47 protein-coding genes and 3 pseudogenes (1 of these 50 running past the window's edge) are annotated in these 57,671 nt (G+C 65.1%); 22 read left to right on the top strand and 28 right to left on the bottom strand.

Features of this window, described 5'->3' with window-relative positions:
• The 6 genes from AC5P6X_RS10840 to AC5P6X_RS10815 all read left to right on the top strand — a co-directional run.
• Window positions 1–920, top strand: partial view of a replication initiation factor domain-containing protein gene (locus AC5P6X_RS10840; protein WP_495215436.1) — the 3' portion only. Its footprint begins 187 nt before the window's first position; only the last 920 of its 1,107 coding nucleotides appear in the window; the start codon falls outside the window, past its left edge; it ends in the stop codon at window positions 918–920.
• Between the two features lie 4 nt (window positions 921–924).
• A complete protein-coding gene (locus tag AC5P6X_RS10835) occupies window positions 925–1,224 on the top strand; it encodes a hypothetical protein (protein WP_005413368.1) in 300 nt (99 codons plus the stop codon).
• A gap of 218 nt (window positions 1,225–1,442) precedes the next feature.
• Window positions 1,443–1,580, top strand: coding sequence for a major capsid protein (locus tag AC5P6X_RS10830; protein WP_005413437.1), 138 nt, complete (start codon window positions 1,443–1,445; stop codon window positions 1,578–1,580).
• Between the two features lie 116 nt (window positions 1,581–1,696).
• Window positions 1,697–2,659 (top strand): virulence factor TspB C-terminal domain-related protein, encoded by a 963-nt coding sequence (locus AC5P6X_RS10825; protein WP_198287803.1) that lies wholly within the window; start codon window positions 1,697–1,699, stop codon window positions 2,657–2,659.
• Window positions 2,659–2,943 carry a DUF2523 domain-containing protein gene (locus AC5P6X_RS10820; RefSeq protein WP_032966758.1) on the top strand — a complete coding sequence of 95 codons (285 nt, stop codon included), beginning with the start codon at window positions 2,659–2,661 and terminating at the stop codon, window positions 2,941–2,943. Before AC5P6X_RS10825 ends, AC5P6X_RS10820 begins: the two co-directional genes overlap by 1 nt.
• On the top strand, window positions 2,940–4,160 hold the full coding sequence (locus AC5P6X_RS10815; protein WP_161770968.1) for a zonular occludens toxin domain-containing protein: 1,221 nt from the start codon (window positions 2,940–2,942) through the stop codon (window positions 4,158–4,160). Before AC5P6X_RS10820 ends, AC5P6X_RS10815 begins: the two co-directional genes overlap by 4 nt.
• Before the next feature lie 546 nt (window positions 4,161–4,706).
• On the opposite strand, the gene AC5P6X_RS10810 is transcribed toward AC5P6X_RS10815, so the two are convergent.
• The 12 genes from AC5P6X_RS10810 to AC5P6X_RS10755 all read right to left on the bottom strand — a co-directional run bounded on the left by AC5P6X_RS10810 (window position 4,707) and on the right by AC5P6X_RS10755 (window position 23,134).
• A complete protein-coding gene (locus AC5P6X_RS10810; RefSeq protein WP_032966757.1) occupies window positions 4,707–5,066 on the bottom strand; it encodes a DUF3653 domain-containing protein in 360 nt (119 codons plus the stop codon).
• A gap of 245 nt (window positions 5,067–5,311) precedes the next feature.
• Window positions 5,312–5,950, bottom strand: a complete 639-nt coding sequence (locus AC5P6X_RS10805) for a DUF922 domain-containing protein (RefSeq protein ID WP_161801720.1) — start codon at window positions 5,948–5,950, stop codon at window positions 5,312–5,314.
• 308 nt (window positions 5,951–6,258) lie between these two features.
• Entirely contained in the window at window positions 6,259–7,044 is a 786-nt protein-coding gene (locus AC5P6X_RS10800; RefSeq protein WP_049450214.1) for an EAL domain-containing protein, read from the bottom strand.
• A 590-nt stretch (window positions 7,045–7,634) separates the two neighbouring features.
• Window positions 7,635–10,508 carry a TonB-dependent receptor domain-containing protein gene (locus tag AC5P6X_RS10795; protein ID WP_197631391.1) on the bottom strand — a complete coding sequence of 958 codons (2,874 nt, stop codon included), beginning with the start codon at window positions 10,506–10,508 and terminating at the stop codon, window positions 7,635–7,637.
• Window positions 10,509–10,642: 134 nt separating this feature from the next.
• Window positions 10,643–13,462: a TonB-dependent receptor domain-containing protein gene (locus AC5P6X_RS10790; RefSeq protein WP_495215435.1), complete on the bottom strand. Its 2,820-nt coding sequence runs from the start codon at window positions 13,460–13,462 to the stop codon at window positions 10,643–10,645.
• Window positions 13,463–13,698: 236 nt separating this feature from the next.
• The gene (locus AC5P6X_RS10785; protein WP_262091386.1) at window positions 13,699–15,732 is read right to left on the bottom strand and encodes an alpha/beta hydrolase family protein; all 2,034 of its coding nucleotides are present in this window, start codon (window positions 15,730–15,732) and stop codon (window positions 13,699–13,701) included.
• 385 nt (window positions 15,733–16,117) lie between these two features.
• Window positions 16,118–16,879 carry an EAL domain-containing protein gene (locus AC5P6X_RS10780; RefSeq protein ID WP_425531777.1) on the bottom strand — a complete coding sequence of 254 codons (762 nt, stop codon included), beginning with the start codon at window positions 16,877–16,879 and terminating at the stop codon, window positions 16,118–16,120.
• A 25-nt stretch (window positions 16,880–16,904) separates the two neighbouring features.
• Window positions 16,905–17,717, bottom strand: a complete 813-nt coding sequence (locus AC5P6X_RS10775; RefSeq protein ID WP_152904891.1) for an EAL domain-containing protein — start codon at window positions 17,715–17,717, stop codon at window positions 16,905–16,907.
• A 6-nt stretch (window positions 17,718–17,723) separates the two neighbouring features.
• Window positions 17,724–18,083, bottom strand: coding sequence for a hypothetical protein (locus AC5P6X_RS10770; RefSeq protein WP_329755692.1), 360 nt, complete (start codon window positions 18,081–18,083; stop codon window positions 17,724–17,726).
• The gene (locus AC5P6X_RS10765; protein ID WP_053090773.1) at window positions 18,076–18,921 is read right to left on the bottom strand and encodes an EAL domain-containing protein; all 846 of its coding nucleotides are present in this window, start codon (window positions 18,919–18,921) and stop codon (window positions 18,076–18,078) included. The genes AC5P6X_RS10770 and AC5P6X_RS10765 overlap by 8 nt, the downstream gene beginning before the upstream one ends.
• Window positions 18,922–19,484: 563 nt before the next feature.
• Complete coding sequence (locus tag AC5P6X_RS10760; RefSeq protein WP_262091387.1) at window positions 19,485–22,409, bottom strand: winged helix-turn-helix domain-containing protein; 2,925 nt, start codon at window positions 22,407–22,409, stop codon at window positions 19,485–19,487.
• Window positions 22,410–22,654: 245 nt separating this feature from the next.
• Window positions 22,655–23,134, bottom strand: a complete 480-nt coding sequence (locus AC5P6X_RS10755) for a GNAT family N-acetyltransferase (RefSeq protein ID WP_049450222.1) — start codon at window positions 23,132–23,134, stop codon at window positions 22,655–22,657.
• 133 nt (window positions 23,135–23,267) lie between these two features.
• On the opposite strand from AC5P6X_RS10755, the gene AC5P6X_RS10750 reads away from it, so the two are divergent.
• Window positions 23,268–25,463: an AsmA family protein gene (locus AC5P6X_RS10750; protein ID WP_495215434.1), complete on the top strand. Its 2,196-nt coding sequence runs from the start codon at window positions 23,268–23,270 to the stop codon at window positions 25,461–25,463.
• A gap of 72 nt (window positions 25,464–25,535) precedes the next feature.
• On the top strand, window positions 25,536–26,021 hold the full coding sequence (locus AC5P6X_RS10745) for a TspO/MBR family protein (RefSeq protein ID WP_044571331.1): 486 nt from the start codon (window positions 25,536–25,538) through the stop codon (window positions 26,019–26,021).
• A gap of 10 nt (window positions 26,022–26,031) precedes the next feature.
• Here the strand turns inward: AC5P6X_RS10745 and AC5P6X_RS10740 are convergent, their stop codons facing one another.
• Entirely contained in the window at window positions 26,032–26,325 is a 294-nt protein-coding gene (locus tag AC5P6X_RS10740; RefSeq protein ID WP_033835164.1) for a hypothetical protein, read from the bottom strand.
• A gap of 250 nt (window positions 26,326–26,575) precedes the next feature.
• Here AC5P6X_RS10740 and AC5P6X_RS10735 point away from each other — a divergent pair, with 250 nt between their 5' ends.
• From AC5P6X_RS10735 to AC5P6X_RS10725, 3 genes are read left to right on the top strand one after another with little or no spacing between them, the layout of a single operon-like run.
• A complete protein-coding gene (locus AC5P6X_RS10735) occupies window positions 26,576–28,822 on the top strand; it encodes an ATP-binding protein (protein WP_495215433.1) in 2,247 nt (748 codons plus the stop codon).
• On the top strand, window positions 28,819–29,289 hold the full coding sequence (locus tag AC5P6X_RS10730) for a response regulator (RefSeq protein ID WP_005409633.1): 471 nt from the start codon (window positions 28,819–28,821) through the stop codon (window positions 29,287–29,289). The genes AC5P6X_RS10735 and AC5P6X_RS10730 overlap by 4 nt, the downstream gene beginning before the upstream one ends.
• The gene (locus AC5P6X_RS10725) at window positions 29,282–31,681 is read left to right on the top strand and encodes a hybrid sensor histidine kinase/response regulator (protein ID WP_088436962.1); all 2,400 of its coding nucleotides are present in this window, start codon (window positions 29,282–29,284) and stop codon (window positions 31,679–31,681) included. Before AC5P6X_RS10730 ends, AC5P6X_RS10725 begins: the two co-directional genes overlap by 8 nt.
• Window positions 31,682–31,683: 2 nt before the next feature.
• On the opposite strand, the gene AC5P6X_RS10720 is transcribed toward AC5P6X_RS10725, so the two are convergent.
• From AC5P6X_RS10720 to AC5P6X_RS10710, 3 genes are read right to left on the bottom strand one after another with little or no spacing between them, the layout of a single operon-like run.
• Complete coding sequence (locus tag AC5P6X_RS10720; protein WP_088436963.1) at window positions 31,684–32,376, bottom strand: Rossmann-fold NAD(P)-binding domain-containing protein; 693 nt, start codon at window positions 32,374–32,376, stop codon at window positions 31,684–31,686.
• A gap of 11 nt (window positions 32,377–32,387) precedes the next feature.
• Window positions 32,388–33,062 (bottom strand): ChrR family anti-sigma-E factor, encoded by a 675-nt coding sequence (locus tag AC5P6X_RS10715; protein WP_088436964.1) that lies wholly within the window; start codon window positions 33,060–33,062, stop codon window positions 32,388–32,390.
• Window positions 33,059–33,682: a sigma-70 family RNA polymerase sigma factor gene (locus tag AC5P6X_RS10710; protein WP_005409629.1), complete on the bottom strand. Its 624-nt coding sequence runs from the start codon at window positions 33,680–33,682 to the stop codon at window positions 33,059–33,061. The genes AC5P6X_RS10715 and AC5P6X_RS10710 overlap by 4 nt, the downstream gene beginning before the upstream one ends.
• Before the next feature lie 134 nt (window positions 33,683–33,816).
• On the opposite strand from AC5P6X_RS10710, the gene AC5P6X_RS10705 reads away from it, so the two are divergent.
• From AC5P6X_RS10705 to AC5P6X_RS10655, 11 genes and pseudogenes are all read left to right on the top strand, one after another.
• Entirely contained in the window at window positions 33,817–34,584 is a 768-nt protein-coding gene (locus AC5P6X_RS10705; RefSeq protein ID WP_049450229.1) for a hypothetical protein, read from the top strand.
• Between the two features lie 80 nt (window positions 34,585–34,664).
• Window positions 34,665–35,615 carry an acyl-CoA desaturase gene (locus tag AC5P6X_RS10700; protein WP_005409627.1) on the top strand — a complete coding sequence of 317 codons (951 nt, stop codon included), beginning with the start codon at window positions 34,665–34,667 and terminating at the stop codon, window positions 35,613–35,615.
• Between the two features lies 1 nt (window position 35,616).
• Window positions 35,617–36,894: an NAD(P)/FAD-dependent oxidoreductase gene (locus tag AC5P6X_RS10695; protein ID WP_049450232.1), complete on the top strand. Its 1,278-nt coding sequence runs from the start codon at window positions 35,617–35,619 to the stop codon at window positions 36,892–36,894.
• Window positions 36,891–37,658, top strand: a complete 768-nt coding sequence (locus AC5P6X_RS10690; RefSeq protein WP_024957376.1) for a DUF1365 domain-containing protein — start codon at window positions 36,891–36,893, stop codon at window positions 37,656–37,658. The genes AC5P6X_RS10695 and AC5P6X_RS10690 overlap by 4 nt, the downstream gene beginning before the upstream one ends.
• The gene (locus tag AC5P6X_RS10685) at window positions 37,655–38,914 is read left to right on the top strand and encodes a class I SAM-dependent methyltransferase (protein ID WP_495215432.1); all 1,260 of its coding nucleotides are present in this window, start codon (window positions 37,655–37,657) and stop codon (window positions 38,912–38,914) included. The genes AC5P6X_RS10690 and AC5P6X_RS10685 overlap by 4 nt, the downstream gene beginning before the upstream one ends.
• Window position 38,915: 1 nt before the next feature.
• Window positions 38,916–39,461: a DUF2878 domain-containing protein gene (locus AC5P6X_RS10680; RefSeq protein ID WP_123958557.1), complete on the top strand. Its 546-nt coding sequence runs from the start codon at window positions 38,916–38,918 to the stop codon at window positions 39,459–39,461.
• Window positions 39,458–40,243 carry a DUF1295 domain-containing protein gene (locus AC5P6X_RS10675; protein WP_049450236.1) on the top strand — a complete coding sequence of 262 codons (786 nt, stop codon included), beginning with the start codon at window positions 39,458–39,460 and terminating at the stop codon, window positions 40,241–40,243. The genes AC5P6X_RS10680 and AC5P6X_RS10675 overlap by 4 nt, the downstream gene beginning before the upstream one ends.
• Entirely contained in the window at window positions 40,240–41,313 is a 1,074-nt protein-coding gene (locus AC5P6X_RS10670; protein ID WP_123958556.1) for an SAM-dependent methyltransferase, read from the top strand. The genes AC5P6X_RS10675 and AC5P6X_RS10670 overlap by 4 nt, the downstream gene beginning before the upstream one ends.
• An 8-nt stretch (window positions 41,314–41,321) precedes the next feature.
• Window positions 41,322–41,855, top strand: a complete 534-nt coding sequence (locus AC5P6X_RS10665; RefSeq protein ID WP_049450240.1) for a lipocalin family protein — start codon at window positions 41,322–41,324, stop codon at window positions 41,853–41,855.
• 33 nt (window positions 41,856–41,888) lie between these two features.
• On the top strand, window positions 41,889–42,635 hold the full coding sequence (locus tag AC5P6X_RS10660; protein WP_241899012.1) for a LuxR C-terminal-related transcriptional regulator: 747 nt from the start codon (window positions 41,889–41,891) through the stop codon (window positions 42,633–42,635).
• Window positions 42,636–42,637: 2 nt separating this feature from the next.
• A pseudogene (locus AC5P6X_RS10655) lies at window positions 42,638–44,943 on the top strand (ATP-binding protein).
• Here the strand turns inward: AC5P6X_RS10655 and AC5P6X_RS10650 are convergent.
• From AC5P6X_RS10650 to AC5P6X_RS10595, 12 genes and pseudogenes are all read right to left on the bottom strand, one after another.
• Entirely contained in the window at window positions 44,944–45,699 is a 756-nt protein-coding gene (locus AC5P6X_RS10650; protein WP_005409617.1) for a SapC family protein, read from the bottom strand. It abuts the pseudogene before it with no gap.
• A 110-nt stretch (window positions 45,700–45,809) separates the two neighbouring features.
• Window positions 45,810–46,082: a hypothetical protein gene (locus tag AC5P6X_RS10645; protein WP_005409616.1), complete on the bottom strand. Its 273-nt coding sequence runs from the start codon at window positions 46,080–46,082 to the stop codon at window positions 45,810–45,812.
• Window positions 46,083–46,331: 249 nt separating this feature from the next.
• Window positions 46,332–48,278: pseudogene (gene fusA, locus AC5P6X_RS10640) on the bottom strand (elongation factor G); the annotation flags it as partial.
• Window positions 48,279–48,640: 362 nt separating this feature from the next.
• A complete protein-coding gene (locus AC5P6X_RS10635; protein ID WP_005409614.1) occupies window positions 48,641–49,390 on the bottom strand; it encodes a hypothetical protein in 750 nt (249 codons plus the stop codon).
• A gap of 64 nt (window positions 49,391–49,454) precedes the next feature.
• Window positions 49,455–49,616: pseudogene (locus AC5P6X_RS10630) on the bottom strand (hemin ABC transporter ATP-binding protein); the annotation flags it as partial.
• A gap of 15 nt (window positions 49,617–49,631) precedes the next feature.
• Window positions 49,632–50,072, bottom strand: coding sequence for a hypothetical protein (locus tag AC5P6X_RS10625; protein ID WP_005409613.1), 441 nt, complete (start codon window positions 50,070–50,072; stop codon window positions 49,632–49,634).
• Window positions 50,073–50,294: 222 nt separating this feature from the next.
• Window positions 50,295–51,056 carry a heme ABC transporter ATP-binding protein gene (locus AC5P6X_RS10620; protein WP_005409612.1) on the bottom strand — a complete coding sequence of 254 codons (762 nt, stop codon included), beginning with the start codon at window positions 51,054–51,056 and terminating at the stop codon, window positions 50,295–50,297.
• Window positions 51,053–52,096, bottom strand: coding sequence for a FecCD family ABC transporter permease (locus AC5P6X_RS10615; RefSeq protein ID WP_322533761.1), 1,044 nt, complete (start codon window positions 52,094–52,096; stop codon window positions 51,053–51,055). The genes AC5P6X_RS10620 and AC5P6X_RS10615 overlap by 4 nt, the downstream gene beginning before the upstream one ends.
• Window positions 52,093–53,142: a heme/hemin ABC transporter substrate-binding protein gene (locus AC5P6X_RS10610; RefSeq protein WP_005409610.1), complete on the bottom strand. Its 1,050-nt coding sequence runs from the start codon at window positions 53,140–53,142 to the stop codon at window positions 52,093–52,095. Before AC5P6X_RS10610 ends, AC5P6X_RS10615 begins: the two co-directional genes overlap by 4 nt.
• Before the next feature lie 51 nt (window positions 53,143–53,193).
• A complete protein-coding gene (locus AC5P6X_RS10605; RefSeq protein WP_495215430.1) occupies window positions 53,194–54,570 on the bottom strand; it encodes a YncE family protein in 1,377 nt (458 codons plus the stop codon).
• A 122-nt stretch (window positions 54,571–54,692) separates the two neighbouring features.
• Window positions 54,693–55,721: an alpha/beta hydrolase gene (locus AC5P6X_RS10600; protein WP_005409608.1), complete on the bottom strand. Its 1,029-nt coding sequence runs from the start codon at window positions 55,719–55,721 to the stop codon at window positions 54,693–54,695.
• A gap of 164 nt (window positions 55,722–55,885) precedes the next feature.
• Window positions 55,886–57,671, bottom strand: a 1,786-nt coding sequence (locus AC5P6X_RS10595) for a YadA family autotransporter adhesin (RefSeq protein ID WP_495215429.1), incomplete at its 5' end; no start/stop codon positions are given.

The raw sequence follows: 57,671 nt of genomic DNA, 5'->3' as shown, positions 1-57,671 counted from the left end.
AATGGGTCGATTTCAGCCCCGACAACGCCCGCATTGTCGCCCTGCAGATCTTCTGCTGGTTCTTCGCAGGGCTTGGGCTGGAACTGGACGAAGTAGCCGGGGGAGGGCGCTTCTACCTGTGGCGCATCAAGATCCTCAACGCTGAAAAGAAGTTCGTCGGCATGATCGAGCTTGGCGGCGAGAACTGCCGCCGTGCTGACGGCACCTATACCGCCCGAATTGAGTTGACCGGCGATGGGTGTAGGGCAGTAGCAGCAGCGCGCTGCGGCCATGCGCAGCGGTGGCTGGAGCTTCGAGCGAAGCTCGAAAGCTGCGGCGGCAGGATCACCCGCATCGACGTGTGCGCCGATGATCTTGTGGGCAACTACCCCTTGCGTCTGGCACAGAAGTGGTACGCCCAGGGCGAGTTCGATAACCGCGGCCAGCGCCCCAAGGCGCAGTTGGTTGACGACTACGACAGCGGCGATGGCAAGACCCTCTACGTGGGCGGCAAGAAGTCGGAAAAGCAGCTGCGCGTCTACGAGAAGGGCAGGGAGCAGGGCGACAAGCTGTCACCATGGGTCCGCTATGAGGCCCAGTTCCGCGCGTCCAACCGCAAGGAACTGCCGCTCGACATTCTGCGGGACCCGGCCTCCTACCTGCTCGGCGCCTATCCGGTCCTGTGCTTCCTGCGCTGCGTCGCCACGCGCATCGAGATCACGAAAGCCGCCGTTGAGGCGACGTGGAAGAGCGTTCGTCGCCACATCCGCCGCCAGTACGGCGCGGCACTGAACTTCATTTCCAAGAACTGCCCGGACGATCAGTCACTGCGGGCGGTCATCGAATCCTGCACTTCGCCATCGCTGCCGAAGTGGGTCACAGGTGACACAGCAGCGCACTGGCCCGAAATCGCGGCCGTACAACCAACCTCCAAGGGGTAACGAAATGATCAAGGTCACCGTACTGGATTCGCAGATCAACGAGCGTGGCGGCAGCTTCACCAACGACCGCAACGAGAACGTTGAGTTCACCACCCGCAAGCAGCGCGGCAAGCTGGAGGCCGATGGCTTCGCCTATCCGTTCGATGTGCGCCTGGACAAGGGCCAGCCCGGCTATCAGGCGGGCGAATACGAGCTGGATGTTCCAGCCATGCTGCAGGTCAATAAGGGCGTTGCAACCCTGAGCAAGTTCACCGTGCTGCGCCCGCTGCAGAAGGCTGCACCGCGCCCGGCAGCGCAGGCCTAAGTCATGACGCGGTACGTCTACGAGTGCCTGCAATTCAACGAACAGACTGGCACCTGTGAGCAGGCTGGATTCGTGCCGCGCACCGATATCCCCGCACTTACCACTGCCGAGGTGTCGGGGTTGTTGTCCATGGTTGCGGTGTGCTTCGCCGTGGCATGGGCATACAAGCAGTTAGGCAGGTCCGTTCGCAACTAACTCAACTACGCAAGGGGATCATCATGGATCTGGATTACAGCGCTGCACTCACCGTTCTGGCCGGTTTGGCAGCGGGTGTCGCTGCCATCGGCACCGCCAAGCTGGCACCGGCCGCAATCGCGGTTGGCTACAAGTGGTTCAAGGCTGCGATCTTCGGCTGATCGCAGTAGCAACGGGGCCGGGCAATCCGGCCCCTTTCAATGAGGGATTGATGATGCTCGGTCTATTCGTTCTCTGCGTCGGCAGTGCCGCGCTCTACATCGCGTTCGGTGACTAGATGACGCGTGTCCTGCTGGCGCCACTGGTTGCGGCGCTCTACTTCTTCGCTCCTTCACTGCACGCTGCTGTGTGTTCGCCCAGCGCGGACGTGGGCTATATGGATTGCGATGATGAGGGCGAAGCCTATGCAGCTGCCTGGGCTGCAGCTACTGAGCAGGCTGGTCGATCTAACGCTGCTGGCGGCTTTACTTGGAACCCTATGGTTGAGCAGGAGGGCAATGGCTATGTCGGCTTTGTCCGACCTTCATATGCGTCTAGCGGGCGATATGCATCCGTCAAGCGTGGCTGGAAGACGAAGTGCAGCGCACGTCCTGAAGAGTTTGGCTGGGAGGGTGGTAGCACTGCCGCGTCGGTCAATGCTTGCCACAGGGGCTGTATGTACTCCAGCGCACTCGATCCGGCTGGTGTGGCCGGTTTCAGCTACACGCCCACCGGGGGCACCTGCACAGAATCTGACGCGCCTGAGCCTAAGCCCGCTGGCGACGGCGGTGGCGATGATGGTGGCGGCACTGGCGGGGAGACAGGGGGAGGTGATGGCGACGGTGGCGGTAGTGACGGCGGTGGCGATGGGGGAGGGGACGGCGGCTCAGGGGGTGGTGACGGCGGCGGCGACGGCGGTGGTAGCGGGGATGGAGATGGCGACGGGGACGGCGATGGTGATGGCGGTGGCGATGGCGGAGAGAATCCGAGCCTCCCGGGCGATCCGCAGTATCCGGGCGATGTGCCGATGCCCTATATGGATCCCCCCATTCCCGGCAGCTACCAAGGGCAGTGGTCCAGCGGTCTAGGGGGTGGGTCTTGCCCGTCACCTCGGACCATCAATGTATCGCTCGGCGGCTACAGCGCCGCCATGGTTTTCGAGTTCAAGCCGCTGTGTGATTTCTCTCGGTACATCCGCGGCATGGTGATCGCATTCGCGGCCATCGTTGCTGCCTACATCGTTCTGGGGCTCAGAAGATAATGCCTTGGCTTGCCGCCTTCCTTGTCCAGCTCCTGGGCAACTCTCTCGCACGTGTTTTGACCGGCGCGGGCCTCGGGCTTGCGACCGGCGCCGCGCTGCTTCCGCTGGTCAAATCAGCATTGAACCTTGTCGTCTCCTACTGGGGCGGCATTTCCGGTGACCTCGCCAATGTGCTGCTGCTCGCAGGGGCAGGGGAGGCCATCACCATCGTTGGCTCTGCCATGGTCACCAAGGTTGTGATTGACGCTGGCAAAGTCGCAGTTCAGAAGGCTGCATCCAAATGATGTATCTCATTTCCGGCCAGCCCGGCAACGGCAAGACCTTGCGCGCCATGAGCATGGCGCAGGAGTTCTACGAGCAAAACCGGCAGGCCGTCAAAGAAGGCAAGGCGCAGCCGCGACGGTTCTTCACCAACGTCGCAGGTGCCACCACTGAGGAGAATCCGGACGCCTTCCCATGGTTCGAAAAGCTGCCTGACCACAACGACTGGACCCAGCTTCCCGATGGCTCCTTCGTGCTGTACGACGAAGCGCATTCGGATGGCAACACTCAGGGGCTGGAGCGCTATGGCAGGCTATTCCCGTCCACCGGCAAGCCGGGGGAATCGGAAGACCCACGCATTCGCTCGATGTCCACGCACCGACATCGCGGTTTCGATCTGGTGTTCGTCACCCAGTGGCCCAGCAAGATCCACCACCAGGTGCGCAGCCTGATCGGCTCGCATACCCATATGAATCGCGCGTTTGGCATGCAGCGGGCCGGTGTTCTGACGTGGACCCGCGTGCAGGCTGATCCCTACGATGAGCGGATACGCGACAAGGCCGAAGAAGAAATCTGGGTCTACCCGAAGAACCTCTATGACAGGTATCGCAGCGCAACGCTGCACACGGCCAGTCACAAGTTCAAGGTACCGAAGCGAGTCTGGCAGGGACTGTCAGTGGCGGTCGCCTTGATAGGCATCTTGTGGTTGGGTTGGCTGTTCCTGATCAAACCCTCCAACGCACAAGCTGCGAAGAAGGAAGAGCAGGGGGCCGAAGCTTTGCCGGCGGCAGGGGCCCTGGCGCCCTTGGGCGCGGGCATGCCGGCGGCACGGCCCCTCACCCGCGAAGAATACGTGCAAAAACACAAACCACGTGTGGAGTTTCAGCCGTGGTCTGCCCCCGCCTTCGATGATCGCACCGTGCAATCGCAACCTGAGCTGTATTGCATGGCCTCCGGCACCACCGAGCAGGACACCACCTGCACGTGTGTCACAGAGCAGGGTACCAAGGCAAAGATCTCGCTACCGGTATGCGTGGCGATCGCACGCGATGGCCCGGCCTACAACCCGTATCGCGCACCACGCCAGGAATCGGAGTCGAGTCAGGATCACCCAGCTCGCGGCATCGCTCAGTCATCGCCATCCGGGACACCCGAGCCGTCACCACATGCGCTGGTTGAGGTCGGGAAACGCCCAATGGGGACGTTCCCGGAGACGCCACCTTACCCGGCGACCTTCTGATTATCGTGACGCGTCACGGGCAGCGATCTCGCGGTGAGAGAACCCAGCCTCCATCAGCAGACATTTGCCTGTACGGCTTTCCTGCAAAGCACTGGACAGTACTTTCCGGGATATCGCCACACCGAGAGCCCGGAAGGTTCTCCCAGCCCCCCTCAATTCGACGGAAGAACATTCCATTGATACAGCGCAGATTCTGCGCATTCCGGGATGGCTGTGCGTGCTGACGTTCTGGAAGCGCCGACGGCACCGGGCTATTGGCCGTCGGCAGCTCAGTCCTAGCCGTCGACGGCTGCTCAGCGGCCTCAATGGATCACCGCACACCCTCAAAACGCTCACTCCAGGCACTGTTTGTGCGACCCAGCGTAAGCACGCCAATGGTTGTAAGACTCACCAGAGTCAAAAATCCGGTAATCAGCCACGGGAAATTCCAACGCTTCCGCTCAATCGGCGGAAGGTACTCAGGCCGTTCGCGCTCCATACGCCCCCCAATCACATCCAGATTGCATTGTACTGGGGGTGTAGGGGCAGCGCCCCTACGGAAGCGCTTTACACGCGCTGACGCGGCTTCGGCCCACGACTCATGTAGACCACATTGGACGTCTCGGCGCCGGGGCCGGGATCACGCACGCCGGACCGTCGTTCTCGGCGAATTCTGAGCGCTTCGGCTAGGTAGATGACGCTGGATTTCGCCGTGGCCGAAGCTTTTCGTGCAGCTGGTCTCCGGGGAGCCGCCTCAGCCATCATCAGTCGCCATTCCCGCGCAATGTTGCAGGTCAGGGACCACCAGGTCATGTCGCATGGCTCTAGCTGATGACCTTCGGGGGTGAACATGTGCCCAGCTTGGAATCCGAAACCGGCCCAAGGGCCGGTTAGGTCGATGCGATCATGGGGATCGATCTTGCTCATGCTGCAATCTCATCCTTGTCGGAGGAGCCAGCAGGGAGGCAAGAGCCAAGCCAGAGCCTCAGCCATTGCCATGCAGAGCCAACGAAGGCTGCGGCCGCCCGATACAGTATTTCGCATAATGTATATTATGTTGCGTTCCTGCCGGCACGTGTAGCCCGTGGCGCGCCTGGAGTCTCTTGACCTCCTGCCGTACCCGATCAACATCATTCATCGAGGTGTTGTCTCGCCACTTCACTTTGATCGTCTCAGGGAAAGTGCGCGCCATCGGCTACGCCGTGACTCGTCTCTTTATCGATGACGACATCTCGTTTGGCGTGGCTGCGAACTACTTCGCCTGCCTTTGCGTTCGATTCTTCACAGCTACCTGTCCGAAGTGACGACCGGACCGCAGCCGCTGCGGCCACGCCGTTCTCCACATGCAGGACTTCGTGTTCATACAGAGCTCGCGTGAAACGCTTCCATTTCGCTGCGACATCGGGCGGCAGCCGATCTGCGTCGCTTTTCTTTGGCAGAAGAACGGACACTACAAGGCTGATCTTTGCCTGGTCTCCGTAGCAGTTGACTGCCTCGCGCTTGGCTCCATTCCAGTGCACATTCCAAAGCGTCAATCCATAGACGTTGCTGTAGTCATTCTTGTCGATGGGGCCTCGGAACTCCATGTTCGTTACGATCGATTCAACATCTCGCCCAGGCACTTCGTAGAACCCGAGAGCTATCTCGGGATAAGCCGAGAACAATCGCTTGGCGGAAGCCTCGTCCGACTCGGAAACTCCGCCAATGGGGATGGAAGTGCAGCCTGCAGCTAGAAGAACCATTCCCAAGTATAAGGACCTTCTGTAGTACGCCAGACTAGTAGCAATGGTCGGCTTCGATTCCCGTTTCATACCTTGCCCTTGCTCCCTACTGTCCAGCCGGGTACCCGGCCTCTGCGGATAGCGCCCGCGCAGCCGCATGCCCCAAGGGCGTCAGCGAGACCACCAAACCAGAGAAATGGCGGCCCTCCCCGCCATGGGCGAAAGTTGCTTCCAGCCATCGGAGCGCACGCAGATGGTGAAAGGTTCTATGGATCTCAATGATGGAGTACCCAGGAAAGTCCTCCTGTGCAATCCGTAGGCTGGGTCGCCCGGCCTGAAAATGTCGGAGCATCAGCGCACAAAGTCGCAGGCGGACCTGAGGCGCCGGATCGGCGATCTCATCCAAAGGCCACCTCCTTGGTTCCTGACGGTGCCACCGCGGCGCCCGCGTGTTTTTGCAGGCCGAACCTCAGCAGGAACTCATCGCCGCTGATCGCTGGCGCGTGTAGCAGCCCCTGGGTCTGGTCGCACACGAGCATTTCCACTGCGCGAAACTGCTCGAGGCGTTCGACGCCCTCAGCAACCACCCGCAATCCAAGGATCGCGCCCAAGGTGACGATGGACGAAACAATTTCAGAATCCACGGTATTTCTGTCAACGTCAGCGACAAATACCGGATCGATCTTCAACTCATTGATAGGAAGGCGTTTCAACCGTGCCAGACTGGTGACCCTATTGCCGAAACCTTCCAGCGCGATCTGTACGCCATCCGCGAACAGATCCAGCAGAGCGTTGCGGCACACATCGCTCTGCTGCATCAGGCATGATTCCGCAACATCCAGTATCAGCTTGTCTGCTGCAATTCCATTCTGACGAAGCGCATCGCGCACATTGCCGCAGAAGTCGGGATGCTGAAGCTGGACCGAAGAAATGTCGACCGCGATCGTCCAATCAGCGTTGCCAGCCCTGTGCCATTCGCTTAGCTGGGCACAGGCCCGATCGACTTCCCATCGACCAATCTGATGGATGCGCTCCTGGTTCACGGCGAGTCCGACGAAATCAACGGGTGCGATGAGTCCCCATTGAGGATGCTGCCAGGCAGCCACTGCCTCGGCACCAACTATTCTCCGACTTCCGCATTCAACCTTGGGCTGGTAAAGCAGGACCAGCTCGCCCTTGTTCATTGCCCGCATCCGTTGCTCGGGCGCACGCCCAGTACAGGGATTGTCACTATCAAGTACGTGCACGATCGCAACTCCATGGCGAGGGGTGCAATGCTGGGCAATAGTCACTCGGTCGGCTTCTACCCCTCCCTCAATCGTTGTCAATTGATCTCTCCGCACCCTCCTGACGTCCTCCCCGCCCTCCCCCACTCTTCTCTCAGCCGCGCCACAAATCGCGGACATCACCATCGATTGGAGTGGCTGGCCGGTACAACTGCCCTGCTGCTGCGGGTCACATCTTCTGCGAGCCGGACGCGCGTATGGACATTGATGACCGTGATGCCGGTGATTACGCTGGCCATCTGCCCCGCCGCGCGTAGTTTGACACCGCCCGCACCGGCCCGCTTGTCGAGGTACGCTACCGACCCGCCGGGCAGGTCAAGATGAATGAACCCGCATCTTGGACTGAAGGACTGGACCTTGCGTCTGCAGTCCTCTCAACTGATCTCATTTCTTCTCATCTGAGCGCCTTGGCTTGACGAATCCGCCTGCGCGTAAAAAGCCACGGCCCTGGCAGGGCCGTGGAATGATCCTTGGAGAGAGCCTTCGGATCAGAACTTCTGCGTGTAGCGCATGTAGTAGAAGCGGCCAGGCACTTCGTATTGCGGATCGAAGCTGTTGGCGGCCACCACCGTCGAACGTGGCGGAGAACGGTCGAATGCGTTGTTCACGCCCAGCGTGATCCGAGCATTCCACGGCGCATTCCAGTAGCCACTCAGATCGGTGTAGGTCACGCTGGGAATACGATTCTCCGGACGCGGCCCATAGGACGTTTTACGGGCCGGGTCTGAGCACAGGTTGCGCAGCTCGGCCGACGGCACGTTGAAGCAGCTCTCCACCTGGGACGAGTAGTAGCGCAGATTCGCCGTGGCACCCAGATTGCCCTTGGCCCATGCCACTGCGAGGTTGGAACGGACGCGCCAGTTGTTGCTGCGGCTGCTGTACTCACCCACCAGGTTGCCACCCTCGCCGCTCACCGGATCCTCGGTCACCACTCCATCACCGTTGACGTCTGCTGTCGCCTTGCTGAAATAGGTCGAATCCCAGATGACCGAGAAGCTGCCCAGGGCGGTGTCGGGCAAGCGGTAGCTGGCAGTGAAGTCGAAGCCCTCGGCTTCAAGCACGCCGACGTTGCGAGCCGTGGCCAAGGTATTGGAGACCTCGCCACTGGGCGCCCGGCCGATCAGTGCGCACGCCGGCTGCTGACCACCGTAGTAGCAGTCGTTGAAGATCGTCTGGGCGGACTGGGTGAAGATGCCCTGCTCGATTTTGATGTTCCACCAGTCCAATGACAGATCCAGGCCCGGCGCCCAACCCGGGCTGTACACAACCCCCAGGGTGCGGTTGATCGAGGTCTCCGGCCCCAGATTCACATTGCCACCCACAGTGGTGCGTATCTGGGTGTTGGCCTGGTTGTAGGCAGGCACCCCGGCGCAGCTGGCCGGTGGTGTCTGCGGGCTGCCACGCGAGAGTGAGGCGCAGGGGTCGTTCACATCCTCGAAGGTGTCCGAAACACCGGAATAGAGCTCGGCAACGGAGGGGGCACGGAAGCCCTCGCTCCAGTTGGCGCGCACCATCACGTCGGTCACGGGCTTCCAGATCAACCCGACCTTGGAATTGGTGGTGCTGCCAAAGGAATCGTAGCGTGACGTGCGGGTGGCCACGTTGGCCTCAAGCCGCTGGATGCCCGGAAGGTCGGACAACAGCGGAAGATCCAGCTCGACGAAGGCTTCCTTTACCGAATAGGCGCCGCGGGTCGCGGTGCGCGCATTGCCAGTGGTGTCTCCCGAATTGACCAGCGCATCGGGCGCATCGAACCCACTCTCACTGCGCCGCTCAACGCCGAGCGCGAACGCCGAAGTACCGCCGGGCAGCGCGAACAAGTCACCACTGAGGCTGGCGAAGTAGTTCTTCTGCTCGTATCCATATACATCGTGCGCCTCGAAGGCGGAGTACCCCTGCATCTCTGGCGTCATCGTGCCTGGCCCGCCAAGCAGGTTCATGGGCACGCACCCTGCGATCGGTGCAGTGGGCGTTCCACACCTCGCCTGCCCCGCCGCGTCCAGATAGGAGGGGCCGAGTGCCTGGCGCAGGGCTGGCACATTGAACAGGCCCGTGGTGATGTCAGCGCGCTTGTTTCTGCCGTAGTACATGCCGGCGTCCCAGGCAAAGGTGCGCTGGCCAAGGCTGAACTGACCTTCCAGGCTCGCATTGAATGACAGTGTGGACACATCCTGCGTATAGATACGTCCGCCGGTCTCCACGGCCCGACGCTGGATGCGGGTGACATCCTGCCCATACGGGTTATAGATGCTATCGGCGCTGATGACGATGTCTTCGGACTTGGTTCCCGGGGCGGACCGACCCAGGGTGATCGGCATTGCGGCCAGTACCTGTTCGGACTTGCGCTCGTTGTATGCGAACTGGGTCTTGAAACGCACATTCTCGGTCAGTGCCGCACTGGCTGACGCAAACAGCGAAGTGCGCTCCTGCGGGGTGACCAGCAGGTTGTCCGGCGCGAAGTTGTAGGCATCAGACGCTTTGTATGGCCGCCATGACGCAGGGCCCGATGGGGTCGTGAACCAGCAGCCGGTGGCCTGGCCGTTCGCGCCGGTCGGGCCTGCACTGCCATCCACGCACTGCGAGGGCCCGGTTGCTCCCAGGCCGAAGCGTCCGGCCGGTGTTCCCGAACTGCCGCCGTAACCGGGCGATGAGCCGAAGTTCGGCACTGCCGAGATCGTCCTGTCCCCAGCCCACACCACGTCTTCCTGTACGTGTGCAGCGCCGGCCATGACAGAGAAGCGTTCTCCCACGCTGCCAATGAGCAGGTCGTAGGACTGGCGGCGGCCGTCGCCCTTGTCATACTGCCCGACATAGGCATTGGCCTCGGCGCCGTCGAAATCGCTGCGCAGAATGATGTTGATCACGCCGGCGATGGCGTCGGAGCCGTACAGAACCGAAGCGCCATCCTTGAGCACGTCAATGCGTTCCACAGCAGCGGTCGGGATCGAGGTGAGGTCCACCGCACCGCCCAGGCCGGTCCCGCCCACCCAACGTCGCCCATTCACCAGCACCAGCGTGCGCTGCGAGCCAAGGTTGCGCAGATTGACCAGCGTCTGCCCGTCGCCACCATTGTTGTAATTGCTGTTCAGCGACGAGCCATTGGCGCTGATGTTCTGGATGATGTCGCCTATCGAGGTCTGGCCCTGTGCATGGATCTGCTCGCGACTCAGCGAGAACACCGGTTGTGAGGTCTCCACGTCCGCTCTCTTGATCCGCGAGCCGATCACGCTGACCCGGTCCAGTTCAGTGACGCCAGCGGCGGAGTCCTGTGCCATGGCTGGCATCGTCGCAGCAGGCAGGAGGGCGGCCAATACGGCGATGCGCAGCCGGCAAGGTGCGAAGGTCGGTCGATCTGTTCTCATATGCGGGTTCTCGGTAAACAGGAATGAACGTGCAGGCGCCGGCGGCATCACCTGCACATGGTCTGTAACTGCAGAAGTGGCCGCCGCCTGCGTAGAATCCGTCGCGCACTCGGCGCGACGGCAGAGGTCAGAGGTCAGAAGCGATACGTCGCCCTGGCGAAAACGCTGCGACCGAGCAGGTCGTACTGGGTGGCGTCTACCGGCACATTTCCATTCACCGCCTGCACGTCGCCAGAGATGGTGTCCGGTTCACGGTTGAACAGGTTGCGGACGCCCACGGTCACCGCCCAGTCGGATTGGCGATAGGTCAACGCAGCGGTGTGATAAATGCGTGCGTCTGCACGGATGTCACGCTGCGCGTTGGCATACCCCAGGTAGTTGAAGCGCGCCGGAAGCTCTGGATGCTCGGTGGCACCCACATAGCTGATCAGCCACTGGGCTGACCAGTCTCCACGCTGGAACTGCAGCTGGGTGGTCGCACTGACCTTGGGGCGCCCGATCGCACCGGCCAGCTCATTGCTGCGCCGTCCGTCCTGGCTGGCACTGTCAAACAGCTGCACGCTATCTGAAAGCGTGTACGTGGCACGCGTTTCGTGAGTGAGCGTGCCGAAGCCGAACGTATGGTTCGTGTTGATTGCAAGATCGTAGCCGCGGGTGCGCTGGCGATTGATGTTCAGATAGGGGCTGCGAATGTCGCTGATGGCAAAAGCTTGAGCGTCGTTGGTGCGTGGGCCACGGGTGAACTGGCTGCAGAAGCGGTTCGGGTGCACGGCGCTGTCATAGCAACCTCGCACGATGCTGGCCGCGGTGAGCTGAGCAATTTCGTCGCGGATGTCATAGTCGAAGTAGTCAATGGCAATGTTCATGTCCCCGAAGGCGGGAGTCAGCACCAACCCTGCGCTGCGCGACCGTGAATTTTCGGGAACAAGCGACCCTGCCCCGCCCTGCGAGTGGATCACCGCTGACGTAGCGGCCCCATTGAAGTTGTCCGGAATGCCATGCGCCGCACAGTTTGCGCGCAGGAAATCGCGGCTGCTTTCACCCCAGCGCACGCAGGGGTCCACGGCAGTCTGCGGCATGAACCCTGTCTGGTTACCAAGATGCAACTCGTACAGCCCAGGCGCGCGGTAGGAGGTGCCCACGCTGCCGCGCATGCGCAACCAGGAATTGACCTGCCAGTTCAGGCCCAGCTTCCAGACCTTGTCCGACGACCCCACCGAGTTGTAACGGAAGATGCGACCGGAGCCGTTGGCAGTCAGCGATTCAATCCAGGGCATGCCCTTGATCAGCGGAACCTCGATCTCGGTGAAGCCCTCCAGCACCCGATCCCGGCCGCGGGTTGCCTGCGCGGAACTGGTGGACCACCCTCCCCCCGTGCGCGACAGCTCGCCGGGCTGGTCATCAATCGCATAGGTGCGGTACTCGAGGCCGAACGCAGCGCCGACAGCGCCGGCTGGCAACGAGAACAGGTCACCAGTGAACAACGCACTGGCCGTAGCCTGGGTATAGCGCGTACTGCCCTTGTCCCGCGCGACCAGCAGCGATTTCAGCTCATCGCTGCGCGTGCCATTCAGAAAGCCCGGGTTGAAATAGTCCGCCGCCGGCACACCCGTGCCCGGCCTGGAGCGGTCGCCGGTGCGGGCGGCTACGATGGTGTCGGACGCATAGTCGCCGCTGGAGCGGGAGTAATTCGTGTTCAACTGCCATGCCCAGGTATTGGTACCGCCTACAAGGCCATCGAACCGGTTGCTGGCGTGGAGATAGGTGACAGTAGCCTCGCTGGACAGTCGCAGCGGCATAACCGGCATCGCCAGATTGAACCGCGTGCCGGCGGCGGGCACCACAGGGAAGAACTGCTGCCAGTATCCGTGTTCGGATTCGCGACGGTTCACCAACCACTGGCTCTGCCAGTTGATGCCCCCGAAGCTGAAATCGGTACTCAGGTAGCCCGTGGCTCTGCGGGCCTGGTTGACGATCTGCCGTTCCTTGTAGCGCTCGAAGTTCGAGACCTCCTCAGTCGACGCCGACTCGGTGCCGCTGTGACGCCGGAACCGGTTGGGTCGGTAACCCGCAAAGGGGCCAACGGTCGTGCCATCCGATGATGGCACATACCTGTTGCTGGTCCCGGGTTCGACGATGGCGTTGATCAGCTGGTTCTGGCAGCCAGCGAGCGACGTCCCAGCTGTTATCGAGCGGTCCTCGAGGTCGATGGAGCGGCCATCTGTGCCTCGCATCAGAGGGCGTTGGCACCGGAGGAATCGACGGTCGCCGACGGTCATCGTATTCTGTCGGTTGACGTCGCCCGCCACCACGATGCTGCCTGCATCCATCTTCCAGCCCGCCAGCAGCGATGCGCCAAACTGCTCGCCACCGCCACCGAGCGGAACGTCGGTACGCACCTCCAGCTCTGGGCGTGTAATGTCGCGCCGGGTGATCAGGTTTACTGCACCGGCGACGGCATCGGAGCCGTATATCGACGACGCACCATCCTTGACGATTTCTACGCTGCGCAGCAGTGCATTGGGAATGACGTTGAGGTCGAAGCTGCCCACTGCGCCGCGCACGCCTGCCGGTCCCGGGCGCTGTCCGTTCAACAGCACCAAGGTGCGCTTGGACCCCAATCCGCGCAACGAAATGGTCTGCACGCCCAGTCCGCCATCAACCACGAAGCCGCCGAACTGGTTGGTGAGCTGCGTGGAAGAGCCGCCGAGCGCTGAGCGTTGCAGCACATTTGCCAAGGTGAGATTTCCCTGCTCGACGCTGGTGTTGACATCGATGGTCTGGATCGGCGATGTCGCCTCGTAGTCGGCGCGGCGCAGCAGTGAACCGGTGACGCTGACTGCATCCAGCTGCGTGGCCGCCTTCGTGGCATTGACTGCTGCAGGCGACGCGGCTGCCTTCGCCGCGTCTTCGGCCGATGCCGAGGGGGCAGCGCCGCTGTCCTGGGCGCGCACTGGCCCTCCATGCAGCGCAGCAACGACCGCCAGGGCCAGGGGCAGATGCGCAGTTCGTGTACAGCGCGTATGTAGTGCGTGCATCGGTTCCACTCCTTCGGTGTGCCGCGCCCGGGTATCGGGACACGGCAGGGTTGGGCAGCAGTCGGTCGTCGCGCCCGAAAACGGGCACGCGCAGGCTCTGCTGGGGATCAATCAAAGGTGCTGCGCAGAGCGCAGCAGAAAGAGATGGACGGTTACAGCCCGCCCGGACCGCAGTCGTTCTTGAGATAGCTTTCGATCAGGCCGAGGCTGGCCTCGATGTGCCGGGGATACCAAGGCATTGAATGCGGCATGTCCGGAATGATCTCCAGGCGAGAGGCGACCCGGTCTTTCACCGCGTTGTGGAAGGATCGCGCGTGGAACGCAGGCGTGCGTACATCGCGGTCGCCCACATACAAAAGCACAGGTAGCGCTGCCCTTTCGGTGTTGCGCATGGGATCCATGCCCTTGACAGTCTGCCCCTGCATCACGCGCGTCTCCCGCGTACTGCCCCAGCGATTACCCAGGCGTGCGAGGTCGGTCACCGGCGCGCCGGAGATCGCGCACTGGTAAGGCGAAGGGCTGCGCACCACCGCTGCGGCCGCCGCGAAGCCGCCATAGGAGTAGCCGAAGATCGCAATCCTGTCCCTGGCAGCAATACCCTGCGATACCAACCAGGCCGCGCCGTCGTCCTTGTCATCCTGCATTCGCTCGCCCCATTGGCGATCACCAGCCAGCAGCAGGCTGCGACCCAGATCCGCGCTTCCGCGGTACTGCGGGCGCAATACGGCATAGCCCCGCGAGGTCAGGAAGGGAACCCATCCGGTCGGGTCCCAGCCTGTGCGGTCCCTGTGCCAGGGGCCTCCATGCGGGTGGATGAGGGCCGGCAACGCCGGATCGCCTTCCTTCCAGCCGACAGGCAGATCGAGGATGGCAGGAATCTCGAGGCCATCGCGTGCGCGGTAGCTCACCCAGCGCTGCGTACCGATCCGGTTAGGGTCGATCCATGGGTGCTCATTGCCTAGCGTGGTGACCTTTCTGCCATCCACCAGCACATGATGGGCCACCGGATGACCAGCGCTGTCAGTCTGGAACAGCACCTTCGACAGGTCATCGTTGTAGCTCTGCAGCGTCACGCTCTGCCCGGGATAAGTTTGCTTCAATCCTTCATGAAGCGCCTTCAGGCGCGGCTCGATGTAGACGGCCTCCGCGCGCTCGGCATCCACGACAAAGCCCAGAATCGAGTTGAAGCTTGCGCTGCGCCTGTCCAGGATGAGTCCGGCGATGGAGAAGTTCGGGTGGGCCGCCAGCGGCTCCTTGTCAAACGCCTTCGTAGTGGGGTCATACGCCCATGCCTGGACATGATCTGAGAATCTGTCGGTGAGTACATACAGCTTTCCCGATGCCTCATCGATGCCGTCGATGTGCATCGCAAAGCGCTCGCTGAGCTTGGTGGTCAACGCGTCATGGACAACAAACTGGCCACTGGCGCGGTCCTTGATCAGAATCTGGTAGTCGAACTCGTTGCTTCCCGAGGGTTTGATCGACGTGCGGCTCAGCAGCTCGCCGGTGCGCGGATGGAACAGCCCTGGCGATGTTTGATCATCGGACCGGACCACCAGTTCGGTGGCGCCCGTTTTCAGGTTGTAGCGGAAGTAGTCCGCGCTCAGTGTCGACTGATTGACCTGCATGACCAGCACATGATCAGGTTCGAGAGGCAGCATGTGAACCAGTCCTGCACTGCCGGAGATTTCCGCACAGCGCTGCCTTTCTTCGCTGACGCCTGCCTTGCGGACATTGCTCGCGAACGCTTCGTCGAAGGACGTCTGCTTGGCGTCGGTGATGTAGGCTTTGGTGATGAAGGTCTTTGTGGCGCCGGTGGCATTGCCTTCGCCGCAGTTCCCGAGGCGGCCTGTCCACTCCTGTCGCGCAATCACCAACGTCTTTTCCGCCTTCAACGCCGAAGCGGCAATGAACTTCATCCGTTCGCCGGCGGGCGTTATGCTGATCGGACCTGCGTCCAGGTTATCCATATCCCAGTTGGCCAGCGAGGGCTCCTGGCTGCCATCGGCCGAGGAAATCAGCGCCACCAGGCGCTTTCCGTCGGGGCTCATCGACACCGACTGGATGGCGGGATACCGCGCAAAATCCGCGATCGGGATCGGCACCGGCTTCGCCGCGTGGGCGGCTGGAACGATCGACAGCATTGCCAAGCCAAGCAGTGACGTACGAAACGAACGATGCTCCATTGCATAACTCCCCATGCGATGACGTGGCCGTGTGGAAGTGCGGCGGCACGACCTTCTGGCAGCAGGAAAGCGGCGTCAATGAAAAGTTTCAGAATCGTTATTCGCGGCTGAATTAGTGGCGCACGCCATCACTGCAGCACGTCGTGCTCAGGGCATTTACTCGGTGCGGATAGGCCATAAGTCACTGCCGTTGTTCTGGCTCAAAAAGTGATGCGGATCACGCGATGTGGGAATTGTTGCCATGCCCACATCGGTGCGCCTCTAAACCGGCAGTGACGGCGTGCCAACGCCCTGGAAAAAGCCTCAACTCAATGAATTGTGCGTTGCAGCATTCATTTGCGCAGATGTTGTTCCTTCAACAGTGCGCGGTGATGCACACCCGCATCTATCGCCACGGCAGATGGCCGTAGAGTGCACCCTGCGCTGTGTCGCATCCGAGCGTAGCCAGGAGCATGTGTTGCTCCTCCCTGATCACGCCTCCCGCGGAGACGCGTAAGCCGGCGCGCTGCCATTCACTGATTAACGAAGCAACGGTTGCACGGGCGATCACACATCGATCCAACGCGCAGATCAGAGACCGGGGAATCGATATTTCGTGCAGTAGCGCAGACGGCAGCCAAGCCAGCGCGGCGTCAGTCTCATCCGGTCCGCCCATGGAAAGCTGCACGCCCATTCCAAGCAGACTGAACGCCTGACGGTGGGCGTCCGAACCGGCAAGGGCCGCAGACTTGGGCAAGCACAGGATCAGACGCGACGCAGGCAGCCCGCTGTGGCCCAATGCCGAGCAGACCCGCCCTTGGAAGCCCGGGGCCTGCAACGTGGACATCGAAAGCGGAACCGAGATTGTCCACGCAGATGCACCCTCTGCGCGGCACTGTTCGAGTTGGCGACAGGCGGCATCGAGCATCCAGTGATCGAGCTCAACCGCGAGCCCGGCTTGTTCGGCCAATGGCCGGTGGCGCTGCAGCGCAAGGCGCCCTAGGCGCGGGTGACGCAGGTACAGGGAGGCCTCGGCGCCGCATACGCTGCGGGTGCGACAGTCAACCCGCGGCTGCAGAGACAGAACCAGCTGACGCCTGGCCACTGCGAGAGACAGGCAAGCGGCAGTCAGCGCGGATGGACGTATTGAGCGTGTGGAAGCTGGCATCGGGTTCCCCACGCACGGAACTCAGTCAAGCACCGTTGAGTGCGCCCGTGCGTAGAAGGTGTGTTATCAGCAGATCCGCAGCCATAGGCGGGCAAACGAAGTTGCCCTGCCCGCGGTCGATGCCAAGTGCCTGGCTTTGCCGGAACTCCTGGCGGGTACCGACATCCGTGGCCACCACGCGCAGATGCCGCCTTGTGGCCGCCGCCAGTAACGACGCCAGAGCCTGCTCTCCACGATGCGGGCCGCCCCGGTCGTGATAGGGCCTGACAAGCCTGATCTCCTGGATGGGCATGGGCAGCAGCCATGCCGGTTCCATATAGCCAGGATCAACAGTTCCAATGGAGAAAACGACGCCCCGCGCAGACAACCAGGCCAGTTGCCGCAGGTCCGCGTCGTCTGAAAGTTCCTCGGCATTGAAGACCAGCGTCAGCTGACGGGGTGGCAGGCGCTGCTCGTCCAGCATCTGAAGAAGGGCCTGCCGATAGGAGGGCCGTTTCAGCTTCTGCAACGAGGTGCGCACCGACAGATTCCATTCCAGGCCCTGTGACCGCCATCGCGCCATCTGTTGCCCAGCGGTTTCCAGCACCCAGTAGTCCAGGTGCTTCATCAGGTCCGACGCGGTCACCAATGCCAGAAAGGCGTCGGGCTGCCGCCAGTCCAAGTGGCGGCGCTGCCAACACAGCACGGCTTCGACACCACACACCGCGCCACCGACAAGATCGACTACGGGTTGATAGTGGAGCTGCAGCTCCTCTGCGTCGATGCAGCGGCGTAGATCGCCACGGGTGATCAGGCCATATGGTTCTTCGGTACGAGTAGGCGACATCTGGATTTTCAAGCCCGCTTACCCGTTGAAGCCAGCACTGATCGGGTCACCATCAACCCGTTCGACCCCACGGGACGCGACAGTCGTAGCCGTCGGCACCTGGCGATCCAGCGCGTCCAGCACCATCCGGCCCATCGGAGTGAGCGATACGCCCCACCCGCCGAAACGTTGACCCTCGCGGTCCCGCAGTACCATGACCGTGAGCCAGCCGCGCCGGCGCAGTTGCTGGAACTCATCCCAGATGGCGTTCGAGGGGTGGGGCGGCAAAAGGATCTGTGTTGCGCGCACCCCTGGCCGGGCATCGCGGAACTGGCGCAGCAGCAGGTGGCACAGGGGCAACGTCTGCGCGTCGGTCAGCGAACAGAGGCGATCATCCAAAGGCCACCTCCCCAACCTGCGGCCGCGTTGACGGCGCCTGGAGGAAGCACCTGCCAAAGCGAGCAAGGAAAAGTTCGCCGCTGATGGGAGGTGCGTGCAGGTAGCCCTGGCTCTGGTGACAGCCCAGCGTCCGCAGGACCTGCAACTGTTCCTCGCGCTCCACCCCCTCGGCGACCACCCGCAACTGCAGGGCACTGGCAATGCCGATGATCGCGGCAATGATCGACGGATCGACCTCGTTACGATCCACTGCAGCCACAAAGGCACGGTCGATCTTCAATTCCCGCAATGGCAGCTGCCTCAATCGCGCAAGGCTGGAAAAGCCGGTACCGAAGTCATCCAGCGAGATCTGGACGCCGGCCGCCGCCAGTGCCGCGAGCTGGCTTTGGGCGATGTCGGCATCCTTGATGGCGGTCGACTCTGTAACCTCCAGCACCAGCTGGTCGCTGGGCACGCCATACCAGACCAGGCAATTCAGTACACGCTGGGCGAAGCGCGCGCACTCCAGCTGCAGTGGCGATACGTTCACCGCCACGGACCAGTGCAGGTTGCCGCGCTCGCGCCAATGGCGGAGCTGGCGGCATGCGGCACGCAGCACCCATTGCCCCAGACGATCGATCACCCCGCCCTGTTCAGCCATCTGGATGAACTGGGCCGGGGGAATGAGTCCCAGCCGTGGGTGAGCCCAGCGCACAAGGGCTTCGGCTCCAACCGTCTGGCCGGTCGAACAGTCCAGCTTGGGCTGGTAAAGCAGGTGCAGCTGGCCGTTGTCGATTGCCCGCAGCAGGTCTTCAAGGGTTGGTTGCGGACCGGGAAAGGATGCGGCGGGATTGGACATGGCCGGTACTCCAGTAGGGAGCGGCCATGCTCGGCAAATCCAGGCGCAGCGACTTCTGCCTCTGGCTCAAATGATGTCAAATGATCTTTTCTGTCTCGTCGGCCCTTGTCTAACGCATGCCCTCCCCTTCACAGCGGCCGTCCTGCCACAGTTTAGGGGGCGTAGCATCCAACGCAGGAAAGGCTACCCCTCGCGGCACAACCTTCCCATTCCGGATCACCGGGCTTGATACCGGGACGCAAGGTGATTGAGCTGCTCGCTGTGGCCGGGGCGGAATCAAGGCGCGTCGCGGCTGCAGCTCGGGCAGTGGAGGGGCGCCGGGGGGCCGTCGTTTCAGGGGCAGCGCGCCTCCGGCCCTTGCCGGCGCGGGGACCGGCGTCAACCAATGGTCATCTGGCCGGGCTGCGGGCAACGGCTTACCGGCTGACCAGGCCGAGGCAGCAAGGACCAGGCTGACGATGCAAGCGTGCAGGCACATGCTGTTTTCTTCACGGTCCGCGAGGATGCGCCAAGGGTCCCCTGCAGGGCAGATGCCGGCATCTGCCGGCACCTCATTTTTTTCTCTATTGAGCCGCAGCCTCGCGAACCGGCTGTACGGTCGGGCGAACATCGTCCTTCCGCTCTGCCCTGGACAGCCAGGCCATCGTCGCGCCGCGTAGGGAAACACGGTCACGCATGTCGCCCGAGCCCAGTGAAGGCACCAGGCTGGCCACCAGGTGCTGCAGGTGAACGTCACCTTCACGCCGGCCATCTGTCTGGAGCCGCTTTGCCAGAGCCAAGGCCTGGTCGCGCCGGCCGTGATGCTGGTCATCGGCAATCTGCAGCAGGTCCAGGCGTTGCCGCAACTCGCGCTCGCTGCCTGGAAGCAGCTCACGTGCTCGGTCGGCCCATCGGCGGCTGTCCGCCCATTGTCCACGAACGGCTTCAATCTCGGCACCGAGCACGGCCAGTAACGCCTGGTCCAGCGGTGTCAGATCACCTTGGGCGTCAGCGGCCTGCACCTCGCCCATCAGCCGCGCTGCTGTATCCAGATCACCCACTCGCAGCGCCAGGGCCGCCACCTGCATCCGCCTGATCGGCAGCGCCGGATCCCACCCCGTCTGCGGGCCCGGTTCGCGGAAGACCATCACTCTGGCTGCTTCGTAATGCTGCCGCGCCGAGGCGGAATCGTTCGACAGCAGTGCCACCCAGGCTTTGGCCAACGTGGCAATAAAGCGTGAATTCGGCTCATCCGTCTCACCGCATCCAGCACGTGCTTCTGGATCGCCACCGGAACCCAGCAGGGTCGTGATCCGCAGAAGCTGGCACGCGGCATTGGAACGGTCGGGGTTCCCGCCCTCTGCGACGGCGGGCGAAGCCTGCAGCGCCAAACGCCCAGCCTGTTCAGCGTCACGCAGGCGCCCTTGCATCTCGAAGACGCGCGAGACCAGGATGTTGCCGCGAATACCGGCAATCCCTTCCAGGCCCAGCGCCTGCATCTGCCTGGCTCTCGTCTCGGCTTGGGTCAACTGCAGCGAATGGAGATCCTCCAGGGCCAACTCGATCTCCAGCTGGCCTTGAAGGTTCAGGTTTCCGAGCGACTGCGCTGTCTGCAGGGCCTCACCCAGCCAGCGCAGGCGACTTTCAGCATCAGTGCTGAGATTGGCCAGGGTCACCTGGATATCTGCCGCCAGACCGAGATCGCCGCTGCGCATGGCGCGCTTCAGTGCAGTCGCAACCATCGTATTGTCATGGGCCGCCTGGCCCGCATGCACGATCGCCAGCACCTCGGCGTACTCTGCATATCGCGGTATACCCGCCTGTTGCAGCAACTGCGCGGCATGCTGGTAGGCCGATTCCCCCTTGGCTGGCTCCATCGTGGCGATTGCCCGTGCTCCCTGGAGCGCCGCTTCGGCTGCCTGTGCACGCATGCCCTCGCCCGCTGCCTCGGCGATGGCCTGTGCGGAAGCGGCGGCTTCGCGCGAACGCTCAAACTCGCCAAGCCCGTAATAGGCATCAGCAAAGGCGACGGCGCGCTGGTAACGCGCTGTCACGGAAGTATCCGCCACCACCGTCGGGGCTCCCAGCTGGGAGATGGCCTTGCGGAACTGTCCGGTCTCGATCAACAGCCGCACATACCGGCGCTGATAGGGCGCATGTGCCGGGTACGACTGAAGCAGGTCCTTCAGGGCTGTTTCCGCGTCGCGCGCCCGCCTGGGATCCATCTCCAGCTGGCGCGCTTCCAGCGAACGAGCCGCGTTGCCGGGCAACGGCGCCAGCAGCGTGCGCGCCAACTCCATGTGTCGCACCGCCTCCAGGTTCTCGCCCAGGTTGGACTGGGCGATGGCCAGCTGAAGGTGCATGAGGCCGAAACGTGGTGCACCGGCCAAGACCTCCTTTGCCGCCTGCTGCACACCGCGCCAGTCGCCCCGGTCGAAGGCGGCTGCAGCCACGGCATACTGCTGGGCGCTGGTGCTGTCCACTTCCAGTGCCGGCCAACGATCTGCCGGCCCAGGCACGAATAGAGTGACCAGCTCCCGTGACAACGCATCAATCGCCGCAGGCGCTTCGGCCAAGGCAACCTCCCTCTCCAGCATCTGGTCGCGGCCCTTCCGCTGAACGCGGGCACGCAATACAACATGCTTGCCATCGGCGCTGCGCACCGCACTGAGCAACACCACGTGAGGGGGGGGCAAGGCCTTGCCCTGCGCCAGATCCTCGCCATTCAGCAGCTGCACCTCGGGGAGCTGCTGCAGTTTCCAGCTGCTCCATTGGACCAGTAGTTCCGACGCCCAAGGTACATCAGCGCCGGCATTGGACTGCAATGGCATCAAGGCCACCGTCACCGGGGAATCCGTACGTGGCCAGAAGGTCCACAGTGCCAGGCCGGCAACAACCACAAGCAGCGCCGCCGCTGCCGTCACCCATAGATGCCTGCGGCGACGCGGCACAAGTGGTGCAACGCCGGGTTCTTCGGGGGTCGCTGGTGCTGAAGGGGCCTCGGCCGCTACCGGGCCAGCATCGCCATCGGCGTTGGCCGGCGCCGCATCGGCATCGTGGTCGGCTTCCGGAACCGCTTCGGTAACGCTGTTGGCCTCCGCCGCGTGGACGGCGGCCTCTGGATCAGATGCTGCCTCGATCTGCGCAGGATCGCTGACCGGGGGCATCGAATCAAACCACTGCACGGGGCCCGGTGGCTGGAACACATAGCCGCGCTTGGCCACCGTGCGGATCCACTCCCGGCGAGATTCGCCCAGCGCCTTGCGCAGCAACCAGATGCTCTGTGACAGGTTGGCATCATCCACCACCAGCCCCGCCCAGAGCCGATCAAACAGCTCCTGCCGGGTGAACAACCGGTCCGGCTCGGAGATCAACAGCAACAACAGATCAAAGATCCGGTGCTGCAGCTCAACGCTGCCCTCGGCGGAAACGATGCGGCGAAAGCGGAGATCGATCAGCAGATCTCCAACCTGCAGCGCCTGCGTACCCATGGGCCATGGCGTGCTCATCTGGAGCCCCTGCCTGGTAGGGATATATGGCAGCACGATGGGATCAAGCGGGGCTCTCCTGGTGGATCGAGGGCTGGCGCAGCCTTACCCAAGGCCGCGCCAGTGGTGAGAATGTGACGCCGATTGAAGGTCTCATGCAACTGTCCCAGGCACCCCCCCCGGTCTGGCAAGCGAAGCCCTTCAGTTGCCATGCTCCTCAATCTGCCACCACCCCGTGCGCCCTGTCAGTACCCGTCGCGAGCGGGCTACAGAAACCTGTGCATCACAAAGACATCCACCAGGCCCAGGGTTCCATGCCGGAACGCCTTCGGTAACGTCCCGACCACGTCGAACCCCAGCTTCCGGTACAGCGCCACCGCCGGGCCGTTGGTACTGACCACGTAATTGAACTGCATGGCCAGGAATCCTTCCGCCCTCGCCCGCTCCAGGCTGTGTTCCACCAGCGCCCGGCCCACGCCTTGCCCTTGTGCCGGCGCATCCACCACATACGTGGCGCTGGCCACATGCGCCCCCAGATCAGGGAAGTTCGGGCCCATCTTGTACATGCCCACCACCCGGCCCTCCAGCACAGCTACATGAGGCGCCTGGGCCTGGAACCAATGCGCGCGAAACGTCTCGACGGCGAAAGAGCCGGCAAAGGGCAGCGCATCCTGAGTCGCAATGGCCGTCTTGAACATGCCCCACATCACGTCGAAATCGCCTGCGCGGGCGGGCCGGATCTCCATGCGTCTCCTGCAGATCTGTGGTCATGACCAGGCCGCACACTACCAGAATCGAGCTCCGGCCCCGTAGCTGCTTCACGCGCCACCGCCATCCGCTCCGTAATAGTTGCGGAAATTCCAACCTTTTGAGCAGTAGATGCCCCCTGTTTCCGCGCACATCCCGCACCGGCTTCGTCGATGGCGCGTTCCTGCCTACGTCCTGCTGGGCATCTACCTGCTGTATCTGCTGGCCGGCAACATCTTCCTCAACACGCCCCTGTTCGACCAGGTCACCAACCGCAAGCCGCACAAGTTCGTAATGACCACTGGGCCGGCCATTACGCTGTTGCCCGGCCACGTGATCGCCTGGAACGTGCACATGCGCGGCCACGTGAACCACACCGTCTACGTGTTGCATGCAGACCGCGCCAGCGCCCGATTGGCGGTGCTGCCCCTGTTCCAGCGCGAGGTGCGGGTGCCAAGGCTGCAGGCCACCGGAGTTTCCGCCGAGATCAGCCGCGTCGAAGAGGCCATCCCTTCACCGCCGCGCAGCGACCAGGGCTGGACCTTGCGTTTCGACGCCATCCACAGCGACAGCATCCGCAGCGCACGCTTCGGCAAGCTGCTGATCATCGGCAAGGGCCAGGGTACCGTGGGGTTCCTGAAGCAGCTGCGTGGCGGCCCATCCGAACTGTTCGATTCCGAGGTCTCGTTCAGCAAGGCAGACACCAGCTATGACGGCGTGCAGCTGTTGGGCGACATGGATCTCACCGCGCGCTTCAGCTATCCGCGCCATTATCGGGACCAGGCGCCCGGCCTGGCCAAGTTGAAGCTGCTGCATGCCCAGCTCGAGGTGGACGCCCGCAGCCAGGGCCTGCGCATGGACACCGATGCCACAACGCCGAAGATCTCCAGCGCGCCCGTGCCCGGGCGCCTGCAGTTGGCGCTCCACCTGATCGATAGCCAGCTGCAGCCCGGCGACCACGCGCTGTGGCAGGTGCCGCGCCATCTGGGCGATGGCGCCCCCGATCGCGGCATGCTGGCACTGCAGCTCAATGTAGCCAAGGACCTGCGCCTGCAGGCCCGCCTGCCGCCAAAGCCCGGTTCAGGCAGCGAGGTGGATGCCGATCTGCATATCAGTGGCCGGGACATTCCCTTCCAGCAGCCCGCCCAGCTGCTGGAACGCAGCTCTGGCACAGTGCGCGGCGAATGGACGTTCACCTCGCTCAACTGGATCCCTGCTCTGTTCGTCCGCAAGCCGTGGCTGCAGCTGGACGGCGGCGGCACGCTGAAAGCCGATCTGCACCTGCGCAATGGTGAACTGATCGAAGGCAGCACCGTGGACATCCCGGCTGCCGAGGCCGTGGCCGAAGTCGCCGGCGTACGCCTGGCGGGCACGGCCAGCGCCCATGGCGAGTTGAAGACCGGCAGCCCCAGCCAGGCCCAGCTGTCCGTCCGGCTGCCGCGATTCACTGCGCGGCCAACCGATGCCAGGGACGTGCGCCTGTTCGACGGCCGGGATCTGGCCCTGGACCTGACCGGCGATGGCCGCCTGCAGGAACTGCGCAAAGGCGTCCGCGCGCAGCTGCGCTTCAGTGAAGCCACCATCCCTGATCTGACCGCCTACAACCGCTACCTCGGCTCACCGCAGGTGCGGCTGCTGCGTGGCACTGGCACCGTCAGCGGTGATGCGACCCTCGATACCGACGGGCGCGTCGGCCATGGCATGGCCCGGCTGTTGGGGCGCAACGCCAGTGCAAAGGTGGCAGGGTTGGACATGGGCGGCGATATCGACGTGAACGCAACGCTGCGCCGCGGTGACTTCAACCAGCGTCATTTCGATCTGTCCGGCACCACGGTCGAGCTGCGCAACGTGCAGGTGGCGGACACGCAGGGCTCGACGGCATGGAAAGGCCGCGTCGCCTTCAAGCGTGGCCGTATCGATGCGCAGTCTCCGTTCCAGGTGGATGCCACCACGGACCTGGATCTCAGCGATGCGCGACCGTTGCTGGCGCTGTTCGCAGAACGCACCGACTACCCGCGCTGGACCTTGTCGCTGCTGGATTCCGGACAGGTACAGGCACAGGCGACGCTGCGCTGGCGCCCTGGCCATCTGGTCATCGATGGCCTGCAGGCCGAGAACGATCGGCTGTCGGTACGCGCGCGGCTGGATCTGCTGGAACAGCGCAAACGCGGTGATCTCTATCTCCGGTGGGGGCTGCTGGGTGCGGGCATCGAGCTGGACGGCGATCAGCGCCAATGGCATCTGGCCAAGGCGCGCGAGTGGTTTGATCAACGGCCTTCCCTGCTGCCAGCAGGTCAGGGATCGTCTGCCGCCGGATCTTCAGACTGAAGGCCCGCGACCTGCATCCATTCGCGGCCTCTGCGCGTATACCGGATCATGCGCATCAGGGAGCTGTACGGTATGAAGCGGAGTTCGCAGGTTTTCGGGCTGCTGGGATGGGTGGCGATCACCTTCGTCGCGGCCGCCCTGGGCGCGTGGGCGTCGACATCCGCAGCCAGCTTCTACGCCACCCTCGATCTTCCCCCGTGGGCACCACCGGCCAGTGTCTTTGGTCCGGTGTGGACCCTGCTCTACGCCATGATGGCGATTGCCGCGTGGCTGGTGTGGCGCGAACGCGGCTGGCGCGGGGCACGACCCGCGCTGATGCTCTACCTGGTGCAGCTTGCCGTCAATGCGCTGTGGAGTTGGCTGTTCTTCGGCTGGAAGCTGGGCGCCCTGGCCTTCGTTGACATTCTTGTATTGATCGCGCTGGTTTGCGCAGCGATCGTCGCGTTTGCGCGCATCCGTCCGACTGCGGCGGCGCTGCTGCTTCCCTATCTGGCCTGGATCTCGTTCGCCTCGGCGCTCAACTTCGCGGTATGGCGAGCCAATCCCGGGCTGCTGTGATCTCCGCCGCTTACGCCTGGGCAACGGCCTGCGGGCGCCAGGTCCGCAGCAGGGCCGGCTTGAACGCCTGCTGCCCGCAGCCGGTAGGGCATCGCACCACCCGCGCCGCAGTATGGCTGACCAGGCCCTGCCCTTCTTCGGCCTTGAAGATCGTCTCGCAGGACAGGCAGCGGGCAACCAGCGAATACAGGTGCAGCAGCCGGCCACTGGCCGGGTCCTGCAGCGCGTCCACATCCAGCAGTTCAAACTGGCAGCTGTCAGCCAGCATGCGGTACGGGGACAGGGGCGCGGGCTGCAGGTTCACGGGGCGGTCGCTCAGGGAAGTGGATCCACTCTAGGCAATGATCTGTCGAGCTGATGTGCAGCGTAGATGTATTCTTCGCGAAAACCTCAAGTGCTCGACCTCGTCCCTACATGAAGAATTCAGCTTGGACAGAAGCACGCTTCATACGCATACACTGGTAGGCGAATGCACGATTTTGCTTCACCATTGATGGGTACCGGATGTACCACTGGGCCTTCCAGCCATCCACGAATGATGAGTCCCGCCCTTGATGCCTTCTGCTGAGTCCGCGCACGACACTGCCTTGTCCAGTTGCGCGCGCGAACCGATCCACACCCCCGGCGCGATCCAGCCCTATGGTGTGCTTCTGGTCGTTGAACCGCAGTCCCTGCAGGTGCGCGAGCGCGCCATAAGCCCGCCCGGGCTGCTGCAGCAGTTCGGCGAACCGTTGATGCGGCACGTCAGTGAGGTGTTCGGCGGCGTGCTGGCGCCGTTCCAGGGCTTGTTCCAGCAGGCCGTGATCGGCAGCAGTGCCCATGTCGGTGCCGTGCATCTGGATGGCCACGGCCGGCATCAGCTGCTGGTGCACCGTTCCGCCACCGATCTGCTGGTCGAGCTGGAAGCACCGGTTCCGGGCCAGCCCGGCTCGCTGGAAGAGCTGTATCCGGCCATCCGCGAGCTGATGGCCGGCATCGAGTCGGCCAGCACCGTGGAAGACCTCTGCCAGCTGGCTGCCGCGCACATGCGCCGGCTCACCGGCTTCGACCGCACCCTGGTCTACCAGTTCGATGCTGGCTGGAACGGCATCGTGGTGGCCGAGGATGGCAACGGCCTGTTGCCGTCCTACCTGGACCTGCGCTTCCCCGAATCGGATATTCCAGCACAGGCGCGCGAACTCTACCGCCGCAACCGGGTACGCCTGATCGCGGACAACAGCTACACCCCGGCCCCGCTGATGCGGGCCGAGGATCAACGCGACGCGCCGCCCACCGACCTGAGCATGGCGGTGCTGCGCAGCGTCTCGCCGGTGCACCTGCACTACATGCGCAACATGGGTACCGGCGCGTCGATGTCGGTATCGCTGGTGCATGAAGGCCGCTTGTGGGGCCTGGTGTCCTGCCACACCGTGCAGCCACGCCGCCTGCCCTACCACGTGCGCACTGCCTGCGAGTTCATGGGCCAGATCCTGTCGCTGCAGATTGCGTTGAAGGAGCGTGCGCGTGCGATCGAAGAGCGCGTTGCCCGTCGTTCCATACTGGTCAAGCTACTGGGTCGCATGGCCGGCGACGAGGACTTCATGGCGGCCCTGCGCCAGGACGAGGCCAGCCTGCTGTCGCTGACCGGCGCGGCCGGCGCGGCCGGCGCGGCGATCGTGCACAAGGGCGATTGCCTGCGTGTTGGCCAGTGCCCTTCCTCCAGCGACGTGCTGGCCCTGGCGAACTGGCTGGCCACGCAGCAGGCCGGCCAGGAAACCTACTGCACCGATCACCTGGCAGCCGACTGGTCGCCTGCCGCGCACCTGGCCGACGTCGCCAGCGGCCTGCTGGCGGTGTCCATTTCGCAGCTGCATGACAGTTACCTGATGTGGTTCCGCCCGGAAGTGGTGCGCACCGTGCGATGGGGTGGCGATCCCCGCAAGGAAGCAGCACCGGGCGTGGCGCTGTCCCCGCGCAACTCGTTCGAGGCCTGGAAGGAGACCGTGCAGCAGCGCAGCCTGCCGTGGAGCGACGCTGACTGCGACGCGGCACACGAGATGCGCACGGCCATCGTCGATATCGTGTTGCGCAAGGCCGAGGAAATGGCCGAACTGAACGAGCAGCTGCTCCGCAGCAACAAGGAACTGGAAGCCTTCTCCTATTCGGTCAGCCACGACCTGCGCGCTCCGTTCCGTCACATTGTCGGTTACTCCGAACTGCTGGGCAGCTCGGCGGGCGAGCGCCTGAACGATACCGAGCGCCGATTCCTGGACACGATCGTGGAATCGGCCAAGTCCGCCGGAACACTGGTGGATGACCTGCTCAGCTTCTCGCAGATGGGGCGCTCCACGCTGGGGCGTGTGCGGCTGGACATGACCGCGCTGGCCGAGGATGTGCGCCGGAGCCTGGCCCTGGACTACGCCGGCCGCGACGTGCAGTGGACGCTCGCACCGCTGCCGGAGGTCGAGGCCGATCCCACAATGCTGCGCCTGGTATGGCAGAACCTGCTGGCCAACGCGATCAAGTTCACCCGCGAGCGCGAACACGCGGTGATCGAGGTTGGTCACGAGCGAAACGACGACGAAGACCACTTCTTCGTGCGCGACAACGGCTGCGGCTTCGACATGCGCTACGTGGACAAGCTGTTCGGCGTGTTCCAGCGCCTGCACCACGTCGAAGAGTTCGAAGGCACCGGCATCGGCCTGGCCAATGTCCGCCGGATCATCGGCCGCCATGGCGGCCGTACCTGGGCCGAGGGCGAGCCCGGCAAGGGCGCCACGATCCATTTCACCCTACCCCGCTTCACAGGAGAACACCCATGAGGGACCTGCGGCCGATCCTCCTGGTAGAGGACAGCCCCAAGGATGCAGAGCTGACGATGGCCGCGCTTGCGCGCTGCCAGCTGTTGAACGATGTCATCCATGTACGCGACGGCGCCGAAGCGCTGGATTACCTGCGCTGCGAAGGCAAGTTCGCCGGCGCCATGCACGGCGGCCCGGTGGTGGTGCTGCTGGACCTGAAGCTGCCCAAGGTCAATGGCCTGGAGGTGCTGGAACAGGTGCGTGGCGACCCGCAGCTGAGCAGCACGCCGGTGGTGATGTTGACCTCCTCGCGTGAAGAACAGGATCTCGTGCGCAGTTACGAACTGGGCGTGAATGCCTTCGTGGTCAAGCCGGTCGACTTCAAGGAATTCTTCGACGCCATCCAGGGGCTGGGCATGTTCTGGGGCATCACCAACCAGCCACCACCGCATCGGCCCAATGGCTCGGGGCAGCACAACAATGCGTGATGGATCGCGCCGCAACGAGCGCCTGCGCATCCTCATGCTGGAGGACAGCGCGCTTGATGCGGAGCTGATCACCGCACAGCTGCAGCGTGCCGGCCTCGATTTCGAGGCCGAGCGCCTGTGGACCCGCAACGCGTTCATCGAGGCCATCGACAGCCGTGCGTTCGACGTGATCCTCGCCGACCATGTGCTGCCCGGATTCGATGGCGATGCGGCCCTCGCACTGGCACGCGAGCGGATTCCGCAGACCCCTTTCATCTTCGTCTCCGGCACGCTGACCGAAGAGCTGGCGGTGCAGGCGCTGACCCGTGGCGCGCGCGATTATGTAGTCAAGCAGCGGCTGCAGCGCCTGCCGGATGCGATCCGTCGCGCCCGCCAGGAAGCCCATGAGCGCAACCAGCTGCTTCATGCGCAGGCTGCGCTGAATGAGAGCCAGGCGCAGCTGCAGCAGGTGACGGATGCCGTACCCGCGCTGATCGCCCAGCTCGACAACGCGCATCGCTACCGGTTCGCCAACAAGGCGTTCCTGGACTGGCATGGATTCAGCCTGGCCGAGTTGCTGGGCCGGACAGCGCGCGAGGTCAGCGGCATTTCCGCCTTCGAACACGCCCTGCCGAGCCTGGAACGGGTGCTGCAGGGCGAACGCACCAGCTTCCAGGTCGAACTGGTGCACCGCAGCGGCCAATCACGATTCGTGCAGATGGACTGCGTGCCTGAGCATGCGGCCGACGGCAGCGTGGCCGGCTACATCTGCCTGGGTAGCGACGTCTCGCAGCTGAAACAGGCCGAGCTGGCCCTGCGCGAGGACAATCAGCTGCTCGAGCAGCAGGTGCAGGCGCGCACGGCCGAGTTGCGCGCCAGCAAACGGCGCCTGCAGGCGATCTTCGAATCCAGCTTCCAGCATCAGATGCTGCTGGATCTGTCCGGGCGCGTGGTGGATGCCAATGACGCGTCACTGGCCGCAGTGCTGGCGGAAAAGAAGGACGTGGTTGGCCAACGCTTCGGTGAATCGCTCTGGTTCGCCACAACCGATGGCATCGGCGCGCTGATCGATCGGGCCGTCGCTGCAGCCGTGCAGGGCCGGAGTTCGCTGCATTCATTGGAGCTGGAACTCCCGACCGGGCCGCGCAGCTTCGATTTTTCTTTCCGCCCGCTGCTGGATGCCGAAGGCGTGGTCACCGCCGTGGTCTCCGAGGCCGTGGAAACGACGGCGCGCCTCCAGGCCGAACATGCACTGCGCCAATCACAGAAGATCGAGGCGGTCGGCCAGCTCACCGGCGGCATCGCGCATGATTTCAACAACATCCTGACGGTCATCTCCGGCAACGTCGAGCACGCCATGCTGCTGAACGAGCGCGCGGGCGAAGCCGGCGCGATGGTCAGCCGGGCGCTGGACAACGCACTGAAGGGTGTCGGGCGTGCCGCCAGCCTGACCCAGCGCCTGCTGGCGTTTGCCCGACGCCAGCCGCTGCACAGCCAGGCCGCCAACCTCCACGAGCGCCTGCTGGACATGCACGACATGCTGCAGCGTGCACTGGGTGAGCTGGTGCAGCTGGAGATCCGCAGCGCCGAGGACATCTGGTGCGTGGAGATCGACATCAGCCAGCTGGAGGCCTCCGTACTGAACCTGGCGGTGAATGCCCGCGATGCGATGCCACACGGCGGGCGGTTGGTGATCGAGGTCGACAACAGCCACCTCGACCACGACTACGCTGCCCTGTTCCCGGATGCAACACCAGGCCAGTACGTGATGTTGCGGGTGCGCGACAACGGCCATGGCATGGACGCGGCCACCCTGGCCCGGGTGTTCGAACCGTTCTTCACCACCAAGCAGGTCGGCCGCGGCACCGGGCTGGGACTGTCGATGGTGCATGGGTTCGTCAAGCAGTCCGGCGGCCACGTGCTGATCGATTCGGTGGAAGGTGGCGGCACGAGCATTACCATGATGTTTCCGCGCTCGCCGCTGACCCTGCCCCGCGAAACACGCACCCCGCAGACCGGCCTGGCCGGCTACTCGCCGCGCGAGGAAACCATTCTGGTGGCCGAGGACAACGACGATGTCCGCGCCTACACGGTGGATTCGCTGCGGCTGCTCGGCTACCGCGTGCTGGAAGCCCACGATGGCCCCTCCGCGCTACGGTTGCTGGAGCGCCCCGACACCAGGGTGGACCTGCTGTTCTCGGACGTGGTGATGCCCGGCATGTTGGGCTGGGAGCTGGTCCGTCAAGTCCGCGAACGCTGGCCGGAAGTCGCCGTCCTGTTCACGTCGGGCTATCCACGTGACCACGATCAGGCGGGCAGCCAGGGACGCGCGGTTGCCCTGCTGCCGAAGCCGTTTACGCGAAGTGACTTGGCGCTGGCCGTACGCACTGCGCTGGAGGCCGCGCCGCACTGAGCTCAGGAGGCCGGATCGCCTAGGCCAGCGGCGATCCGGTTGATGTCCGCGCACTCCACCGTGGCCGGCGGATGCTCCCTGCCGGCCAGTGCAATCATCGCCTGACCGAGAGCCAGATTGCTGGTCATCAGCGATGGCGCAATCGCGCTGGCCAGCTTCATCAACGGCGCACCGCCCCAGTACAGGGGCTTCAACAGGGCATGACGGGTGCCGGTGCCCGGGACCGGCCTGACACCGCCCGGGCGCAGCATCACGGTGCGCACCGGCAGGCCGTGCAATGCGACCTCGGTCTCGCCCTTGATCCTCAACGGCATCAGCCGGCTCCGAGGGTCCGCGCCGGCACCGGATACATACAGAAAGCACCCTTCGGGATTCGCAGCCGCCCAGGCACGGGCCACCGCCAGGGTGGTGTCCAGGGTCACGCGTCGGTACTCGGCCTCTGCCGTGCCAACAGGTGGCACCCCGGCACAGTAGAAGCAGGCATCGAACCCGGCCAGTTCATCCGACCGGTCCTGGATGCGCAGGAAGTCCGGAACGATCAGTTCGCTGCCGGCGCCGCTCAGACTTCCCGGGCGGCGGACCAGCGCTGTCAGGCGGGACACCTGTGGTGAGCGTTGGCAGGCCAACGCCACACCCTGCCCGACCAGGCCTGCGGCACCGGTCAACAGAATCCGTAATGCGCCCGTCCCGGCCATCGTCGTCCCCGCTAGAGTTTCACGAAACGCTGGATCTTCCGCGCCAGCCAGCCACTGAACACCAGCGGCGCATCCAGCGCTGACACGCAGATGCAGGGGACACCGGGCGCGGTCACCGGTTGATGCTCCACGTCTTCGTCCAGATCTGCCACGTCACCCGGTGCGAACAACCCCAGCGCATCATTGTACGAACCCCGCAGGATCTGGGTCAGTTCGCTGCGGCCATGGCTGTGCATGGGCAGGCATTTGCCCGGGGCGATCTTCAGCATGATCAGCGAAGGCATCTGCTCTGCACGGATGCAGTGCACGCCCGGCGCCATCCAGCGCCAGCGCAGGTCGCTGAGCGAGGCGCCGAAGTACGGATGCAGCGATGCAGGCAGATGGTCCGGATTGGCCTCGGGGCGCTCCTTCGGCACGGGGCGTGCGACCCCAGCCATGGGCACCGGCGCCTCCGTGGCCAGCCGCATCAGCATTGCCTCGCGCAGTTGTTCGCGTCGCGTCTCCGCTGCAGGTGGTTGGGTCTGCTCCAGCAGCACCGAGCCGATCGCTTCGGCGTCGCGCAGGCGCTGACGGCAATGCGGGCACTGCTCCAGATGGGCACCGGCGACGATGCTCAACGGCGCCGGCAGCGCGCCGGCGGCATAGCTCATCAGGGTCGATTCGTGCAGATGGTGGTGCGGGTTCACAGCGCACCTCCCACTTTGGCCTGAAGCTGCAGAAAGGCGCGGCGCAGGTGCGATTTGACCGTTCCCAGCGGCATGCCCAGCGCCTCTGCGATCTCGCTGTGGCTCTTGGCCTCGAAATAGGACATCCGCACCAGCCGCGCCTGTACCGCGGGCAGTTCGTTGATGCGCTGGCGCAGACGCGCCTGGTCGGCGAACTGCTCGGCACTGCTGCGCTCGATCACATCCAGTGTGGCAGCGTCCTCCACCGCTGCCTGCACCTGCATCCAGCTGCGCTCGCGACGGATGCGATCGATATGCAGGTTTCGCGCAATCCGGTACAGCCACGTACTGAGGGCGCCTTGGGCTGCGTCGTAGTCGGCGGCCCGCAGCCACAGGCGCAGCAGGCATTCCTGGGCCAGTTCCTCGGCGACGCCGTCGGGTGCACCCAGGCCGCGCAGGTACACGCACAGCCGCGGCATGAAGTAGTCATAGATCCGCATGAAACAGTCGCGGTCGCGCAGGCGCGCCACGCCGTCCATGTCACCGGCCCAGTTCGTCGGCTCGCTGCTCGGCTGCTGGGAACTGGACACGGTGCGTGCGCTATCGAAGTTGAGGAGTGTGCTGGCGGCGTCAGGGTACATCTGGGTTCGCGGCGGGCGGGTGAAGGTCTGTCCTCTGTACGCGCAGGGGCAGCAATTGGATGCAGACGGCACGACGCATCCAACCGGCCGCCCCGGCCGTATGACCTGGGCCCTCCTCTTCCGGATGAAGACCCATGCGCACTGCCTGGCTGCTGATGTGCCTGCCCCAAGCCGTGCTGGCGGCACCCTGGTTGCGAAGCGAGGGCGTGGCCACCTCCGCGCAGGGCGACCTCCTCTACCGTGAAGTGCACTGGCGACGCGAGGCAACGGAGGGCGCCGAGCGCTGGGTGCTGTACCAGTGCCCGGACGGCCAACCCTTCGCCCGCAAGCATCTGCCCGCCAGCGCCCGCCCACAGGCACGGGGATATTCGCTGGAGGACCGCCGCAGCGGCCAGACCGCCGAGGTCGACGCCGCTGGCGACTCGGTGTCGATTGCATGGAAGGAGGATGCCGGCAGTGAGCTGCGCAGGCGCCGGCTTGAACAGCCGCCGGACGCGGTGATCGATGCGGGGTTTGATGCCGCAGTACGCCTGCACTGGCCGGCGCTGCTGCGCGGCGAGCGCATCACACTGCCGTTCCTGGTGCCTGCACGCCAGCGCTACTTCCCGGTGCAGGTGCGGCGCATCGGACCGGTACGCTGGCAGGGCATCGACGCCCAGGCCATCGAGGTCAGCCTGGACACCTGGTACGGCGGCATCGCGCCGCGCCTGGCCCTGGTCTACGCCACGGCCGACCGTCGCCTGCTGGAGTTCCGCGGCACCAGCAACCTGCGCGATGCGCGCGGCACTTATCCGCAGGTGACGGTACGCTTCCGGTCGCCAGCTGCCGAGCGACCGGCAGGTGACTGGCAACAGGCGTGGGCGCAGCCCCTGGCCGAGCGTTGCGCCGTGACGCCCAGGTGAAGCGAAATTCAGTTCGAAGTGGCGCATCCATTGCGCACCCTGCTGCGTAAAGGAAGACACGACACCCGCCGAGATCCGCCATGGCCTCTGTAGCGCCCCTCCCCCGTCGACGCTGGCGCCTGCTGCGTACGTTGCAGCGGTGGGTGGATACCAGCAACGCCACAGAGACCACCGGCGAACAGCCAGGACGCATCGACTGGGTGCGCGCGGTACCCTTTGCACTGATGCACCTGGCCTGCATCGCGGTGATCTGGGTGGGCGTGTCATGGACGGCGGTCGTCGTGGCCACGGCGCTCTACGCAGTGCGCATGTTCGCCATCACGGCGTTCTATCACCGCTACTTCTCGCACCGCACCTTCCAGGCATCGCGTCCGGTGCAGTTCGTGTTCGCGGTCATCGGCGCGTCCAGCGTGCAGCGCGGTCCGCTGTGGTGGGCCGCCCATCATCGCCACCACCATCGGCATGCCGACCAGCCGCTGGACCCGCATTCGCCGCGCGAAGGCGGCTTCTGGCGCAGCCACATGGGCTGGTTCCTCACCCGCGAGGCATTCGCCACCGATCTGTCGCGGGTACCTGACCTGGCGCGCTTCCCCGAACTGCGCTGGCTCGACCGTTTCGATACCGCCATTCCCGTGCTGCTGGCCATCGGACTGTATGCATTGGGTGCAGCACTGGAACGCTGGGCGCCCGGCCTGCACACCACGGGCCCGCAATTGCTGGTGTGGGGCTTCTTCATCTCCACCATCGTGCTGTTCCACGCCACCGTCACCATCAATTCGCTGGCCCACCGTTTCGGCCGCCGCCGCTTCGAGACCCGCGACGACAGCCGCAACAACCTGTGGCTGGCGCTGCTCACCTTCGGTGAGGGCTGGCACAACAACCATCACTTTTTCCCCGGCACCGTGCGCCAGGGCTTCCGCTGGTGGGAAGTGGACCTGACCTGGTACGGGCTGCGCGCGATGGCGGCGCTGGGCCTGGTCAAAGGGCTCAAGCCCATCCCCGAGTGGGTTCTGGCCAAGGCGAGGTACTGAGATGCGCATCGCGGTCATCGGCTCGGGTATCGCGGGGCTGGCCAGTGCCTGGTGGCTGGATGGCCAGCACGACGTCACGCTGTTCGAGGCCAACGATTACCTCGGCGGCCACACCCATACCCACGACGTGCAGGTGGCGGGCCGAGGCATGGCGGTGGATACCGGTTTCATCGTCTTCAACCCCCAGCACTATCCCTTGCTGTCGGCGCTGTTCGACGAGTTGGGCGTGGCCTCGCAACCGACCACCATGAGTTTTTCCATGCACAGTGAGCGCAGTGGCGTGGAGTACAACGCCACCTCACTGGATGGGCTGTTCTGCCAGCGCCGCAACCTGGTATCGCCGCGCTTCTGGGGCATGCTGGCCGACCTGCGCCGGTTCTATCGCGACGCGCCGTTGCTGCTGGCCGAAGAAGACGGTCCCACGCTCGGCGAGTACCTGCGCAGCCAGCGCTATGGCGAGGCGTTCATCGACGAGCACCTGCTGCCGATGGCCTCGGCGCTGTGGTCCTCGCCGACGGCCACCGTGCAGGCGTTCCCGGCGCGCTACCTGGCCCAGTTCATGGCCAACCACCAGATGCTGCAGATGACCGGGCGGCCAAGCTGGCGGGTGGTCAGCGGGGGATCGACGCGCTACGTGGATGCGCTGCGTCGCCGCTGGCGCGTGCATGAGCGGCTGCAATGCCCGGTCAGCAGGGTCGAGCGCATGCCCTGGGGTGCACGCGTGCACAGCAGTGCCGGCGTGGAGGCCTTCGACGAAGTGATCCTGGCCTGCCACAGCGACCAGGCACTGGCGTTGCTTGCCGACGCAGATGCCGTCGAGCGTGAGGTCCTCGGCGCCATCCGCTATCAGTCCAACGAAGCGGTGCTGCATACCGATGCGTCGTTGCTGCCGCGCAACCGCAAGGCGTGGGCGGCCTGGAACGCGCACGTACCACGGGATCGCGCGGCGCCCTGCACGGTCAGCTACTGCATGAACCTGCTGCAGGGCCTGCCGGGCGACATCCCCCTGGTAGTGACCCTCAACCGCAGCGAGGCAATCGATCCGGCCAAGGTGCTGCGGACCCTGCATTACGCGCACCCGGTACACGACCACGCTGCAGTACGCGCACAGCAGCGCTGGGCGGAACTGCAGGGCCGCCGCCACACATGGTTTGCAGGCGCCTATTGGGGCTGGGGATTCCACGAGGATGGCATCCGCAGTGCCCGCCACGTGGTCGATGCCCTGCAGGCCTGCGCTCCGCATCGGAACGTATCCGCCTCGGATGAGGTGGCGGCATGAGTGCCAGCGCGCTCTACATCGGGCAGGTGATGCATCGCCGGCATCATCCGCATCCGCATGCATTCCGTTACCCCATCGCGCAGCTGCTGCTCGACCTGGATGAACTCGACACGGTGTTCGCCGGGCGCTGGTTGTGGTCGGTCAATCGCCGCAACCTGGCCGAGTTCCGCCGCAGCGACTACTTCGGTGATCCCGCGCGGCCGCTGGCCGATGCGGTGCGCGACCACGCTGCAGGCACGCTTGGCTACCGGCCAGCCGGTCCGGTGCGCCTGCTCACCCACCTCCGCTTCGCCGGGCATGTCTTCAACCCGGTCAGCTTCTACTACTGCTACCAGGCCGACGGCAGCACGCTGGACTGCATCGTGGCAGAGATCACAAATACCCCCTGGAAGGAACGGCACGCCTATGTGCTGCCGGTTGCCACGGCGCTCCACGAAGGGGCGTCATTGCGTTGGCAGTTCGACAAGCACTTCCATGTCTCGCCGTTCATGCCGATGGATTGCCGCTACGACTGGCGCTTCAACCGCCCGGACCAGGACCTGCGCGTACACATGCAGGTCTGGCGCGACGGGGTGCGCCAGTTTGATGCCACCCAGGCCATGCAGCGTCATGCCTTGAACGGCCGTGGGCTGGCCCGGGTGCTGGCCTGCTATCCGCTGATGACCACCCAGGTGGTGGCCGCCATCCACTGGCATGCACTTCGGCTGTGGATGAAACGCAACCCCGTGCACGACCACCCTGCTCTTGCCGAGAAACCACGATGAACTCGATGACCCCTCTGGTCGCCCTGCCGCGCCCCGGCGCCCTGGATGCGTTCCTGCGCCGCCGCCTGCTGGCCCAGCTTGCCCCCATGCGCGACGGTCGCCTGTGCGTACGTGACGCATTGGGCGAGGTCTGGCTGGGCGATGCCCGTGGCGAACTGCATGTCACCGTTACCATCGATGACCCGGGGTTCTATCGCAAGGTTGCAGCGCAAGGCAGTGTGGGCGCAGGTGAAAGCTACATCCAGGGCGAATGGCACTGTGATGATCTGGTGGCACTGATCCGGCTGCTGGTACGCAATCGCGACCTGCTGGACGGCATGGAGCGTGGCCCGGCCCGCGTGGGTGGCTGGCTGCTGCGGGGCTGGAACCGCCTGCGCCGGAACAGCCGTGAGGGCAGCCGCCGCAACATCGCCGCGCACTACGACCTGGGCAACGATTTCTTTGCCCTGTTCCTGTCGCCGGACCTGATGTACTCGTCGGCGTTGTTCGCCAGTGAGTCCGAACCACTCGAATCGGCCTCGCGGCGCAAGCTGGACCGCATCTGCCAGCAGCTGCAGCTCAAACCCGGCGACCGCGTGGTGGAAATCGGCACCGGCTGGGGTGGTTTCGCGGTCCATGCCGCCCAGCACTACGGCTGCCATGTCACGACCACCACCATCTCTGCAGAACAGCATGCGCTGGCCGCCCGGCGCGTACGGGAGGCGGGCCTTCAGGACCAGGTCACGCTGCTGATGCAGGACTACCGCGACCTGCAGGGCCAGTTCGACAAGCTGGTGTCGATCGAGATGATCGAAGCGATCGGCGCCGAATACCTGGACACCTACATGGCCACGCTGCAGCGCCTGCTCAAGCCTGATGGCGTTGCCCTGCTGCAGGCCATCACCATCGAGGACCACCGCTACGAACAGGCCCGGCGCAGCGTCGATTACATCAAGCGCTATGTGTTCCCGGGCAGCTTCATCCCATCGATCGACGCGATCATGGCCGCCAAGAGCCGATCCAGCGACCTGCAGCTGATCGCCCAGCAGGATTTCGGCCACTCCTACGCATTGACCCTTCGCGCCTGGCGCCAACGTTTCCTGGCCCAGCTGCCGGCAGTGCAGGCGCAGGGTTTTGACGCGCGCTTCTGCCGGCTGTGGGAATTCTACCTGGCCTATTGCGAGGGTGGCTTCCTGGAACGTTCGATCGGCGTCTCGCATCTGCTGCTGGCCCGTCCGGACCACCGGCCCATTTTCGCTGCGACCGACAGCCACTGACATGCATCGCTTCTGGGCCAATCTGCTCGGCAACCAGCTGGTCTGGCTGTGTGCCGTGGCCGGCGCGGGCCGCGGCTGGCAGTGGCCCGCGCTACTGGCCGCGTCGCTCTACATCGGCAGCCAGCTGTTGACCTCACCGCGCCCCCGGCTGGATCTGCGGCTGTTGCTGTTGGCACTGGCCTGCGCATGGCTGGTCGACGCCAGTGCCGCCGCCAGCGGCACGGTGCGCTACGCGGCGGCCCCACTGGGTTGGGCGCCACCGCCGTGGATCATGGCGTTGTGGGCGGCGTTCGCGATGACGCTGACCACGTCGATGCGCTTCCTGCAGCACCACCCGGCCCTGCCGGCCCTGTTCGGCCTGCTGCTGGCACCGCTGGCCTATCTGTCTGCCGCACGCGGTTTCGACGCAGTGCGGTTCGTAGATCCCGTATGGCCAGGACTGCTGGTGCTGGGCGCGGGCTGGAGCATTGCGCTTTCCCTGCTGTGCCGGACCGCCCGTCGCGGCATGCACATCCCGCAGCCGCCCTTCGCAGGAGCGTCGTCATGATCAATCTGATGTGGGTCCTGCTGTACGCCGTACTGGTGATGAGCTGGGGCTGGGCCTGGCAGCGCCGCCACCACAACATCGGCGTGGTTGATGTGCTCTGGGCAAAGGGCATGGGCGCCTCGGCGCTGTTGCTGGCGCTGCTCGGCGACGGTGCGGTGATGCCGCGGATCGCGCTGGGCGTGCTCGGCGGCCTGTGGGGCAGTCGACTCGCCCTGCATCTGTGGCACCGGGTCCGTCACGAAGAAGAGGACGGACGCTACCGCTACCTGCGCCAATACTGGCACGGCCACCAGGGCAAGATCTTCGGCTTCTTCATGGCGCAGGCGTTGCTGATCGTCCTGTTCGCCCTGCCCTTCGTGGCGGTGGCTGCCAATCCTCGGGCCGACCTGACCCTGTGGGTGGTGGCCGCAGCGCTGGTCTGGCTGCTGAGCGTCGGCGGCGAAAGCCTGGCCGACCGCCAGCTGGCGCGTTTCCGCGCCGACCCGGCGAACAGGGGCCGCACCTGCCGCGTCGGACTCTGGCGCTATTCCCGCCACCCCAACTACTTCTTCGAGTGGCTGCACTGGTTCACCTATGTTCTGCTCGCGGTCGGCTCGCCACTGTGGTGGCTGGCCTGGGCCGGCCCGCTGCTGATGTACGTGTTCCTGCGCTATCTGAGCGGCATTCCATTCACCGAGAAACAGGCGCTGCGCAGCCGCGGCGACGACTATCGCGCCTACCAGCGCAGTACACCGATGTTCTTTCCCTGGTTTCCCCGTCCTTCCAAGGAGCATTCCGCATGAGCGCGATCCCGTCACTGAACCCAGCCGAAGATGCGGAAACCGGGCTGATCGCCTGGGCCGAACGCGGACTGGTCCCCGATGCGGCGCTGCGTGCGGGCATCCGCCGCTTGTGCGCGCAGCGCCTGCATGAGGAAAGCGAGGGTGGCATCGAGGGCCAATCGGCACGCTTCAGCCGGCGCATCGCCGAGCTGGCCGACAGCCCGCTCGCGTTGCATACCGACACAGCCAACCGCCAACACTATGAAGTGCCGGCAGCCTTCTTCCAGGCCTGCCTGGGCAAGCGACTGAAGTACAGCAGCTGCTACTACCCCACCGGGCGCGAAACGCTGGACCAGGCGGAGGACGCCATGCTGGAACTGTACGGCCAGCGCGCCGGACTGGCCGATGGCCAGCAGATTCTTGAGCTGGGCTGCGGCTGGGGCTCATTGACCCTGTGGATGGCCGAACGCTACCCGCAGGCGCATATCACTGCCGTCTCCAACTCGCACAGCCAACGCCAGCACATCATGGCGCAGTGCCAGGCGCGCGGCCTGGACAACGTCGAGGTGCTGACCTGTGACGTCAACCAACTTGATCTGCCGACAGCCGGGTTCGACCGCTGTGTCTCGGTGGAGATGCTCGAGCACGTACGCAACTACGAGCGCCTGCTGGCAGGCATCGCACGGTGGCTGAAACCGGATGGCGCGTTGTTCGTGCACATCTTCGCCCATCGCACACTGATGTACCCGTTCGAGACGGACGGCGGCGACAACTGGATGGGCCGCCACTTCTTCACCGGCGGCCTGATGCCGGCCGCCGACACGCTGCTGCATTTCCAGCGCGACCTGCGCCTGGATCAACGCTGGTTGCTGGACGGCACCCACTACCAGCGCACGGCCGACCACTGGCTGGCCAACCAGGATGCCGCCCGCGAGCAGGTGATGCCGGTGCTGATCGCCACCTACGGCCAGGCTGCAGCGAAGGTCTGGTGGCAGCGCTGGCGGATGTTCTGGATGGCATGTGCCGAACTGTTCGGCTACGACGACGGCCAGCAGTGGCTGGTCGCCCACTATCTGTTCCGACCCCGCTGAGGTGCCCCATGCGCATGTTCTCGCTGCTTCCGCTGATCGCAGTCGGCCTGTTCGGCTCAGGCTGCTCCTCCAGCGACACCCGGCCGTTTCCGCGTGCGCCGTCGGTGGATGTGCCACGCTTCATGGGCGACTGGTACGTGATCGCCCATATTCCGTCCTGGCCCGAACGCGATGCCTACGATGCGGTGGAAAGTTATGCCTTGAAGCCCGACGGGCGCATCCAGACCACCTTCACCTATCGCAAGGGCAGCTTCGATGCGCCGCAGAAGTCGATGCACCCCATTGGCCGTGTCGAGAAGGAAGGCAATGGCGCGATCTGGGGCATGCAGTTCATCTGGCCGATCCAGGCCGAGTACGTGATCGCCTGGCGGGATGACGACTACCGCCAGACCATCGTGGCGCGCAGCAAGCGCGACTATGTCTGGTACATGGCGCGTACGCCGCAGGTGTCCGACGGCGACTACCAGAAGGCCGTGCAGCGCATCGCCGAGATGGGCTACGACATCCGCCGACTGCGGCGTGTGCCGCAATCCGTCCGGTAGCATTCGATCCCATCAATTGACAGCTCCGAATCGATGGATGCAGCGAATCACTTCTTAGGAATATTCGCAAAAATCAAGCAATTTCGATGTTCGCCGCGACAGCAGCGCCAGAATGGTCATCACGCCCCATGGGCGCCGATCACCTCCCTGCGCATGAATGGACTTCCTGCCCCGCGCCCGCTGCGACTGGCACTACTGGACGACCACGAAGTCGTCCGTCGCGGCACTGCCCTGCACCTCTCCCGCGACGCCCGCTTCCGTATCGTCGCCAGCCACGCCCGCAGCGACGAACTCATCGACAGCCTCCAGCAGATGCGGGTGGATGTCGCGATCATCGATCTGACCCTGGCCCGCGACGATCGCAGCGCGTCCGAGCTGACACCGCTGCTGCGCGAGCACTTTCCTCGCGTCACCCTGCTCGCTTTTGCGACCCTTTCACCCTCGATCCACATCAACCAGCTCATCGCCACGGGTGTCAGCGGCGTGGTCAGCAAGGCCGAACCACTGCCGATGCTCTCCGATGCGATCGTGCGGGTATCGCAGGGCCTTCCGCGACTGCCACCCGACTGCACGCTGCCGGGAGACTGCGAAGAGCTCAGCCGCAACGAGCGCGAAGTACTGGAGCTCCTGCTGGCGGGCCTGACCGTTTCGGAAATCGCGCTCCGCCGCCATCGCAGCATCAAGACCGTCAGCACACAGAAGGTTGCGGCCCTGCGCAAGCTCAGGCTGCGCAACGATGCCGAGATCTACGCCATGCGGCAGCAGCTGGAATCACCGTGAAGATGCGCGATCGAATGCGTACATCCGCCCTCCTGCTGTTGGCGCTCATCCTGCTTCCCGCCGCGTCGGCCGAGGATGCGTCATCACTTGAATGGGGGCCGGGGCGCGAAGTCCGGGTAGCGACCACGCCGTCGCTGCACCCGGTACCCGCTGCACTCGCTGGCGGCACGACGTTGCCAAGCCTGGCCCATGGCTACGCCAATCTGGTTGCACGGCGTTCGCAGCTGCAGTTCCAGGAGCACCAGCATCCCAGCACCGGCGCATCGGTGGCTGCCGTCTGCAGACGCGAAGCGGATCTGGTACTGGTGATTGGCAACCACCTGCCACCACCCTGCCCCGGCCTGGTGGCATCCAGCACGTTCCGCGGTGGCAAGACGATGCTCGCCGGCCGCAGCGGCGAACGCCTGCCACGCGATATCACGGAACTGGACCACCAGGTCCTGGCCGTGCTCGAAGGGGGGCCGTATGCGGAATGGCTGGCGGCGCGCCATCCGCACGTCCGCCTGCTGCACCTGGCCGATCGGCACGCCACACTGGCAGCTGTCGAAAGTGGCACCGCCGATCTGGCAATCGGTCTGGAAACGACCCTGCGGCCCCTGATCCGCCGGCATTTCGCCGGGCACCTGCACCTGCAGCCTTTCGACAGCGATTTCTCCACCGACCTGCACCTGCTTGCGCGCCACGAAGATCGCCAGCTGCTGGAGCGCATCGAGCGGGCATTGCACGACATTACGCTGGAGGAACATGCCGGCCTGTTGCAGCTATGGGCCCAACAGGCGGCCCCCGCCTCGCTGGAGCACGTCCTGGACTGGATGCGTCAGCTGCCCCCGCAGTGGCTGCCGGCCCTGGCTACCGCATTGGCAGTCGCCCCGTTCCTGTGGCATGCCTGGCACAGGCGCCTGCGTGCTGAAGGCCGTGCCCGCGCCCGCGCGATTGGCATGTTGAGCCACGAGGTGCGCAATTCGGCCCAGGCAGTCCTTGCCTCGATCGACCTGCTCAGCCAGCCGTCGGCGCCCATGGGGCAGCGAGAAGCGCTGGCGGCTGCACATGCCGCGGGCTCCTCGCTGCGCAACCTGCTCAACCGCTCGCTGGAGTTCTCACGCCTGGCCAGCGGCACCTTCAAGCCGCACGTAGAACCTTGCGACATTGCACGACTCTGCCGCCAATCGTTGGATGCAATTCGTCCCCAGGCTCGGCAGCGCGGGCTGGCGCTTCGCTTCGACTGCCTCCCCGAGCCCTGCCCCATTGTCGCCATCGATCCGGAAGGACTGCGCCGGATCATCGACAACCTGCTGGGAAACGCACTCAAGTTCACCGACGTCGGCGGCATCGAGCTGCGCCTTCAACTGACGCCAGGCAACCACCCTCGTGAGCTCATGCTGGATGTGATCGACAGCGGTATCGGCATCACTGCAGAGCAACTCTCCGTGTTGTTCCAGCCATTCCAGCAGGGCGAAGACGGCAAGGAGCGCGGAGGCAGCGGATTGGGACTGATGATCGCGCATGCGCTTGCCCGCGCAATGGGCGGCAACCTGTCAGTACACAGCGTCCCCGGGCGCGGCAGTCGCTTCACCCTGCGCCTGCCGGTACGCCCCGCCAAGGCCAAGGTCACGTCAGCCGCCAGCGCCGGCGCGGGAACGCCGCTGGGCGGGGTTGAGCTGCTGCTGGTGGAGGACCACGGCCTCAATCGCCGGGTCATCAGCGAGCAGCTGCGCCGCCTGGGTGCCGATGTACACGCGTCTGGCGACGCCGCCAGCGCGCTTGCCGAGCAGGCCGTGAGACCGCGCAGCGTGATCCTGCTCGACATCGGGCTCGGGGACATGGATGGCTATGCGCTGGCCATGCAGTTGCGCAGGCAGGCGCGTGCCCCGTTGCGACTGATCGCGCTGTCGGCACGCCGTGATCGTCGGCATGTGGCGCGCTGCCGGAAAGCAGGGTTCGACGCCACCCTGACCAAGCCACTCCAGCTTGAGTCACTGCTGCGGGCGCTGGAGCTGCCGGCGACCGGACAGGCCATCGCAACGGGCACAGCCGCAGGTGACCCCGCCTACATCACGGACATCGGCCACGAGCTGCTGCGGATCGAACAGGCCATCGATGACGCCAGTGCCACTGACCTATGCCATCACGCGCATCGGCTTCAGGGGGCCCTGCAGATATACGGGGCGGCCGCAGAGGCGGACACGGCGGGCGACCTGTGGGAGCTGGGTCGCGCGCCACACCCGACTGGGCCGATGCGCGACGCCTGTTGCGCGTCCTTCAGCAATGGCATGGCTCCCGCGCTGCGGAAGCCATGCCCGGGGCCTGATCAGGCCGCCAGACGCTCGACCTGGCGACGGGTCAGATCGTTGAAGCGACCCAGCGACATCAGATGCTGGTGGATCAGCGCCAGCCAACCACTGCGATGCCACTCGATCACAGTGGCTTCCGGCAGCGCGACGAACTTCTCGACGTCGACGACCTGGAAACCATTGAGATTGAACTCACGGCCATCCGGGGTACGCACGGTGGCGTTGCGCTCGACCAGCAGGCCGTTGTCGATCAGGGCCTTGGAGAAGGCCTGGGTCTGTTCGTGCTCACGGGTGAACTGGCCACAGAACTCCAGCGCCTGCTGCACCATGTCGGTGGCCTTGCCATCGACGAACAGCGGCTGGCCTTCGTCACCGCCCTTGACCACGCGCGAGCTCTCTTCGTCGATGCCCAGCAGGAAATCATTGTCCGAGCCGGTGTCGATGAAGATGAAGGGGTGGCGACGCAGGTAGGCCGGGATATAGGCCTCGTCTTCCCACAGGCCATCCTTGATGAACAGGTTCTGGTCGGATACGCCAACGGCAGCCATCGGCACTGCGGTCGGGCCAGCGAAGAGGATCGGGAAGTGGTGCAGCGCCAGCGAGAACTCGCCGAGCACCAGCGGAATGGCGTTGTTGCCCGCGGCAAACTCGAGCCTGCCCGGCAGGATGCGCAGGTCGGCGTGCACATCGGCCTGCAGCGGCACCGGACGGGTGTAGAACAGGGGGGCGTTGCTCGGCGCCGCTTCGGTGGTGGTGTCGCTGGTGGTGGTCATCTTGGGAACCGTTCGATCATGCGCGCCTGCCATCCCGGGCGCGCCAGCGGGAACAACCTGAATCCCGCATTATCAACAAGCTCGATGACAACGGCCACCCCATCGTCGGCCTATTTCAGCTGCAGTGGGTACCGCTGCCAGAGCACATGGACCAGGAAGCCGGCCAGTTCGGTGTCACGCGCGCTGACCGCTGCGCGGATCTTGTCCAGCAGCACCATGTCCGAACAGGAGCGCACATCCGCGTGGTTGGCCTGCCCTGCCCGGCGCGCGCGGTAGCGCGCGGCCCGTTGCGCGTCACTCATGGCGTACCCGAACTTGGGCGGACGGCCGCGCTTTCGCGGCAGGGTCAGCTCCAGGGTTCCGGGGTCTTTGTCATCACGCATGAGAAGGGTGCGGGCGGCGGCGAGCAACGGGGGGTGCGCAATTTATCGTGAGGCATCACTTTAATCCAGCCTTTTCTGCAGTTTTGTTGCGATGCAATGCAAAAAATCGCATCCCGAGAGCCCCATCCCCGCATGGCGTGGATCTACTGCAGAGCTCGCGACCCGATCGCGCGGTAGATCCACGCCATGCGTGGATGCGCGCCCCGAACACAAAAAAGGGGAGCCCGCGAACGGGCTCCCCACCTTTCCTCATGCAGCGCGTACCGGCTCGTAGCCGTGCAGGTGCGCCTCGCTACTCGCCCGCCCCTGGCTGAGCGAACGCAACGACGTGGTGTAACCCACCAGCTGCGCCAATGGCGCAAAACCACTGACCTCAGCGCGACCGTCCTGGTCCTCGATGCGGGCGATGCGACCGTGGCGCCGGTTGAGGTCGCCGACCACATCGCCCACCGACGCCGACGGCGAATGCACCGTCACCGCCATCACCGGTTCCAGCAGCTGCGTGCCACCTCCGGCCAGCGCGGCCTTGATCGCCTCGGCACCCGCGCGATGGAACGCCATCTCCGAAGAGTCCTTGGCATGGGTCTGGCCATCGACAAGACTGACCTCGATACCGACCACCGGATGACCCTGCGGCCCTTCCGACAGCGCAGCTCGTACGCCCTTCTCCACCGCAGCGATGAAGCTGCGCGGCACCACGCCACCGACAATGCGGTCGTTGAACACCACCTGGTCATCCTCGCGCGGCGACACATCCAGCACCACGTGCGCGAACTGGCCCTGGCCACCGGTCTGCTTGACCAGCCGCCCGACGACGCCGGTCATCGCACGCAGCGGCGTCTCCTGGTAGGCCACGCGTGGCGCACCTACGCCCACGTCCACCTTCCATTCGCTGCGCAGGCGCTCGACCATCACCTCCAGGTGCAGCTCGCCCATGCCCCAGACCAGGGTTTCCGCCGTGTCGCGATCGGTTTCGACGCGGAACGACGGGTCTTCCTGGGCCAGGCTGGCCAGGCCCTGCGCCATCCGGATCAGGTCGGCCGCACGCGCCGGCTCCAGGCGCCACGCCAGCACCGGCGCCTGGGCCTGGATGTTCTCCAGGCGCAGCGGCTGCGAACGGCCGCTCAGCGTTTCGCCACTGACCGCATCCTTCCAGCCCAGCACCGCGACAATGTCACCGGCCACGGCCTGCTCGATGTCGTGGGTCTGGTCGGCCTGCACCCGCACCAGCCGGCTGACACGCCGTCCCTGTGGGTGCTGCGAGCTGGCCACCGCGTCGCCCACCTTCAAGGTCCCCGAGTACAGCCGCACGAAGCTCAGCGCGCCGTGCTGTTGGTGGGTGATCTTGAACAGCAGGCCCGCCAGCGGACCGTCCGGATCCGGCGGCAGCACCACCTCGCCGCTCTCGCTTTCGGCGGTCACGGCAGGGCGATCCAGCGGCGACGGCAGGTAATCGACCACGGCATCGAGCAGCGTCTCGATACCCTTGTCCTTGAACGCAGCACCGGCCAGCACGGGCACGCCCGCACCCGCCAGCGTCGCCCGGCGGATCGCCGCGCGCAGCTGTTCGGCATCGATCACGCGACCTTCCAGCCAGGCATCGGCCAGTTGTTCATCGTGATCGGCCACGGCTTCGACCAGCGCATCGCGCTGAGCCTGCCACTGCGCCCGTGCCGCATCGTCCCACGGGGTGATGATCGTCGCCGCACCGTCCTGCCAGTGCAGTACGCGCTCATCGACCAGGTCGACCCAGCCGTTGAAGCCGCTTTCGCTGCCCTGCGGCACGCCCAATGCCCACGGCCGCGCCTGCAGTTTGTCCTGCAGCTGCTCCAGCACGCGCTCGAACGAAGCGCCGACGCGGTCCATCTTGTTGACGAAGGCGATCAGCGGCACGCGATGGCGACGCGCCTGGCGCCATACCGTCTCGGACTGCGGCTGCACGCCGTCCACCGCCGAGAACACGGCCACGGCACCGTCGAGCACGCGCAGTGAACGTTCGACTTCGATGGCGAAGTCGATGTGGCCGGGGGTGTCGATCAGGGTCAGCCGATGCGGCGGCAGGTCACGCGGCGCCCACTGCGCCTGCACGGCAGCAGCGCCGATGGTGATGCCGCGTTCGCGCTCGATCGCCGAGAAATCGGTGGTCGCGTTACCGTCGTGCACTTCACCGACGCGATGGATTTCGCCGCTTTTCCTTCGCAGTACTGGGTAGAGTCGAGTAGGTAGCGTCGACTGGGTAGAGTCGACTGGGTAGAGTCGACTGTTAGTCGACTAACAAAAAACAAAAACGAAAAGAGCGCCCCGGAGGGCGCTCTGTCGAAGGTCCAGCGATGGCCGCTTCAACGGCCTCGTGGGGCTCCAGGCAGACACGCCCGTTCCGCGCTTGCGCGGGTCAGGGTGAAAAACTTCAGGAGCGGCATCCGGTTCATGGGACGCATTCTAGACCTGCCAATCTGGCGCGCAAGTGAATATTGCACACAAAAATGGAACGATGAGGCCAGCCTGCGTCAGGTCAGATTCCTATGCCACGGGCAAAGGGATCTGGCAGCTGCAAGGCCTCACTTGCACTCATGCAACCTGCGAGCCTCGGCCACTGTCGTCGCCTGGTCGTCCTCCATCGGGATCCATCCCTTCAACGACATCGCCGGATCCACCTGCGCCTGACGCGGGCCACCGTGGATCACCACCTCCGTCCAGCTGCCGACCGGCGCCAACTCGGACAGACGGGCCGTCTGATCATCTTCGGTACTGAACATGTCATCCGGCGACGCAGGCTTGGCATTGTTCACGGTCGCGGTCTTGGCCGTCCTAACCCGCAGCGCGCCATCGGCCATGCGCTGAGTGGTGACGTCATAGCGCTCCACACCGTAGGCCCAGCTGCTCTCACCCACGCGACGGGTTTCACTGCCGTCGTCGGCTACCTCCACGGAATCGCCCGCCGCTTCGGCCACGGCTGCCAGCGACCCCATTCCGGACATCAGTGCCTGATAGGCAATCATCTGCCGCGTCTCGGGCGCCAACGCCCCGGCACCGGCCTTGCCCGCAGGAATCTTCAGGTACACCGCCTCTTTGCACAGCATCAACACCTGCTGGTCATCCCAGCTGATGAGCACTTCGTCATTGGCGAAGTAGCGGGTCGTTACCGGAACCACCGGCGCACCCTCGCCGGCCGAATGCCGGCTCTCGATCAGCGAAGCCCGGTCGGCGGCCTTGATCAGGGAGACCGAGGCGGCCGACGCCGTGTTGGCGGCGCACACGGAGGCGACCAATGCAGACAGAAGCGCGCAGCGCGTGAGGGTACGGATCATTGTGTCAGTCCATTGAAGAAAACGAACTGCACATGATACGTCGCCGCGCAGAACGACTGGGCCCTCAGGTCACCACCACCAACGGCATCCCACGACGCGGGTGCTCCAGCACCACCACATCCTGCTGGTAGACCCGCCGCAGGTTGTCTTCGGTCAGCACCTGCAGCGGCGTGCCATCGGCCGCCACCCTGCCCTGTTCCAGCAACACGATGCGGTCGGCATAGCCTCAGCCACATAGGGGCTATGAATTCCCATCGTAACTCTCCGGGTGCCGCAGGCAGTCCCAGTTTCCTTGCGCCTGCTCCCTGACGCGGCGGCTCCTATCCTTTACGAGTGTCGGATACAAGTTCGTGGCAAGCCCCTCTGAGACCCAAAGCATGTGGCACGCCACTCGGAATCTGACTTCGGCCATCGGGTGGGATGCGAGTTCCAACCAGACGCACTCTGTGGCTGGATACGCGTCATTCAGCTTGCAAAGCCAGCTGCCAGCCGCCTCCCATGTCCCCGAGGCGCCGCCCACAAGACCCTTGCGAATCGCATTCAGTGCGCTCTCGATCGGAACGATGCCATCCTTGAAATCGTGAATGGCATTGATGATGGCAAGCACCATCTGCAGTTCATCGTCCTTGCGGTGTCTGCGAATCGCGCATTTGATTTCATGCTCGCGGCCGAAGGTGAACATATGGGCTTCCTCGCTCTGGAACGCCCAATGGTCAGTCAGCCCGAATCATCAAAGCAATGATCAACTACCACCGCACGCATCTGAAGGAGGGGCTAAGCCAGTGCAACGCCTGCGCCCCCAAGGCCCAACATCCCAGCTTCGCCTGTGGCAGGGGCGTAGAATCATCGGAAAGCCGCTCAGGACGACGTAAAAGACGCGGCTATTTACGACACGACCCTCGAATCAGGTCACCACCACCAGTGGCACCCCGCGCCGCGGATGCTCCAGCACCACCACATCCTGCTGATAAACCCGCTGCAGGTTGTCTTCGGTCAGCACCTGCAATGGCGTGCCATCGGCCGCCACCCTGCCCTGCTCCAGCAACACGATGCGGTCGGCATAGCCGGCGGCCAGATTGAGGTCGTGCAGCACCACGATCACGCAGGCACCGGCTTCGGCACAGGCGCGCACACTGCGCAGCGTGCGCTCCTGATGGCGCAGATCCAGCGCTGCGGTCGGCTCATCAAGCAGCAGCAGCGGCGTGTCCTGCGCCAGCACGCGCGCGAACGTGGTCCGGGCGGACTCGCCACCGGACAGCTGCTGCACCTCGCGCAGGCGCAGCGCCTGCAGTTCGGCGGCATCGATTGCAGCTTCCACCTGCGCGTCGTCCACACGCGGATCCGGCGGATGCGGCAGTCGACCCATCGCCACCACTTCTTCCACGCTGAAGGCGAAACGCACGCCGTGCTCCTGCGGCATTACCGCGCGCTCGCGCGCCAGCGGCCCCGCCTTGTAACTGGCCAACGGCTTGCCCAGCAGGCTCACCTCACCCACGTCGGCACGCAGGTCACCAGCAGCCACCGCCAACAGCGTGGACTTGCCGGCGCCGTTCGGGCCAACCAGGGCAGTCACCGTACCCGGCTCGAATGCCAGCGAGATGCCATGCAGGATCTCGCGCTGCTGGCGGCGCACCACCACGTCGTGCAACTTCAGCAGCACGCTCATGGCGCCGCTTTGCGGCGCTGCTGCAGCACCAGCCAGAGGAAGAACGGCGCACCCAGTGCGGCCGAGAACAGGCCCAGCGGAATCTCCGCGGGCGGATCAAGCGTGCGTGCCGCGGTGTCGGCCACCACGATCAGCAGTGCACCGAGCAGGCCGGACAACGGCAGCAACCAGCGATGACCAGGACCGACCAGCAGGCGCGCCACGTGCGGCACCACCAGGCCCACGAAGCTGATCGAACCGGCAAACGCCACCGCCGCGCCCACCAGCAGCGCACTGAACGCCACCAGGCGACGCCGCGTGCTGGTCACGTCCAGTCCCAGATGCTGCGCCTGGCGTTCGCCTAGTGCCAGCATGTCCAGCGGCGTTGCCAGTCGCTGCAGCGCGAACACGCCGATGGCAAACAGGGGCACCACCGCCGCCACATCGGCCCAGTTGGCACGCGCCAGCGAGCCCATCTGCCAGAACACCAGCGACTGCAGTTCGCTTTCGCTGGCGATGTACGTGAGGAAACCGATCAGCGCGGAGCAGAACGCGGCCATCGCGATGCCGACCAGCAGCAGCGTGGCGTTGCCACTGCCTTTGCCGGGCCGCGCCAGCGCGTAGGTCAGGCCAATCGCCAGCGCACCACCAGCGAACGCGGCCACCGGCACCAGCCAGCCTGCCGCACCGGCAGCCCCCAGCACGATGGCAGCCACCGCACCCAGCGCAGCGCCCTGGCTGACACCGACGATGCCGGGGTCGGCCAGCGGGTTACCGAACAAGCCCTGCAGGCTGGCACCGGCCATCGCCAGCGACGCACCGACCATCGCACCCAACAGGGCGCGCGGAATACGCAGCTGCCAGACCACGGCGAGGTCGCGGCTGCTGACCGCCTGCGGATCGAGCAGACCCAGCTTCACCGCCAACGCCTGCATCACCTCCAGCGGCGGCAGCCGCAGCGGGCCCACGGCGAACGAGGCCAGCACCGCACCCAGCAGTGCCAGCAACGCCACCAGCAACATCGTCCGCCCGCGACGGCGGCGCCGATCCGCCGGACTCATGCCTTCGGCAACGCCGCCAGGGCCTTGGCCAGCGCCAGCGCGCCAGCTCCGGAACCGACACTGGTGTACTTCAGCTGCACGTCCGGCATCACCCAGACCCGATTGGCCTGCCCGGCCGGGGTCTGCTTCAGCGTCGGGTATGCCTTCCACAGGCCTTCGGCACCGCCGAACAGCTGCAGGTCATGCTCGGTCACCAGGATCACCTCCGGCGCCGCGGCGACCACGCCTTCATTGCTCAGCTGCGAGTAGTTCTTCACCCCCGCCTCGGTGCCGATGTTGACGCCGCCAGCCAGCGCGATCAGCTGCGCCGAGGCGCTGTCGGCACCGGCAACAGTCGGTGAGCCGCCAGCGCCGGTGGCCGATACGTGGATCAGTCGTGGCGCATGGCCCAGGCCCTTGCCAATCGCTGCAGCCTCGTCGAGCTGACGCTGCACCTGCGTGGCCAGTGCTTGCCCTGCCTCGGCCAGCCCTAGTGCCGCGGCGACCTTGCGCACCTTGTCCGGCGCCGGCTGCAGGTCATCGATGACCACCGCCGGCTCGCCCACCTCGCGCAGCTTCTTGGCCAGTTCGGTGTGGCGGCGCAGGCTGTTGCCGAGGAACAGCGAGCCCTGCAGGCTCAGCACGCCCTCCACGCCAGTGGTGCGGTTGAACAGGAACTGGTGCGGCGCGGCCAGGCCGGCCTGGGTGGTGGTGTTGGTCGGCGCGGCAAATACCTGCTTGCCCAGCCCCAGTGCTTCGATCACCGCGATGACGTCGTCGCCACCGGCGATGATGCGGCTGGTGTCAGCCACTTCGATGTCGGCACCGTCATCGGAATGCACCTTGGCCGGCAGCACCGCCTTCTGGTCATGCACCGCCGGCATCTCGGCACCGGCCACGCGCTGCCAGCCTGCCGGCAACGCCGTTTCCGCAGCGGCCGCCGTTGCTGCAGGCGACTCGGCAGGCGTCTTGGCATCAGAGGGAGCCGACGAGCCGCCACAGGCAGCCAGCGCCAGCGAAACAGCCAACGGAAGCGCACACAGGCGCAGACGGGACGCGATGTTCATGCACATTCTCCTTGCCGGCAGGGCGACGCGCACGCCGCCCTGCCCTGTGACTTACTGCTTCGGGGTGATGCGGATGATGCGGTCACCCTTCGGGTCTTCAGCGCCGCGCGACTTGTTCACCGCGAACACGTTGCCCTTGCCATCGGCGCGGACGTGGTTCGGCAGCGTACCGCCATCAAGATTGGCGACCACTTTGCCATCACCGTTCACCACGGTGACCGTGCCAGCGCCACGGTTGCTGACGTAGGCCAGGCCGGAGGCATCATCGAAGGCGACGTTCAGCGCGCCGGCGCCGACCGGCACATCGTGCAGCACCTTGCCGGCGGCCACATCGACGATCAGCAGGTTGTCGGTGCCCTGCGAGGCCACGTACAGGCGGTTGCGTGCCGCGTCGAAGGCCACGCCCGAGGCACTGATCGAATTGCCCAGGTCGATGACCTTCTCGACCTTGCCGCTGGCCACATCGATCACCGCCGCTTCCGGCGTGCCGATGCTGACGGTGAACAGCTTGCCGCCCTTCTCATCCAGCACCAGGCTCATCGGGGTGAACTTGCCGTCATCCACGCCGGATTCCAGCGTCACCGCCGGCAGCTCCTTGAGGGTCTTGGCATCGAACACCGACAGGTGGTCTTCACCCGTGGCCGAGGCGAACACCTTGCCGTGAGTGCCATCGACCACCACGTCGCGCGCGTGCGGCACGGCATCGACCGGGAACTGATGGACCAGCGACAGGTCCTTCTGGCGATAGACCGCGATGGAGTTCTGGCGGGTGTTGGTGACCCACACGTTGCCGTTGGTGTCATCCACGCCGACGCCGTAGACCGCGTACACCGCGCCGTTGGTGCTGCCTGGCACCTGCGCCGGGGTGATCGCCTTGGTCACCTTCAGCGACTTCGGGTCCAGCTTCAGCAGCTGCGACTGGGTCACCGGCGGACGGCCCACGGCCGAGGTCACGAACAACGCGTTGCTGGCGGCGCTGTAGGCGGACTGGTACAGGCCCGGCACCAGCTTGTTGGACTGGGTGGCGAACTGCGCCTGGCCGGACAGCGGCAGCTGCGGCGAAACGCGCAGCTTCAGCACGGTGGCTGCGGCCGGCTGGCTGGCGCGCACCACCACCGGGTGGGTGCCCGGCACCGCGTCGGCGGGAATGCTCAGCTGGGTCTTGAAGTTGCCATCGGCATTGACCACCAGCGGCTGCGTGTTGAGCACGCTGTCGCCACGCAGCAGGCTTACCTTCTGGCCCGGCACGAAGCCACGACCGACCACGTCGGCAGTGCTGCCGGGAACCACGTTCTCACCGCGTGAAACGACCTCGCCCTTGAAGGTGGCGTTGGCCGGTTGGTCGAACACCGGCTGCGCGGTGGCGGTCACCGCCAGCAGCAGGCCGGCGGCGAGAGAGGTAAGACGGAAAGACGGACGGAACGACATGGAAGGCTCCTTGCACACGTAGGCCGCGCCACGTGACGCGGGATTCATCGGTTGCCTGGGCCGCTGCACATCGGCAGCCTCGCCTGGGTAGTGGGGTCGCACGCCTTGGCATGCGAAGGGATTCATTCAGCGGCGTTGTCAGCGCCATTGGGCGCGCCGTCACCGGCACTGCGGTCGGTCACGCCGTACAGCTCATGCAGCGCGGCATGGAACGAGGCGGGCAGCATCGGGCCGTGACCGAGGCCGTCGAACTCGCGGTACTCCACGCTCAGGCCCGGCACCTTGCCCAGCCGCTCGGACAACTGCATCGCGGCATCCGGGGTGGCGCCACCGATGCGGCGCAGGTGCGCGACCACGCGCGGATTGTTCATGTCACGCTTGCCGCGATCGCCAACACGCTCGGCACCGCCCAGCATCAGCCAGAGCTTTGCCGGCTGGCCATGCACGTTCTGCACGAACTGCTGTTCCGGATCACCCAGCGCCGCGCCCTGGCTCCACCACAGCGACGGGCTGGCCGCCAGATAGGACTGGAAGGCGGCGGGACGGGTGTACAGCGCATTAAGCACGAACAGGCCACCCAGCGAGTGGCCCCACAGCGCTTGCTGCTGCGTATCGATGCGTGCGCGACGCTCGACTTCCGGCTTGATGCGGCGTTCGATCACATCCAGGAAGGCCGCAGCACCACCGCCGACCGCCTGGGTCGTACCGCTTTCGTCGTCGGCGCGATCGATCCATGCGGTGTAGTCGCGGGTGCGCGCCTTGGAGTCGATGCGCAGGTCGTTGTCGTAGCCGATCAGCACCAGCACCGGTGGCGCCTTGCGCGCAGCCAGTTCGGCCAGCAACGGCTGATCCAGGACCATGGCGACGGCGTTGCCGTCCAGCGCGTACAGCACCGGCAATGGCGTCTTGCCGGCCTTGGCCGGGATCGCCAGGTTCACCCGCCAACGGCGCTGCTGGTCCGGGCTGTCCACCACGAAATGCTCGAAACGATAGCTGGCCGCCGGCTCGTCGAGCACGGTGTGGCCGATCTTCTGCAGCGGATTGCGCTGCTGCGTATGGGCGTACGGGGTGGCCAGGAGCAGACCCATCATCAAGGCGGCCAGGCCGCGGGCCAGCGGACCACGGCGCGAAGGCGGGACGAAATGCTTCATCAGCGGCGGCAGAAGCGGCCCAGGGCCGCCGGTTCACAAGGGACCGCAGTCTACCTTAAACGCGAATGATTATCACATCGATCGAACGTCACGCTGTGTATCACGCGCGAGAGATCGGGGCCGCCAGCGTCGGCCCCTCGCTATGTTCCTGCCGGAGTTGCCAATCACCACTGGAAGCCTACACCGATGGTGAAGCCGTGGTCCTCCGTGGTGGTCGAACCCGATGCCCTGAGCATGAACGAGCCATCCTCGGAGACTGCAGAAAAGCCGAGCGCGACTGCAGACTCACCACCATAAGTCGACCCGGCCATTGCAATCATCCTTCCGCCCGGAACGAAGCTGCTCGGGAGACCCGCCATCGACATCGACAGCGCGATACCTGCGTTTGCTTCGCGACGCAGCTGCTTGATCTGGCGATCCGTATATCCGTTGGCCTGGACCAGCGCCCAGCTCGCTTCCTGCCGGGACAGTGATCGTGCCTGCCCCAGATTGACTGCGTCAGTATCACGCGTGGCGGGCGCAACATGGGTGATCTGCCGCTCCGCGCCGGCCGCCCCCACCGAAAGCGCGTTCGGCCGATCGGCACGCGAGCCGGCGCCCAGCGCGACACTGCCCGGCGCGCTGGCGACCGCGTCCTTGCCCAGCGCGGTCGCCTGGGCGCCGGTGGTTGCAGCACCCTGCCCCACCGCCACGCTTCCGGTACCACTCGCGGAGGTCCCTGCACCCACCGCGACCGCACCGCTACCAACCTCGGCCCGCGCTGCAGGCTGCTCAGAGCTCGGCCTGTCCACTGCGACGCCCTCACCCAGCGCGTCTGCACGCTGCACACGCTTGTCCAAAGCGTTGAGCTGCGCGCCGGTGACCGCGTCAGTGCTGGCATCATCGATCCGGCCCACAGCGATGCCGGTCACCCGCCGACCACCTTCGTGGCCGCTGACATCCAGCTCGTTGCCTCCCGTGTCTTTTCCGATCGTGAGCGACTTGCTCTGCGGATCCTTTTTAACCAACCCGATTTCCCCGCGCACGATCTGATTCCGGGTCTGCTCCACCTCCGCCGCAGTGCGGATGACACCCTCGCCAGCAGAGTTGGCTGCCTGCAACGCAGCGCTTGCCACACCTCCGACCCGATCCGCCGTCGCCTGCGCTGTGGCCGCCCGGGCAGTAGCGTCATCGGCCGTGCGCTGCGCACCATCGGCTGCGCTGGAAGCCGCGTCAGCTACAGACTGCGCCGCCTGGGCGGCCTGATCGACCACGTTGAGCTGGCTGACATTGACTGCATCGGTCGTTTTCACGCCGGCCGCAACGTTGGCGATCTGGCTGCTCGCCTGCCCGTCATGGGCGGCATCGTAGGCGCCCTGGTTTTCGTTCCAGCGGAGGCTGTCACGCGCCAGGCCGTCGACGCGGTCATTGACCGTGCCGATGTTCTGATCCAATGCGTTCAGCGCTCCGCCAACGTTACCGTGCTGGGTTACCTCGCCGGTGCTGCCATCGGCATTGATGGCAGCCACTCCATAGGATGGCGCAGACACGGTGCCGTCGGCATTCACATTCACACCGCCGCCCAGGGCATTGGCCACGGACTGGCCCGCGTCCTTGATCCGGCCGGCGACGGTTTCCTGCGGGCCGATACCCGCCAGCTGTGTGCTGGCCGCACCGGCTACCGCTCTGGCTTCATTGGCGGTGACCTGCGCGGCGTCCGCCGCGCGCTGGGCATTGCCGGCATCGGTAGCCGCCGCAGCAGCAGCAGTCACCGCCGAATCGGCAGTTGCCTGTGCCTGGTTGGCCGCAGACGTCGCGCCATCGGCCGTGGACTGCGCGGCCTGGGCCGCCGACTGCGCCGCCTTGGCGGCCTGATCGACCGTGTTGAGCTGGCCGACATTGACTGCATCGGTCGTTTTCACGCCGGCCGCGACGTTGGCGATCTGGCTGCTTGCCTGCCCATCATGGGCG

This window comes from Stenotrophomonas sp. YJH_SMC_40, from assembly GCF_059368615.1.
Note: the sequence above shows the minus strand (reverse complement) of the source record. Positions and strands in the feature narration are given on the sequence as shown.

Coding starts and splice junctions, on each gene's coding strand:
- AC5P6X_RS10835 (WP_005413368.1), top strand. CDS start 925: ATGATCAAGGTCACCGTACTGGATTCGCAGATCAACGAGCGTGGCGGC.
- AC5P6X_RS10830 (WP_005413437.1), top strand. CDS start 1,443: ATGGATCTGGATTACAGCGCTGCACTCACCGTTCTGGCCGGTTTGGCA.
- AC5P6X_RS10825 (WP_198287803.1), top strand. CDS start 1,697: ATGACGCGTGTCCTGCTGGCGCCACTGGTTGCGGCGCTCTACTTCTTC.
- AC5P6X_RS10820 (WP_032966758.1), top strand. CDS start 2,659: ATGCCTTGGCTTGCCGCCTTCCTTGTCCAGCTCCTGGGCAACTCTCTC.
- AC5P6X_RS10815 (WP_161770968.1), top strand. CDS start 2,940: ATGATGTATCTCATTTCCGGCCAGCCCGGCAACGGCAAGACCTTGCGC.
- AC5P6X_RS10810 (WP_032966757.1), bottom strand. CDS start 5,066: ATGAGCAAGATCGATCCCCATGATCGCATCGACCTAACCGGCCCTTGG.
- AC5P6X_RS10805 (WP_161801720.1), bottom strand. CDS start 5,950: ATGAAACGGGAATCGAAGCCGACCATTGCTACTAGTCTGGCGTACTAC.
- AC5P6X_RS10800 (WP_049450214.1), bottom strand. CDS start 7,044: ATGAACAAGGGCGAGCTGGTCCTGCTTTACCAGCCCAAGGTTGAATGC.
- AC5P6X_RS10795 (WP_197631391.1), bottom strand. CDS start 10,508: ATGAGAACAGATCGACCGACCTTCGCACCTTGCCGGCTGCGCATCGCC.
- AC5P6X_RS10785 (WP_262091386.1), bottom strand. CDS start 15,732: ATGGAGCATCGTTCGTTTCGTACGTCACTGCTTGGCTTGGCAATGCTG.
- AC5P6X_RS10780 (WP_425531777.1), bottom strand. CDS start 16,879: ATGCCAGCTTCCACACGCTCAATACGTCCATCCGCGCTGACTGCCGCT.
- AC5P6X_RS10765 (WP_053090773.1), bottom strand. CDS start 18,921: ATGTCCAATCCCGCCGCATCCTTTCCCGGTCCGCAACCAACCCTTGAA.
- AC5P6X_RS10760 (WP_262091387.1), bottom strand. CDS start 22,409: ATGAGCACGCCATGGCCCATGGGTACGCAGGCGCTGCAGGTTGGAGAT.
- AC5P6X_RS10755 (WP_049450222.1), bottom strand. CDS start 23,134: ATGGAGATCCGGCCCGCCCGCGCAGGCGATTTCGACGTGATGTGGGGC.
- AC5P6X_RS10750 (WP_495215434.1), top strand. CDS start 23,268: ATGCCCCCTGTTTCCGCGCACATCCCGCACCGGCTTCGTCGATGGCGC.
- AC5P6X_RS10745 (WP_044571331.1), top strand. CDS start 25,536: ATGAAGCGGAGTTCGCAGGTTTTCGGGCTGCTGGGATGGGTGGCGATC.
- AC5P6X_RS10735 (WP_495215433.1), top strand. CDS start 26,576: ATGCCTTCTGCTGAGTCCGCGCACGACACTGCCTTGTCCAGTTGCGCG.
- AC5P6X_RS10730 (WP_005409633.1), top strand. CDS start 28,819: ATGAGGGACCTGCGGCCGATCCTCCTGGTAGAGGACAGCCCCAAGGAT.
- AC5P6X_RS10725 (WP_088436962.1), top strand. CDS start 29,282: ATGCGTGATGGATCGCGCCGCAACGAGCGCCTGCGCATCCTCATGCTG.
- AC5P6X_RS10720 (WP_088436963.1), bottom strand. CDS start 32,376: ATGGCCGGGACGGGCGCATTACGGATTCTGTTGACCGGTGCCGCAGGC.
- AC5P6X_RS10710 (WP_005409629.1), bottom strand. CDS start 33,682: ATGTACCCTGACGCCGCCAGCACACTCCTCAACTTCGATAGCGCACGC.
- AC5P6X_RS10705 (WP_049450229.1), top strand. CDS start 33,817: ATGCGCACTGCCTGGCTGCTGATGTGCCTGCCCCAAGCCGTGCTGGCG.
- AC5P6X_RS10700 (WP_005409627.1), top strand. CDS start 34,665: ATGGCCTCTGTAGCGCCCCTCCCCCGTCGACGCTGGCGCCTGCTGCGT.
- AC5P6X_RS10695 (WP_049450232.1), top strand. CDS start 35,617: ATGCGCATCGCGGTCATCGGCTCGGGTATCGCGGGGCTGGCCAGTGCC.
- AC5P6X_RS10690 (WP_024957376.1), top strand. CDS start 36,891: ATGAGTGCCAGCGCGCTCTACATCGGGCAGGTGATGCATCGCCGGCAT.
- AC5P6X_RS10685 (WP_495215432.1), top strand. CDS start 37,655: ATGAACTCGATGACCCCTCTGGTCGCCCTGCCGCGCCCCGGCGCCCTG.
- AC5P6X_RS10680 (WP_123958557.1), top strand. CDS start 38,916: ATGCATCGCTTCTGGGCCAATCTGCTCGGCAACCAGCTGGTCTGGCTG.
- AC5P6X_RS10675 (WP_049450236.1), top strand. CDS start 39,458: ATGATCAATCTGATGTGGGTCCTGCTGTACGCCGTACTGGTGATGAGC.
- AC5P6X_RS10670 (WP_123958556.1), top strand. CDS start 40,240: ATGAGCGCGATCCCGTCACTGAACCCAGCCGAAGATGCGGAAACCGGG.
- AC5P6X_RS10665 (WP_049450240.1), top strand. CDS start 41,322: ATGCGCATGTTCTCGCTGCTTCCGCTGATCGCAGTCGGCCTGTTCGGC.
- AC5P6X_RS10660 (WP_241899012.1), top strand. CDS start 41,889: ATGGATGCAGCGAATCACTTCTTAGGAATATTCGCAAAAATCAAGCAA.
- AC5P6X_RS10650 (WP_005409617.1), bottom strand. CDS start 45,699: ATGACCACCACCAGCGACACCACCACCGAAGCGGCGCCGAGCAACGCC.
- AC5P6X_RS10645 (WP_005409616.1), bottom strand. CDS start 46,082: ATGCGTGATGACAAAGACCCCGGAACCCTGGAGCTGACCCTGCCGCGA.
- AC5P6X_RS10635 (WP_005409614.1), bottom strand. CDS start 49,390: ATGATCCGTACCCTCACGCGCTGCGCGCTTCTGTCTGCATTGGTCGCC.
- AC5P6X_RS10625 (WP_005409613.1), bottom strand. CDS start 50,072: ATGTTCACCTTCGGCCGCGAGCATGAAATCAAATGCGCGATTCGCAGA.
- AC5P6X_RS10620 (WP_005409612.1), bottom strand. CDS start 51,056: ATGAGCGTGCTGCTGAAGTTGCACGACGTGGTGGTGCGCCGCCAGCAG.
- AC5P6X_RS10615 (WP_322533761.1), bottom strand. CDS start 52,096: ATGAGTCCGGCGGATCGGCGCCGCCGTCGCGGGCGGACGATGTTGCTG.
- AC5P6X_RS10610 (WP_005409610.1), bottom strand. CDS start 53,142: ATGAACATCGCGTCCCGTCTGCGCCTGTGTGCGCTTCCGTTGGCTGTT.
- AC5P6X_RS10605 (WP_495215430.1), bottom strand. CDS start 54,570: ATGTCGTTCCGTCCGTCTTTCCGTCTTACCTCTCTCGCCGCCGGCCTG.
- AC5P6X_RS10600 (WP_005409608.1), bottom strand. CDS start 55,721: ATGAAGCATTTCGTCCCGCCTTCGCGCCGTGGTCCGCTGGCCCGCGGC.